General features: G+C 37.4%; 67 protein-coding genes and 2 pseudogenes (2 of these 69 running past the window's edge). 56 read left to right on the top strand and 13 right to left on the bottom strand.

Annotation, left to right across the window (positions count from 1 at the left end):
• Window positions 1-407 carry the 3' portion of a peptide-methionine (S)-S-oxide reductase MsrA gene (gene msrA / locus AC3ANL_RS16600; protein ID WP_488329753.1) on the top strand. Its footprint begins 85 nt before the window's first position, so 407 of the gene's 492 nt are visible here — the last part of the coding sequence; its start codon lies off the left edge, out of view; it ends in the stop codon at window positions 405-407.
• Window positions 397-828, top strand: a complete 432-nt coding sequence (gene msrB, locus AC3ANL_RS16595; RefSeq protein WP_488325515.1) for a peptide-methionine (R)-S-oxide reductase MsrB — start codon at window positions 397-399, stop codon at window positions 826-828. The genes msrA and msrB overlap by 11 nt, the downstream gene beginning before the upstream one ends.
• 129 nt (window positions 829-957) lie before the next feature.
• Here msrB and AC3ANL_RS16590 read toward each other — a convergent pair whose 3' ends face one another.
• Window positions 958-1,551: a DUF502 domain-containing protein gene (locus AC3ANL_RS16590; RefSeq protein WP_488325514.1), complete on the bottom strand. Its 594-nt coding sequence runs from the start codon at window positions 1,549-1,551 to the stop codon at window positions 958-960.
• 113 nt (window positions 1,552-1,664) lie between these two features.
• On the opposite strand from AC3ANL_RS16590, the gene AC3ANL_RS16585 reads away from it, so the two are divergent.
• Window positions 1,665-1,859, top strand: coding sequence for a YjcZ family sporulation protein (locus AC3ANL_RS16585; RefSeq protein WP_488325513.1), 195 nt, complete (start codon window positions 1,665-1,667; stop codon window positions 1,857-1,859).
• Window positions 1,860-1,924: 65 nt separating this feature from the next.
• Here the strand turns inward: AC3ANL_RS16585 and AC3ANL_RS16580 are convergent, their stop codons facing one another.
• Entirely contained in the window at window positions 1,925-3,277 is a 1,353-nt protein-coding gene (locus AC3ANL_RS16580; RefSeq protein WP_488329752.1) for a TrkH family potassium uptake protein, read from the bottom strand.
• A gap of 253 nt (window positions 3,278-3,530) precedes the next feature.
• On the opposite strand from AC3ANL_RS16580, the gene AC3ANL_RS16575 reads away from it, so the two are divergent.
• From AC3ANL_RS16575 to AC3ANL_RS16460, 24 genes and pseudogenes are all read left to right on the top strand, one after another.
• Window positions 3,531-4,886, top strand: a complete 1,356-nt coding sequence (locus AC3ANL_RS16575) for an aspartate aminotransferase family protein (protein ID WP_488325512.1) — start codon at window positions 3,531-3,533, stop codon at window positions 4,884-4,886.
• The gene (locus AC3ANL_RS16570; RefSeq protein WP_488325511.1) at window positions 4,887-5,579 is read left to right on the top strand and encodes a CoA transferase subunit A; all 693 of its coding nucleotides are present in this window, start codon (window positions 4,887-4,889) and stop codon (window positions 5,577-5,579) included.
• A complete protein-coding gene (locus AC3ANL_RS16565) occupies window positions 5,564-6,229 on the top strand; it encodes a 3-oxoacid CoA-transferase subunit B (RefSeq protein WP_488325510.1) in 666 nt (221 codons plus the stop codon). Before AC3ANL_RS16570 ends, AC3ANL_RS16565 begins: the two co-directional genes overlap by 16 nt.
• A gap of 21 nt (window positions 6,230-6,250) precedes the next feature.
• Window positions 6,251-7,519 (top strand): peptidase, encoded by a 1,269-nt coding sequence (locus AC3ANL_RS16560; protein WP_488325509.1) that lies wholly within the window; start codon window positions 6,251-6,253, stop codon window positions 7,517-7,519.
• Window positions 7,520-7,593: 74 nt separating this feature from the next.
• Window positions 7,594-9,015, top strand: coding sequence for an aldehyde dehydrogenase family protein (locus AC3ANL_RS16555; RefSeq protein WP_488325508.1), 1,422 nt, complete (start codon window positions 7,594-7,596; stop codon window positions 9,013-9,015).
• Window positions 9,016-9,169: 154 nt separating this feature from the next.
• Complete coding sequence (gene ablB / locus AC3ANL_RS16550; protein WP_488325507.1) at window positions 9,170-10,024, top strand: putative beta-lysine N-acetyltransferase; 855 nt, start codon at window positions 9,170-9,172, stop codon at window positions 10,022-10,024.
• Window positions 10,025-10,087: 63 nt separating this feature from the next.
• Complete coding sequence (locus AC3ANL_RS16545; RefSeq protein WP_488325506.1) at window positions 10,088-11,482, top strand: sigma-54 interaction domain-containing protein; 1,395 nt, start codon at window positions 10,088-10,090, stop codon at window positions 11,480-11,482.
• Between the two features lie 141 nt (window positions 11,483-11,623).
• The gene (gene kamA, locus AC3ANL_RS16540) at window positions 11,624-13,063 is read left to right on the top strand and encodes a lysine 2,3-aminomutase (protein WP_488325505.1); all 1,440 of its coding nucleotides are present in this window, start codon (window positions 11,624-11,626) and stop codon (window positions 13,061-13,063) included.
• 11 nt (window positions 13,064-13,074) lie between these two features.
• Window positions 13,075-13,359, top strand: coding sequence for a YokU family protein (locus AC3ANL_RS16535; RefSeq protein ID WP_488325504.1), 285 nt, complete (start codon window positions 13,075-13,077; stop codon window positions 13,357-13,359).
• A 210-nt stretch (window positions 13,360-13,569) separates the two neighbouring features.
• Window positions 13,570-13,791, top strand: coding sequence for a YozE family protein (locus AC3ANL_RS16530; protein ID WP_488325503.1), 222 nt, complete (start codon window positions 13,570-13,572; stop codon window positions 13,789-13,791).
• A 139-nt stretch (window positions 13,792-13,930) separates the two neighbouring features.
• The gene (locus AC3ANL_RS16525) at window positions 13,931-14,068 is read left to right on the top strand and encodes a hypothetical protein (RefSeq protein WP_488325502.1); all 138 of its coding nucleotides are present in this window, start codon (window positions 13,931-13,933) and stop codon (window positions 14,066-14,068) included.
• Between the two features lie 16 nt (window positions 14,069-14,084).
• A complete protein-coding gene (locus AC3ANL_RS16520) occupies window positions 14,085-15,560 on the top strand; it encodes a recombinase family protein (RefSeq protein ID WP_488325501.1) in 1,476 nt (491 codons plus the stop codon).
• Window positions 15,561-15,776: 216 nt separating this feature from the next.
• A pseudogene (locus AC3ANL_RS16515) lies at window positions 15,777-16,603 on the top strand (NAD(P)/FAD-dependent oxidoreductase); the annotation flags it as partial.
• Window positions 16,604-16,666: 63 nt separating this feature from the next.
• A complete protein-coding gene (locus AC3ANL_RS16510; RefSeq protein ID WP_488329751.1) occupies window positions 16,667-17,719 on the top strand; it encodes a sulfurtransferase TusA family protein in 1,053 nt (350 codons plus the stop codon).
• Window positions 17,720-18,181: 462 nt separating this feature from the next.
• Complete coding sequence (locus tag AC3ANL_RS16505) at window positions 18,182-18,565, top strand: DUF302 domain-containing protein (protein WP_488325500.1); 384 nt, start codon at window positions 18,182-18,184, stop codon at window positions 18,563-18,565.
• A 177-nt stretch (window positions 18,566-18,742) separates the two neighbouring features.
• The gene (locus AC3ANL_RS16500) at window positions 18,743-19,117 is read left to right on the top strand and encodes a hypothetical protein (protein ID WP_488325499.1); all 375 of its coding nucleotides are present in this window, start codon (window positions 18,743-18,745) and stop codon (window positions 19,115-19,117) included.
• Window positions 19,118-19,129: 12 nt separating this feature from the next.
• Window positions 19,130-19,393 (top strand): metal-sensitive transcriptional regulator, encoded by a 264-nt coding sequence (locus tag AC3ANL_RS16495; protein WP_488325498.1) that lies wholly within the window; start codon window positions 19,130-19,132, stop codon window positions 19,391-19,393.
• Between the two features lie 210 nt (window positions 19,394-19,603).
• The gene (locus AC3ANL_RS16490) at window positions 19,604-20,083 is read left to right on the top strand and encodes a DsrE/DsrF/DrsH-like family protein (protein ID WP_488325497.1); all 480 of its coding nucleotides are present in this window, start codon (window positions 19,604-19,606) and stop codon (window positions 20,081-20,083) included.
• Between the two features lie 21 nt (window positions 20,084-20,104).
• A pseudogene (locus tag AC3ANL_RS16485) lies at window positions 20,105-20,239 on the top strand (rhodanese-like domain-containing protein); the annotation flags it as partial.
• 47 nt (window positions 20,240-20,286) lie between these two features.
• Window positions 20,287-20,859 (top strand): sulfurtransferase TusA family protein, encoded by a 573-nt coding sequence (locus AC3ANL_RS16480; protein WP_488325496.1) that lies wholly within the window; start codon window positions 20,287-20,289, stop codon window positions 20,857-20,859.
• Window positions 20,860-20,878: 19 nt separating this feature from the next.
• A complete protein-coding gene (locus AC3ANL_RS16475; protein ID WP_488325495.1) occupies window positions 20,879-21,274 on the top strand; it encodes a DsrE/DsrF/DrsH-like family protein in 396 nt (131 codons plus the stop codon).
• Window positions 21,275-21,323: 49 nt separating this feature from the next.
• Window positions 21,324-22,451: an MBL fold metallo-hydrolase gene (locus AC3ANL_RS16470; protein ID WP_488325494.1), complete on the top strand. Its 1,128-nt coding sequence runs from the start codon at window positions 21,324-21,326 to the stop codon at window positions 22,449-22,451.
• 23 nt (window positions 22,452-22,474) lie between these two features.
• The gene (locus AC3ANL_RS16465; RefSeq protein WP_488325493.1) at window positions 22,475-22,702 is read left to right on the top strand and encodes a sulfurtransferase TusA family protein; all 228 of its coding nucleotides are present in this window, start codon (window positions 22,475-22,477) and stop codon (window positions 22,700-22,702) included.
• 48 nt (window positions 22,703-22,750) lie between these two features.
• Window positions 22,751-23,527 (top strand): sulfite exporter TauE/SafE family protein, encoded by a 777-nt coding sequence (locus AC3ANL_RS16460; protein WP_488325492.1) that lies wholly within the window; start codon window positions 22,751-22,753, stop codon window positions 23,525-23,527.
• A gap of 93 nt (window positions 23,528-23,620) precedes the next feature.
• On the opposite strand, the gene AC3ANL_RS16455 is transcribed toward AC3ANL_RS16460, so the two are convergent.
• A complete protein-coding gene (locus tag AC3ANL_RS16455) occupies window positions 23,621-23,854 on the bottom strand; it encodes a hypothetical protein (protein WP_488325491.1) in 234 nt (77 codons plus the stop codon).
• A gap of 265 nt (window positions 23,855-24,119) precedes the next feature.
• On the opposite strand from AC3ANL_RS16455, the gene AC3ANL_RS16450 reads away from it, so the two are divergent.
• The 6 genes from AC3ANL_RS16450 (at window position 24,120) to AC3ANL_RS16425 (ending at window position 28,188) form a co-directional block, all read left to right on the top strand.
• Entirely contained in the window at window positions 24,120-24,260 is a 141-nt protein-coding gene (locus AC3ANL_RS16450; protein ID WP_488325490.1) for a hypothetical protein, read from the top strand.
• Between the two features lie 71 nt (window positions 24,261-24,331).
• Complete coding sequence (locus tag AC3ANL_RS16445) at window positions 24,332-24,967, top strand: hypothetical protein (protein WP_488329750.1); 636 nt, start codon at window positions 24,332-24,334, stop codon at window positions 24,965-24,967.
• Between the two features lie 358 nt (window positions 24,968-25,325).
• Window positions 25,326-25,499, top strand: coding sequence for a YozD family protein (locus tag AC3ANL_RS16440; RefSeq protein ID WP_066088900.1), 174 nt, complete (start codon window positions 25,326-25,328; stop codon window positions 25,497-25,499).
• A gap of 393 nt (window positions 25,500-25,892) precedes the next feature.
• Window positions 25,893-26,690, top strand: a complete 798-nt coding sequence (locus AC3ANL_RS16435) for a serine/threonine-protein kinase (RefSeq protein ID WP_488325489.1) — start codon at window positions 25,893-25,895, stop codon at window positions 26,688-26,690.
• A gap of 12 nt (window positions 26,691-26,702) precedes the next feature.
• Window positions 26,703-27,473 (top strand): sporulation protein, encoded by a 771-nt coding sequence (locus tag AC3ANL_RS16430; RefSeq protein WP_488325488.1) that lies wholly within the window; start codon window positions 26,703-26,705, stop codon window positions 27,471-27,473.
• 403 nt (window positions 27,474-27,876) lie between these two features.
• Complete coding sequence (locus tag AC3ANL_RS16425; RefSeq protein ID WP_488325487.1) at window positions 27,877-28,188, top strand: YodL domain-containing protein; 312 nt, start codon at window positions 27,877-27,879, stop codon at window positions 28,186-28,188.
• Between the two features lie 107 nt (window positions 28,189-28,295).
• On the opposite strand, the gene AC3ANL_RS16420 is transcribed toward AC3ANL_RS16425, so the two are convergent.
• Entirely contained in the window at window positions 28,296-28,424 is a 129-nt protein-coding gene (locus AC3ANL_RS16420) for a hypothetical protein (protein WP_488325486.1), read from the bottom strand.
• Between the two features lie 151 nt (window positions 28,425-28,575).
• Here AC3ANL_RS16420 and deoD point away from each other — a divergent pair, with 151 nt between their 5' ends.
• The 6 genes from deoD to AC3ANL_RS16390 all read left to right on the top strand — a co-directional run bounded on the left by deoD (window position 28,576) and on the right by AC3ANL_RS16390 (window position 35,797).
• The gene (deoD, locus tag AC3ANL_RS16415; RefSeq protein WP_488325485.1) at window positions 28,576-29,280 is read left to right on the top strand and encodes a purine-nucleoside phosphorylase; all 705 of its coding nucleotides are present in this window, start codon (window positions 28,576-28,578) and stop codon (window positions 29,278-29,280) included.
• Window positions 29,281-29,513: 233 nt separating this feature from the next.
• Window positions 29,514-31,910, top strand: coding sequence for a heavy metal translocating P-type ATPase (locus AC3ANL_RS16410; protein ID WP_488325484.1), 2,397 nt, complete (start codon window positions 29,514-29,516; stop codon window positions 31,908-31,910).
• Window positions 31,911-31,934: 24 nt separating this feature from the next.
• Window positions 31,935-32,141, top strand: a complete 207-nt coding sequence (gene copZ, locus AC3ANL_RS16405) for a copper chaperone CopZ (RefSeq protein ID WP_488325483.1) — start codon at window positions 31,935-31,937, stop codon at window positions 32,139-32,141.
• Between the two features lie 221 nt (window positions 32,142-32,362).
• Window positions 32,363-33,874: a lmo1851 family serine protease gene (locus AC3ANL_RS16400; protein WP_488325482.1), complete on the top strand. Its 1,512-nt coding sequence runs from the start codon at window positions 32,363-32,365 to the stop codon at window positions 33,872-33,874.
• Between the two features lie 90 nt (window positions 33,875-33,964).
• Complete coding sequence (locus AC3ANL_RS16395) at window positions 33,965-34,867, top strand: CobW family GTP-binding protein (protein WP_488325481.1); 903 nt, start codon at window positions 33,965-33,967, stop codon at window positions 34,865-34,867.
• Between the two features lie 108 nt (window positions 34,868-34,975).
• Window positions 34,976-35,797 (top strand): hypothetical protein, encoded by an 822-nt coding sequence (locus AC3ANL_RS16390; RefSeq protein WP_488325480.1) that lies wholly within the window; start codon window positions 34,976-34,978, stop codon window positions 35,795-35,797.
• Between the two features lie 58 nt (window positions 35,798-35,855).
• Here the strand turns inward: AC3ANL_RS16390 and AC3ANL_RS16385 are convergent, their stop codons facing one another.
• The gene (locus AC3ANL_RS16385; RefSeq protein WP_488325479.1) at window positions 35,856-36,098 is read right to left on the bottom strand and encodes a DNA alkylation repair protein; all 243 of its coding nucleotides are present in this window, start codon (window positions 36,096-36,098) and stop codon (window positions 35,856-35,858) included.
• Between the two features lie 155 nt (window positions 36,099-36,253).
• Between AC3ANL_RS16385 and AC3ANL_RS16380 the strand changes: the two genes are divergently transcribed.
• Window positions 36,254-36,709 (top strand): FixH family protein, encoded by a 456-nt coding sequence (locus tag AC3ANL_RS16380; RefSeq protein ID WP_488325478.1) that lies wholly within the window; start codon window positions 36,254-36,256, stop codon window positions 36,707-36,709.
• 45 nt (window positions 36,710-36,754) lie between these two features.
• On the opposite strand, the gene AC3ANL_RS16375 is transcribed toward AC3ANL_RS16380, so the two are convergent.
• The 4 genes from AC3ANL_RS16375 to AC3ANL_RS16360 form a co-directional block, all read right to left on the bottom strand.
• Window positions 36,755-37,165: a hypothetical protein gene (locus AC3ANL_RS16375; RefSeq protein ID WP_488325477.1), complete on the bottom strand. Its 411-nt coding sequence runs from the start codon at window positions 37,163-37,165 to the stop codon at window positions 36,755-36,757.
• Window positions 37,166-37,271: 106 nt separating this feature from the next.
• Window positions 37,272-37,748 carry an Hsp20/alpha crystallin family protein gene (locus AC3ANL_RS16370; protein WP_488325476.1) on the bottom strand — a complete coding sequence of 159 codons (477 nt, stop codon included), beginning with the start codon at window positions 37,746-37,748 and terminating at the stop codon, window positions 37,272-37,274.
• Window positions 37,749-37,770: 22 nt separating this feature from the next.
• Window positions 37,771-38,013, bottom strand: coding sequence for a spore germination protein (locus tag AC3ANL_RS16365; protein ID WP_488325475.1), 243 nt, complete (start codon window positions 38,011-38,013; stop codon window positions 37,771-37,773).
• A 15-nt stretch (window positions 38,014-38,028) separates the two neighbouring features.
• Entirely contained in the window at window positions 38,029-38,271 is a 243-nt protein-coding gene (locus AC3ANL_RS16360) for a spore germination protein (RefSeq protein WP_488325474.1), read from the bottom strand.
• A gap of 185 nt (window positions 38,272-38,456) precedes the next feature.
• On the opposite strand from AC3ANL_RS16360, the gene AC3ANL_RS16355 reads away from it, so the two are divergent.
• A complete protein-coding gene (locus AC3ANL_RS16355) occupies window positions 38,457-39,230 on the top strand; it encodes an SDR family oxidoreductase (RefSeq protein ID WP_488325473.1) in 774 nt (257 codons plus the stop codon).
• 103 nt (window positions 39,231-39,333) lie between these two features.
• Entirely contained in the window at window positions 39,334-39,492 is a 159-nt protein-coding gene (locus AC3ANL_RS16350) for a hypothetical protein (protein ID WP_488325472.1), read from the top strand.
• 47 nt (window positions 39,493-39,539) lie between these two features.
• Here the strand turns inward: AC3ANL_RS16350 and AC3ANL_RS16345 are convergent, their stop codons facing one another.
• Window positions 39,540-40,100: a GNAT family N-acetyltransferase gene (locus AC3ANL_RS16345; RefSeq protein WP_488325471.1), complete on the bottom strand. Its 561-nt coding sequence runs from the start codon at window positions 40,098-40,100 to the stop codon at window positions 39,540-39,542.
• A 321-nt stretch (window positions 40,101-40,421) separates the two neighbouring features.
• Entirely contained in the window at window positions 40,422-41,549 is a 1,128-nt protein-coding gene (locus AC3ANL_RS16340) for an amidohydrolase (protein ID WP_488325470.1), read from the bottom strand.
• A 190-nt stretch (window positions 41,550-41,739) separates the two neighbouring features.
• Between AC3ANL_RS16340 and AC3ANL_RS16335 the strand changes: the two genes are divergently transcribed.
• The 7 genes from AC3ANL_RS16335 to dapF all read left to right on the top strand — a co-directional run bounded on the left by AC3ANL_RS16335 (window position 41,740) and on the right by dapF (window position 46,958).
• The gene (locus AC3ANL_RS16335; protein WP_488325469.1) at window positions 41,740-42,063 is read left to right on the top strand and encodes a DUF4870 domain-containing protein; all 324 of its coding nucleotides are present in this window, start codon (window positions 41,740-41,742) and stop codon (window positions 42,061-42,063) included.
• A 99-nt stretch (window positions 42,064-42,162) separates the two neighbouring features.
• The gene (locus AC3ANL_RS16330; protein WP_488325468.1) at window positions 42,163-42,360 is read left to right on the top strand and encodes a PLD nuclease N-terminal domain-containing protein; all 198 of its coding nucleotides are present in this window, start codon (window positions 42,163-42,165) and stop codon (window positions 42,358-42,360) included.
• Window positions 42,360-43,268: an ABC transporter ATP-binding protein gene (locus AC3ANL_RS16325; RefSeq protein ID WP_488325467.1), complete on the top strand. Its 909-nt coding sequence runs from the start codon at window positions 42,360-42,362 to the stop codon at window positions 43,266-43,268. The genes AC3ANL_RS16330 and AC3ANL_RS16325 overlap by 1 nt, the downstream gene beginning before the upstream one ends.
• Window positions 43,265-44,044: an ABC transporter permease gene (locus AC3ANL_RS16320; protein WP_488325466.1), complete on the top strand. Its 780-nt coding sequence runs from the start codon at window positions 43,265-43,267 to the stop codon at window positions 44,042-44,044. Before AC3ANL_RS16325 ends, AC3ANL_RS16320 begins: the two co-directional genes overlap by 4 nt.
• Before the next feature lie 96 nt (window positions 44,045-44,140).
• Window positions 44,141-44,995 carry a patatin-like phospholipase family protein gene (locus AC3ANL_RS16315; RefSeq protein WP_488325465.1) on the top strand — a complete coding sequence of 285 codons (855 nt, stop codon included), beginning with the start codon at window positions 44,141-44,143 and terminating at the stop codon, window positions 44,993-44,995.
• A 113-nt stretch (window positions 44,996-45,108) separates the two neighbouring features.
• Window positions 45,109-45,894 carry a hypothetical protein gene (locus tag AC3ANL_RS16310; RefSeq protein WP_488325464.1) on the top strand — a complete coding sequence of 262 codons (786 nt, stop codon included), beginning with the start codon at window positions 45,109-45,111 and terminating at the stop codon, window positions 45,892-45,894.
• A gap of 80 nt (window positions 45,895-45,974) precedes the next feature.
• Window positions 45,975-46,958, top strand: coding sequence for a diaminopimelate epimerase (gene dapF / locus AC3ANL_RS16305; protein ID WP_488325463.1), 984 nt, complete (start codon window positions 45,975-45,977; stop codon window positions 46,956-46,958).
• An 85-nt stretch (window positions 46,959-47,043) separates the two neighbouring features.
• Here the strand turns inward: dapF and AC3ANL_RS16300 are convergent, their stop codons facing one another.
• Complete coding sequence (locus AC3ANL_RS16300; protein ID WP_488325462.1) at window positions 47,044-48,876, bottom strand: DNA ligase D; 1,833 nt, start codon at window positions 48,874-48,876, stop codon at window positions 47,044-47,046.
• A gap of 126 nt (window positions 48,877-49,002) precedes the next feature.
• Between AC3ANL_RS16300 and ku the strand changes: the two genes are divergently transcribed.
• The 4 genes from ku (at window position 49,003) to AC3ANL_RS16280 (ending at window position 51,726) form a co-directional block, all read left to right on the top strand.
• Window positions 49,003-49,833 (top strand): non-homologous end joining protein Ku, encoded by an 831-nt coding sequence (gene ku / locus AC3ANL_RS16295; RefSeq protein WP_488325461.1) that lies wholly within the window; start codon window positions 49,003-49,005, stop codon window positions 49,831-49,833.
• A 168-nt stretch (window positions 49,834-50,001) separates the two neighbouring features.
• Window positions 50,002-50,964, top strand: coding sequence for a nucleoside hydrolase (locus tag AC3ANL_RS16290; protein WP_488325460.1), 963 nt, complete (start codon window positions 50,002-50,004; stop codon window positions 50,962-50,964).
• A gap of 219 nt (window positions 50,965-51,183) precedes the next feature.
• Window positions 51,184-51,384 carry a cold-shock protein gene (locus AC3ANL_RS16285; protein WP_488325459.1) on the top strand — a complete coding sequence of 67 codons (201 nt, stop codon included), beginning with the start codon at window positions 51,184-51,186 and terminating at the stop codon, window positions 51,382-51,384.
• A gap of 138 nt (window positions 51,385-51,522) precedes the next feature.
• On the top strand, window positions 51,523-51,726 hold the full coding sequence (locus AC3ANL_RS16280; RefSeq protein ID WP_488325458.1) for a cold-shock protein: 204 nt from the start codon (window positions 51,523-51,525) through the stop codon (window positions 51,724-51,726).
• Window positions 51,727-51,767: 41 nt separating this feature from the next.
• Here the strand turns inward: AC3ANL_RS16280 and AC3ANL_RS16275 are convergent, their stop codons facing one another.
• Window positions 51,768-52,064 carry a DUF6509 family protein gene (locus AC3ANL_RS16275; protein ID WP_488329749.1) on the bottom strand — a complete coding sequence of 99 codons (297 nt, stop codon included), beginning with the start codon at window positions 52,062-52,064 and terminating at the stop codon, window positions 51,768-51,770.
• Window positions 52,065-52,309: 245 nt separating this feature from the next.
• Here AC3ANL_RS16275 and AC3ANL_RS16270 point away from each other — a divergent pair, with 245 nt between their 5' ends.
• The 3 genes in view from AC3ANL_RS16270 to AC3ANL_RS16260 are tightly spaced (at most 13 nt apart) and all read left to right on the top strand, a layout consistent with a single transcriptional unit that may run on beyond the window.
• A complete protein-coding gene (locus AC3ANL_RS16270; protein WP_488325457.1) occupies window positions 52,310-52,975 on the top strand; it encodes a TorD/DmsD family molecular chaperone in 666 nt (221 codons plus the stop codon).
• Window positions 52,968-55,361: a DMSO/selenate family reductase complex A subunit gene (locus tag AC3ANL_RS16265; protein WP_488325456.1), complete on the top strand. Its 2,394-nt coding sequence runs from the start codon at window positions 52,968-52,970 to the stop codon at window positions 55,359-55,361. Before AC3ANL_RS16270 ends, AC3ANL_RS16265 begins: the two co-directional genes overlap by 8 nt.
• 13 nt (window positions 55,362-55,374) lie before the next feature.
• Window positions 55,375-55,834, top strand: partial view of a DMSO/selenate family reductase complex B subunit gene (locus AC3ANL_RS16260; RefSeq protein ID WP_488325455.1) — the 5' portion only. Its footprint extends 128 nt past the window's final position; only the first 460 of its 588 coding nucleotides appear in the window; it begins with the start codon at window positions 55,375-55,377; its stop codon lies off the right edge, out of view.

Here is a 55,834-nt window from a genome sequence, read left to right as displayed (position 1 = left end):
AGCAGGTCTGCTCAGATAGCACCGGACATTATGAAGCAGTACAAATTACCTTTGATCCGGACGTTTTTCCTTATGAAAAATTACTTGAATTATTTTGGCAGCAAATTGATCCAACTGACGCGGGCGGCCAGTTTTATGACCGCGGTCAATCCTACCAGACCGCAATCTTTTATCATAATGAAATCCAAAAACAGCTTGCTGAAGAATCAAAACAGGTTCTACAAGAAAGCGGCCGATTTGCCAAGCCGATTGTAACGCCAATCTTGCCGGCAAAACCTTTTTATCCGGCGGAAGAATATCATCAGCATTATTATAAGAAAAATCGTGCCCATTATGAGTCCTACCATGTCGGGTCAGGCCGTGCTGGATTTATCGAAAGTCATTGGGGGAATAAACATGGAAAATAAAGATTTGAAAAAGGAATTGTCACCCATTCAATATGAAGTAACGCAAAATAATGGCACAGAGCCTCCATTTAGAAATGAATATTGGAATGAAACGAGAGATGGAATTTATGTAGATATTGTTTCTGGAAAGCCGTTATTCAGTTCACTTGATAAATTTGATGCAGGCTGTGGCTGGCCAAGCTTTACGAAACCACTAGAAGACGAAGAAGTGATTGAGAAAGAGGATTATAGTCATTTTATGGTACGGACAGAGGTAAGAAGTAAGGCAGCCAATTCTCACTTGGGTCATGTCTTTAATGATGGACCCAATCCAACTGGATTGCGTTATTGTATTAACTCCGCTGCATTACGGTTTATACCGAAGGATCAGCTCGAGCAAGAAGGATACGGAGAATTTACCAAGCTGTTTGAAGCGAAATAAATAGAAAATATCAAAATAGGGTCTGACCACACAATCAACAATCCATCGATAACCGCTATTAGGAAAAGTTCAGCGATAGGTTGAAATTGTGGGGTCTGACCCTTTTTTTGAGGCATTCACATCATTTTTTCAATCTTTTACTTTCTGTTTAGAGGATGAAGTCATTCCGCCTGAAAGGACAAATTTCATCGAATCCTCGACCTTTACATCGATGACTTCCACTTGTTCCTTTGGAATTAAAAAAGTAAATCCAGCAACCTGGAATGTTTGGGGAATGTATACTGCGACATGGCCCTTTAAGGGACTATAAAAATCCTCTAATTGCTCCGAAGTTATAAATCCAATACTTCGCATTTCTGTGCCCGGAATAACCACCAATGCCACCTTAGAAAACGATTTTTTATCCCCAAGGAATGATTGTGCCGTATCCTTAATGACAGAGTATATTGTTTTGACAACGGGTATCTTTTCAAGCAGTCGATCAATTAATTTAATTAGTTTTCCGGTTACATATTTTGTAGACATCCAGCCTAGAATCGTAATTAAAATAATGGTTGTCAGTAAACCAATACCAGGAATGTAATCCTCTTGGAAATAGGGTTTTAGAAAATTACCCAACAAACCGTCTAAAAATAAAAAGGTTTTATAAATTACATAGATCACCAAAATAATTGGGACAATTGTTAAAATCCCGTTAATAAAATTCTTTAATACTGATTTCATCTTATCACCTACAAAAATTATCATCGTCTTTCATAATATAGGCGAATGCACATACAGGTCAAGCGTCTAGTTCATAAAGTAACATGGAAAAGAAACAAATTATCGAGGAGTGAATGTTTATGTATCATGGTTGCGGATATGGTGGATATGGTGGATATGGTGGATATGGTGGATTTGATGGATGCTGCGGTTATCCCGCATACCCTGTAGGTGGATGCGGGGTTGGTTTTGGCGGTTTTGGCGGCTTTGCGTTAATCGTCGTGTTGTTTATTTTATTAATTATTATCGGCGCAAGCTGGAACTTTTGATAACAAGAAAAAGGCTGACCCCTGGGGACAGCCTTTTTACTTGTATGGAATAACTAGTCAATAATTTAACCAATTGTAACCTTTTCCTTTGGATAATTGAATTTTTCCTTATTACCTTTGCCACGTAAAATAAGTAAACACGTTACAATCCCAACTCGACCAATGAACATGAGAATGATGATCAGGATTTCCCCAAATGTAGTTAAATTAGGTGTTAATCCCAAGGATAGTCCATTTGTACCAAAAGCGGAAGTAACTTCAAAAATGACTTCGAGAACGGTGCCTTGTTCGGTAATAGATAAAATGAGAATCGAACTTAAACACAGAAAGGCGCCTGTTGTTAGCACAATAAATGATTTAAGGATATCCTCGCTAAATAGTTCCCGTCTAAATATTTTGACCGTACTTTTTCCTTGTGCATAGAAAATGATGGCTAAAATAACAATGGCAAATGTGGTTGTCCTGATTCCGCCGCTTGCACTGCTCGGTGAGCCGCCAATAAACATTAATATCGACAGAAACAGCTGGTTGCTGGGTGTAAACTCATTGATATCCATTGTCGCTAATCCCGCACTTTTAGTTGTTGCCGAGTTGAATAGAGAATAAAAAAAGGATTCATGCCATGTCTTATTTACAAAAAAGTTTTGACTATCAAGAAGATAAATTAATAATGCCCCCACTATTGTTAGGATAACAAAGGTAATTGTGGTTAATCTTGTATATAAGGTAAAGTGAAATCTTTTCTTCCGCCGCAAGCTTAAAAAGAATTCATAAATCTCAATCATTACGGGAAACCCAATTGCCCCGACAATCATTAAAATAATAATGACAGTCTGGACAAAGTAGTCATTATTAAATGGATAAAGTGACTCACCGGTAATATCAAATCCGGCATTAGTGGTGGCACTTATGGAGGCAAAAAATCCATGCTTAAAGGCAGATAGGGGGGTATGGAAATACTTCATAAAGCAGAATCCTAGAATAATACCGCCAATAAATTCAAAGCTAATAAAAATAATTAAGATTCGCCTTGCCAGCTGCACAAGACCAGCGAGATTGGATTGATTCTGATCGATCATAATCAGCTGTCTTTCCCTCAATCCCACTTTTTTACCAAGCATAATCCAAAGAAAAGTACTTAAAGACATAACCCCAAGTCCACCCAATTGAAGGATTAGGCTTAACAAAAAAATCCCAAAATTACTAAAGGTATCCTTAATTGAAATAACACTTAGCCCGGTTACACTAATAGCACTTGCTGAGGTAAACATAGCATCGATAAAACTCAGTGAAACCCCTTCACGATGTGCAAGTGGTATTTTTAATAAAAGTGTAGAGATAATTAAAGCTGACAAATAAAAAATAACAATTAATTGTATCGTTGATAATTCTTTTGTTTTTAATTTAAGTTTTTTAATTGTGTCCATAGGGCCCTTTCCTTATGTAATCTACAGTCATTCTATAATAACTTTTAGAAAAAGTAAAAGAGACCGATGATTGATAAGGATTATTTCTTAGTCAGAGCTTTTCAAGATGATAGAATGAAAAACCTCTTCATATAATGAAGTAAGCCTATTGTTTAAGCAGAATAGATCACTATGCTCGGTGTTGGATAAAGACCGTGAACGAAGTAAGAATACATTCTGACTTTATTATGAAAGTGGTGTCTTTGTGGAAAATTCATTTCTCATAAAACCGATGCTTGATGAAAAATACCCGGTCATAGATTATGGCAAAGGGATTTATTTATTTGATATGGACGGAAAAAAATACCTTGATGCTGCATCTGGCGCGGTTACGGCAAATATTGGCCATGGTGTTTCTGAAATCATTGAAGCGATGCAGAAGCAAGCAAAAAAGGTTTCATTTGTGTATCGCTCCCAATTTACAAGTGAGGCGGCTGAAAATCTAGCCCAAAAAATAGCAGAATGGGCCCCTGGTGAGCTCAATTGGAGTTTTTTTGTTAACAGCGGTTCAGAAGCAACTGAGACGGCCATGAAAATGGCCATTCAATATTGGCAGGAACGGGGAGTACAAACAAAGACGAAGATCCTTTCAAGATGGGTTAGTTATCATGGTATTACATTAGGCGCACTTTCAATGTCTGGCCATCCTGGAAGAAGAGCCAGATTTGCTCCACTCTTAGAGGAGTTTCCTGTCATCAATCCCCCCTATTGCTACCGTTGTCCATATAATCTTGAGGCCCCAACCTGTGGATATATGTGTGCAAATGAATTGGACACAGCGATAAAGAGAATGGGGGCTGAGCAAATCGCAGCCTTTATAGCGGAGCCTGTGATCGGTGCGGCGGGAGGGGCGATTGCACCACCAAAGGATTATTTTAAAACGATCAAAAAAATCTGTGAAGAAAATGACATTCTTTTTATTGCCGATGAAGTGATGACAGGATTCGGACGGACAGGGACTATGCTTGCATGCGAGCAGTGGGATGTTGTTCCTGATATTGTGGCATTAGGTAAAGGAATGGGAGCAGGCTATGCCCCCATTGCTGCGGCGGTAGCGAGTGATAAGGTAATGGAACCAATTCTAGCGGGATCGAGGTCTGTCATGAGTGGGCACACCTTGAGTGCCAACCCTCAATCATGTGCAGTATCATTAGCCGTTCTCGAATACTTAGAAAAAAATAAGATTATGAAAGAAGTAGATTGTAAGGGCGTCTATTTGAAAAAACTCCTTGATAAATTAAAGAGGCAATTTTCATTAATCGGTGATGTTCGCGGTAAAGGATTATTACTTGGAATAGAGTTAGTCGAGGATCAAAACACAAAAGTACCCTTTCCAAGGAAGGCTAACATAACCCAGAAACTTGTGGGGCTTGCCCGAGAAAAAGGGCTGCTCGTATATCCTGCAGGAGCAGGGATTGACGGGATAAACGGTGACGCTATTATCATATCGCCGCCGTTAACCATTAGCAAAAGGGAGATTGAGATTCTCGTTTCTTTACTAAAAGACACCTTTACAGCTTTTTCAAACCAATTGAATTCAGGAACGGCGGGTGATCGCTAAATGGAAAATCCATTCGGTAAAGTTACCAGCTTACAAGCGGTAATGGAATTTTTTCATGATGGTATGACCTTAATGTTCGGTGGATTTGGCGGTGTGGGTACTCCCCCTACGATAATCGATGGGATAATAGAGAAAGATATCCGTGATATGACTTTAATTGGCAACGATACTGGTTTCCCTCATATTGGCATTGGTAAATTAGTTAGCAAAGGAAGAGCAAAGAAAGTGATTGCTTCTCATATTGGCTCAAACCCCATCGCGGGGCAGCTAATGCACGATGGAAAGCTGGAGGTAGAGTTTTCTCCGCAAGGGATCTTGGCAGAAAGAATTCGCGCCGGTGGTGTTGGTTTAGCGGCCATTTTATCAGATATCGGCCTTGATAATGACTTAGTCACAAAAAATAAACCACTTTTTTCTATCAGTGAAAAAACTTTTCTTGTGGAAACGGCCTTAACTGCAGAGGTTTCCATTGTATATGCCAAAAAGGCAGATGTGTACGGGAATTTAATTTATGACAAGAGTGCTCGCAACACCAATCCACTGGTAGCAATGGCAGGGGACATTACGATTGCTGAAGTAGAAGAAATTGTCCCAATGGGCAGTCTTGCGCCTGATGAAATCATTACGCCAGGAGTATTTGTAGATTATGTGATTGCCTCACAGGGGGTGAATTGGAAATGGGCATGGGCGTAGATTTTCGAAACCAAATGGCGAAGAGAGCAGCAGAGGAAATACAAAACGGAATGGTTGTGAACCTTGGTATCGGTATTCCATCACTTGTTCCAAACCACCTGTCAAAGGAGACAATGGTGATGTTTCATGCTGAAAATGGAATTACTGGAATGGGTCCGAGTCCTGTTAAAGGGGAAGAAGATGAGAATCTTTGCAATGCCGGCGGCTTTCCGGTCACATTAAACAATGGAGGCTCCTACTGTGATAGTGCCGTTGCCTTTGCGATGATTCGCAGAGGGAGGGTTGATATGACGATCTTAGGGTCTCTTCAGGTTAGTCAACAAGGCGACCTTGCCAATTGGATTGTTCCTGGGAAAAAGGTTCCTGGCATGGGGGGAGCGATGGAGCTTGCCCAAAAAGCTAACAAGGTTGTTGTCGTCATGAATCATACCGATAAACATGGCAATCCGAAAATTGTTACTAGCTGTACATTACCATTAACATCCTCCCGATGCGTTGACCTTATTATCACCGAATTGGCTGTCTTTAAGATATCCGAGGAGGGCTTGCATTTAACTGAACTGTTTGCACCATACCACTTAGCAGAGGTGGTAAATAAAACGGGATGTGCATTTACCATTAATGAAAAGGTGCGGAAGATTCCCTATTAAGCTTCTTGAGGAGTGAAGCATTTGAAAAAATATGAAACTCAAATAAGTCAATGGATAAAAGAAAATCGAGCTCGTGCAGCAAGATTTCTCCAATTACTTGTCCGAGAAAAAAGCACAAGAGGAAACGAAAGCAGTACACAAGCAATTGTGATTGAAAAATGCCGTCAACTCGGCTTAGCACTAGATATTTGGGAAATTGACGGTATTGAACTAAAAAATCATCCGGCATATTGTTGTGACCGCCAAAGCTTTGAAGGTAATCCAAACTTAGTAGCGGTACTTAAAGGCAATGGGGGTGGAAAATCTATCATATTAAATGGCCACATTGATGTGGTTCCAGTAGGGGATGGTGCAAGTTGGAAATGTGATCCATTCAGTGGAACCATTGAGTGCGGCAAACTTTATGGCAGGGGTGCAACCGATATGAAGGGCGGTAATGCGGCCCTTTTAATGGCAATAGAAGCAATTACTGCTAGTGGAATAAAACTTAAAGGGGATGTTATTTTTCAAAGTGTAATAGAAGAAGAAAGCGGTGGTGCAGGTACTCTTGCGGCCGTTTTACGAGGGTATCATGCTGATGGGGCCATTATTCCTGAACCAACCAATCTGAAGATCTTCCCAAAGCAGCAGGGTTCGATGTGGTTTAGGATAACTGTACATGGTAAAGCGGCACATGGGGGAACGAGATACGAAGGGGTGAGTGCCATTGAAAAATCACTTCTTGTGATTCAAAGATTACAACAATTAGAGAAAGATCGTAATGCCAAGATTACAGACCCTCTTTTTGAAAAAATTCCGATCCCCATCCCAATCAATATAGGAAAGATGACAAGTGGAGAATGGCCGTCATCGGTTCCTGACCGCGCCATTATTGAAGGAAGGATGGGTGTGTCGCCGGAAGAAACAATTATGGAAGCACAGCAGGAAATGGAAAATTGCTTGAGAGAATGGCAAGAAAAAGATGTCTGGCTCAAGGAACATCCCTTAAAACTTGAGTGGTTTGGGGGCAGATGGCAGCCGGGGAGTCTTGATAGTGACCATCCATTGATGAACGAACTGACACAAAGCTTCATTGAAGTGAAGGGCAAAGCTCCTGTTATTGAAGCCAGTCCATGGGGAACAGACGGCGGAATTCTTTCCACTATAGGAAATACCCCCGTTGTCGTATTCGGTCCTGGAATAACCGAAATAGCTCATGATGCAAATGAACACATTATCCTTGAGGATCTGTTTGCGGCAAGTGAAATCATTGCTTTAACACTTCTCAAATGGTGCGAAATTGCCGAGTAAGTCCCGGTTATGACCTGTTTTTGTCAAGAATTGCTATAATAGAGTTATAGCATGAATTGAGGAGGCTTAAAACATTGAAACAGTTACTTTGGATTAACGGTGATTACCGCTCCACATCTAAATTTGTAGAATTGAAAAACCCTTATAACTTGGAAACGATTGCCCATATTGCTGTAGCAGAACGAGATGATGTATTGGCTGCCATTTCGTCTGCTCAACAAGCTGCAACGTTAATGAAAGAGCTGCCTGCATATCAAAGAGCTGAAATTTTGGAAAAAGTGGCAGGATATTTACGTGAAGAACGAGAAGAATGTGCTAAGCTGATTTCACAAGAAGCGGCAAAACCCTTGAGAGCGGCTAGAATGGAAGTAGATCGGACCATTATGACCTACACCTTTGCAGCGCATGAAGCAAGGCGGATTCATGGAGAAACGGTCCCAATGGATGCCGCACCAGGCGGTGATGGGAGACTTGCTTTTACTTGTAGAGAACCACTTGGCGTGATTGCAGCCATTACACCGTTTAATTTCCCTATGAATCTCGTTGCTCATAAAGTCGGCCCAGCGATTGCCGCAGGAAATACTGTTGTCATAAAACCTGCAAGCCAGACACCATTGTCCGCATACAAAATCGCCGATTTCTTCCATAAAGCAGGCTTGCCTGCAGGTGCCTTAAATGTTGTAACAGGCAGTGGGCGTGCTGTTGGGGACGTGTTGATGAACGATGAAAGAATAAAAATGATTACCTTCACCGGCAGCCCGGAAGTGGGAAAATATATCCGTGAAAATTCTGGTCTAAAGCGGGTAACATTGGAATTAGGCTCCAATTCTGCCCTCATTGTCGACGAAGGAGTAAGTCTGGAAAAAATCATTCCTAGGATTGTAACGGGTGCCTATACTTACCAAGGGCAGGTGTGCATTAGTATTCAACGGGTGTTTGTCCATGAGAAGATCATGGAAACGTTTGTGGAACAGTTTGTGGCTGAGACGAAAAAGTTAAAAACAGGCAATCCTTTAGACGAAGACACCGATATTTCGGCTTTAATTACAAGAGATGACGTAGACCGCACGAAAGCATGGGTGGACGAAGCTGTTACAGCGGGAGCTGCATTGTCATTGGGTGGTAATTATTTGGAAGGTATTTTCCAGCCGACTGTCCTTGTGGATGTCCCTTTAACTGAAAAGGTCTCATGTGAGGAGATTTTTGCTCCGGTTGTTCATATCAATCGTTTTAGCACAATCGAAGAAGCGATTGAACGTGTGAATGATTCCAAATATGGCCTTCAAGCGGGCATCTTTACAAATGATATCCATCACGGCCTTCATGCCGCAAAAAAACTAGAAGTGGGCGGTGTCATGATCAACGATATACCAACTTTTCGTGTTGATCAAATGCCATATGGCGGTGTGAAGCAAAGCGGTATGGGACGAGAAGGTATCAAGTATGCAGTCGAAGAAATGACCGAGCTTAAGTTAATTAGTTTTAAGCTGGAGTAATCAAGAAGAGAATGTCTCAAAAGTGTAGGACCTCACGTTAACACTCAATAAATAGTCGCCTATTTGGGAAATTCAGCGATATGTTGAGGTTGTGGGGTCTGACCCCTAGTTTTAGACAGCCTTTTTTAAGGATAATGGAATGGAGTGACCGAACATGAACCAAACCGCGTCAACCATTTTTTTAGAAGAAAGCGGCTATTTTCTGGAAACTTTTCTAGACCCCTTTAATAAAAGAATACGGGTTGATGATTATCGAGGAAACATAAAATTCATGTTAAATAAAATAGAGGAGCTTGTCCAGCAGTATCAAGCAGAAAAACTCATTATAAAAGGCAGGGGTAAAGATTTTTTAACGTTTTTGGAAGCAGGTTTACAGCCTGAGGCGGTCGTTGATCGCTATTTCCTTGGCTCTGATGCTTACTTTTTTTCTAAATTTTACATACCGGAGCGCAAAAAAAATGATCATTGGATAACAGAAGACGGAATGATTCATAGTATTTATCAATTAGAATCCTCAATGAAAAATACACGTCTCCCGATGGAATATGAATTGAGTAAGGTCGATGAAAGTAGGGCTGTCGAACTATCTGCCTTATATAAACAAGTTTTTGAAATCTATCCAACTCCATTAAATGACCCGGAATATATCAAGAAAACAATAAAGGACGGGACCATTTATTATGTTTTTACCTATCATGGGAAAATCGTCAGTGCCGCGTCTGCTGAAGTCAATCTGTTTTATAAAAATGCGGAATTAACCGATTGTGCAACTATTCCCGAACACAGGAAATATGGACTGATGAAGATTCTCCTTCAGGAACTTGAAAAGGAATTAAGGAAAAACGGCATCTTTTGTGCCTATTCAATTGCTAGGGCATTGTCCTTCGGCATGAATGCAGCGTTATTTCAGTTAGGGTACGAATATCGAGGCAGAATGATGAATAATTGCTATATATATGACAAACTTGAAAATATGAATATGTGGGTTAAGAATCTGGCAAACTGCTAAAATTTCGGCTCGGTGTGCCTATTTTTCGGCTCCTAATTACCGGCAGAAAGGCAGGTGAATAATGTGGCTCAATTAATGGCATTAACACAAGAAGTATTGACAGCGATTCTGAAAAGCATTGATGAAGGAATACATGTAGTTAATACCGAAGGAAAGACCATTTTTTATAATGAAGTCGCCGCCAAGCATGATGGAATGGATGTATGGGAGGTACAAGGTAAGCATTTGATAGACGCATTCCCCTCTCTTACGGAAGAGTCGAGCACCCTTTTGAAAGTGATTAAAACGGGGAAACCCATTTACAATCAAACACAGGTATATGTGAATATTCATGGGGCAAGGATTGACACCATCAATACAACCCTGCCTATTTTTCTAGGAGCTGAAATCATTGGCGCCGTGGAAATTGCAAAAGATTATTCGCGGATGAAGCTGCTGGCGGAAAGATTATTAGATTTGCAAAAAGGCTTTCATAAAAGCAATAACAAAAAGGTATCAAAACAAGTAAACTTTACCCTAAGTGATTTGAGGACGGTGAATTCTTCCTTTTTGAATATAAAAGCGGAAGCAAGAAAGCTGGCAAAATCAGATTCTCCGATTCTTGTTTATGGTGAATCTGGAACGGGGAAGGAGCTATTTGTTCAAGGCATTCATCATGAATCCCTTCGATCGAACGGTGCCTTCATTGCACAGAACTGTGCGGCTATCCCTGAAACCTTGCTCGAAAGTATCCTGTTCGGGACAGCCAAGGGGAGTTATACTGGGGCAGTGGATCGGAAAGGGCTATTTGAACTAGCAGACGGAGGCACGCTTTTTCTTGATGAACTACATACCATGCCCATGGAACTTCAGCCAAAGCTGTTAAGAGTGTTAGAGGACGGAATGGTTCGCAGGGTCGGAAGCTCGCAAAATATTGCCGTAAATGTGCGAGTCATTGCAGCCATGAATGTCCACCCCACAAAAGCCCTTCAAGACCAGCTGCTTCGGAATGACCTTTATTACCGATTAAATGTATTTACCTTTTCTCTCCTGCCATTAAGGGATCGCAAAGAGGATATATTGTTTTTAACAGATTACTTTATTCAAGAGTATAATCAAAGACTTAAAAAGGATATTATAGGGCTGGAATCCACACTCGAGTTATTCTTTATTGACTATCAATGGCCTGGAAATGTCCGTGAACTTAAACATACGATTGAATATATGATGAATGTATGTGAAGGAGAGCAATTGCAGCTGGACGATTTACCCGTCATGTTAAGGCAGTATCGCACTCAATCAAAAGGTAAAAGTAACCCGCCTGACAGCCTATCGTTAAGAAAAAATCTCGATGAGGTAGAAAAAAGACTTATATTGAAGGCGCTTGACATCAGTAAGGGGAATATCCAACAGGCTGCCAAGCTGCTAGAGATTCCTAGGCAAACACTGCAATATAAGCTAAAGAAAACCTTTGAATGAGCCGCCGGTTTTTCGGCGGTATTTTAATTAATTAGATTTTATAAATGAAATTCTTCAAGTAAATCAACTCTAAAAGGCCTTTTTAAAATTTGGCACATTTCTTGCATATGTTTTAATGAAGCAAGATTGGAGGAATTTACTATGAAACCCTTTTTATATAAACCAAACCGGCATTGGAAGGATATAGAGCTATGGAAGGATATTTCGGAGGAACAATGGAATGATTGGCTTTGGCAATTAACAAATACGATAAGGACCTTAGAGGATTTAAAAAAGGTAATAAACCTAACTCCCGATGAAGAAGAGGGGGTAAGAATCTCAACAAAAACCATTCCTTTAAATATTACACCATACTATGCCTCCTTAATGAACCCTGACGATCCACGCTGCCCAATTAGAATGCAATCCGTACCAATTTCAAAGGAAATGTATAAAACAAAATATGACCTTGAAGACCCATTGTATGAGGATGAGGATTCTCCAGTACCAGGACTGACCCATCGCTACCCTGATCGAGTGCTTTTCCTAGTTACCAATCAATGTTCTATGTACTGCCGCTATTGTACACGAAGACGTTTTTCAGGACAGATTGGCATGGGGGTGCCAAAAAAACAGCTTGATGCCGCCATCTCCTATATTAGGGAAACACCTGAGGTTCGCGATGTGTTAATATCCGGGGGAGACGGTCTGTTAATTAATGATAATATTTTGGAATATATTTTAAAAAATTTGCGGGAAATTGATCATGTTGAAATAATTCGGATCGGTACTAGGGCACCGGTCGTATTTCCACAGCGCATAACAGAAAATCTTTGCGATATTTTAAAGAAATATCATCCCATTTGGTTAAATACGCACTTTAATACGTCAATTGAAATTACCGAGGACTCCAAAAGGGCGTGTGAAATGCTTGCTAATGCCGGTGTACCGGTAGGAAATCAGTCTGTTATTTTAGCCGGAATTAATGACAGTGTCCCAATCATGAAACGGCTGATGCATGACCTCGTCAAAATTCGAGTCCGTCCATACTATATTTATCAATGTGATCTATCAGAAGGAATCGGCCATTTCCGTGCACCTGTTTCGAAGGGACTCGAAATTATTGAAGGACTGCGTGGACATACAAGTGGCTATGCAGTCCCAACCTTTGTCGTGGATGCCCCTGGCGGCGGTGGGAAAATTGCCTTACAGCCGAACTATTTAATTTCTCAAAGTCCAGAAAAGGTCGTCCTCCGCAACTTTGAAGGGGTGATTACATCCTATCCTGAGCCGGAAAACTATATCCCCGGCAGAGCAGATGGATATTTTGAAGAAGTGTACCCTGATATAGCAAATAAAAAATCATTAGCCGGGATTGCAGGTATCATGAATGATCAACATTTTAATCTTGTCCCAGAAGGGTTAACAAGGCTTAATCGCCGTAAGGAATATTATCAAGATCCCGGACATTCTTCATTAAAGGATAAGCGAAGTAAACGGGATGAGTTAAAGGATAAGAAATTTAAAGCTTTAACGGAGAAAGAAAAGGGAAACCAAAACACAGAAGATAAAAGCAATCCAACGGAGTCGGTAAAGGAATAGGGGCGGATAAAGTGAAAATAGAATGTGAATGGTGCAACGGTACTCGCGTAGAACAAACAGTGGATTCCGTCTTCTGGGAATTACCAGACGGCTCTCGTGCAATTGAAATTGTTACAACACCCACATGTCACTGCCATGATTGTGACATGGTTTATCAAAGCGAAGTTATTGTTAAAGAAATAGAAAACCAGTTGTTTTTAATTGATTGTAAGCAAATTGGAAAAGTTATTTCCTTTGAGGAGTTAATGAAGATTCCTCGATTATTGAAAAAGAATTACTTTGATTTTTCATCTTAACCAGAAATTTAAAGGGGTGACCTCACATTCAATCTCAATAGTTTGGCGTATTACAAATAGTCCAAACATAGGTTGAGTTGTGAGGTCTGACCTTGTGTTTGGGATATTCTTTTCCAATGTCTATTGTAAAACTGGACGAGACTATAAGTATCCGTTATAGTATTTTTAAGAAAATGAGGATTCCAAATTGGTTAAGAAAGGCGTTTAGGTATGAGAAAATCTTTTTATCATTTTTTAATGAAATATAGACACCCTGAACCAAAGGATGCCATTAGTACATTTGCTAACGATGCGTTTTTAGATCATGGATTTCCAAAGATATCCTATGATTACCATGAGATCAGTACATATCTGGAACTGAATGGACAATATTTAAAATCTATGACTGTTTTTGATGAAGCCTGGCAGGAATATATCATTTCAGAAAGCTAAATATCGCTATACCATGTCATCGCCTCGAAGCAACGAGGCGATTTTTTCATTTTTTAAAAGACGTGCCCGATATCTTAATTGGTGCATATACTATTGTAATCGAAATTTACGACTAATCCATTTGAGGGGATGGGAGGACATGGCAAAAAGAAAAAAACCGAAGTATAAGATTGGTGATACGGTCGTGATTACCATTTATGGTACGGTCGGAAAAATAACAGATATTATTTTTCTAATTTTATTCGATTTAAAGCTGAAATGTTTTTATATTACATAGGGGTGGGGCGAAAAAAATGGCATTGGCTGCAATATACTTACGGTTATCAAGAAATGAGGAGCAATTGGATATTGAAGAAATATTAATAAGCCATCGAAATGCACTGGTTAAACTGGCTAACCAACATAAATTAACATTTGACATATATCAAGAAATATCAAGTGGGGTTAACACTGAAAGACCGGAATTGAATAAATTGCTTAAAAAGTTAGATGAATACGATTATCTTTTAGTCATGGATATAGACCGAATTTCCCGTGACAATGCATATGCTGAACATGTCAAAACAATGTTAATTGCACATGACATTAAACTCCTGACACCACAAGGGGCAATTGATCTTACTCAAGAAAGTAATGAAATGCTTTATTCATTCCAAGCAATGTTAGCAAACTTTGAATATAAGCAAATTCGTAAGCGTTTGGGTAGAGGGCGTTTGGCCGCCGCAGAGCAGGGAAGATGGACAATGAGTAATAAGACACCATTGGGTTATGAAAAAGACGATAATCAACGATTAGTCATAGTTGAAGAGGAAGCAAAAATCATCAGGCATATATTCGAAAAAACTTTAGAACGGGTTAGCGCGAATGAAATTGCCAAACAATTAGATACGCTGGGGTGGAGAAGCAGGAGTGGAAAAGTTTTAACCACTTCTCATATTTCAACAGCAAGAAGAAATGTTGTTTATTATGGTGTAGTCAAAGCTTGCAGACGAGTGAACGGTAGAGTGGTTGATCAAGTATTTGTTGAAAATGCCCACGAACCAGTTATTCCAAAGCAGCAATGGTTAGAAGTTCAGAAAATATTGGATGAAAATAAAACTGGTCATTTTTTTAATAAAAAGAAAGCATCAAGGAGACTGCAAAACCTAATTTATTGTAACTGCTGTGGAAGAAAACGATACATCCAAGCGGATGGGGCCGGCACTGATTTTATTAAATCTTGTTTTTATAAAATAAGCAATAACACTTGCAGGGATAAAGGACATAAGTATCTTCAGGTAGAGGATTATGTAATAAAAAAGATAAAAGATAAAAAGGAAGATTTTGAAAAATCATTAGCAAAATTAAAATCCCTTGATACGATTGATGAAGAAAATAAGTTAACAAACCAGAAAGAATCAATGGAGAAGCAATTAGAACGATTTGAAAAGAGACAAAGAAATTTAACGATTATGAGGGCGGATGGAGAAATAAGTAAAAGTGAATTTCTTGAACTGACTGAAGAAAACGATGGACAAATCCAACAAGTTATCCAACAGATTGAATTAATTAACATCCAATTAGAAAACCTGATTCATACTGATAAAGAACAACAACGTTTAGAACAAATAATTCAAATGTTAACTAGGATAGAGACACTCGATCCAGAAGATTGTAATACTTTCCTTAAAACATTTATTAAGAGAATTTGGTTCTCGACGAATGAAATAACAAATCATAATACAAAAAAAGAAGCATCAGAAGTCACGATTGAAATTGAATGGCTTTAAATAGATGGCTGATCCTTTTTTGTAAAGAACTTTGTTAAAAAATTTGAACCTTATCCTTAATTGTGAAGAAAATATGAAAGTCTAACAAATAGGCTTTACATTTTTTTTTTGCGTTTTATAATACCCTTATAGGTATATAACCCCTATGGGTATATATTCAATGTTGAAAAATTCCGGAATAGACAATGCAACATATATAAATTTGGAGGGATTAAAATGAAAAAGAAAATTATTATTGTAGGTGGAGTTGCGGGAGGAGCAACGGCTGCTGCAAGATTAAGAAGGATTAGCGAAGATGTGGAAATCATCCTTGTGGAACGAGGAGAACATATTTCATTTGCCAATTGTGGACTACCTTATTACATTGGTGAAACAATAAAAGACCGAAGCAAATTGTTAGTGCAAACTGTTAAAGGAATGTCAGAACGGTTTAATCTTGATATCCGCAATTTAAGTGAGGTATTAAGCATTGATCCTGAAAACAAAAAAGTAACCATCAAAAATCTTCAAAATGGTAAAGTGTATGAAGAAGCGTTTGACAAGTTATTATTATCACCTGGAGCAAGACCAATTGTACCACCTATCCCAGGATTAAATGAAAATAAGACTTTATTTACCTTAAGGAATATTCCTGATACAGACAAAATAAAAAACTATGTTGATGTGAAGATGCCTAAGAAGGCAGTTGTTATTGGTGGAGGGTTTATTGGGATAGAAATGGCTGAAAACTTAGTGGATAGAGGAATCGATGTCACCATTATTGAAATGGCTAATCAAATTATGGCTCCGATTGATTTTGAAATGGCTAGTATTTTACACACCCATTTAAAAGAAAAAGGCGTGAATTTAATAGTAGAAAATGGTGTGAAATCTTTGCTGACCAAGGGAAGAAGGTTATCCTTTCTGATGGTACAGAAATCGAAACAGAAATGACGATTCTTTCAATTGGCGTGAGACCAGAGAATGAATTAGCTAAAACTGCAGGATTAAAGTTAGGAGAGCGCGGAGGAATTGTTGTTAATGAATTTCTTCAATCCTCTAATGAAGATATTTATGCTGTTGGGGATGCGGTAGAAGTTGTTGATTATATTAGCGGAACGAAGGCAATGATCCCGCTTGCAGGGCCGGCAAACCGCCAAGGACGAATTGTTGCTAATAATATGATGGGTAAAAATGAGAAGTATCAAGGAACATTGGGCACTTCAATAGCTAAAGTGTTTGACTTAACGGTTGCTGCTACTGGAAACAATGAAAAACTTTTAAAACGTTTAGGTGTTTCTTATGAAGTGGTCCATATTCACCCCAGCTCTCATGCAGGTTATTATCCTGGAGCAGCCCCTATTGCCTTAAAATTAATTTTTGACACAGAGACAGGTAAAATCCTTGGTGCCCAGGCAGTTGGAGCAGATGGTGTTGATAAACGGATTGACGTGATTGCAACGGCAATCAAAGGCGGATTAACTGTTGAAGATTTGACAAACCTTGAATTGTCTTACGCACCACCATATTCTTCGGCTAAAGACCCTGTAAATATGGCTGGATATGTGGCTACTAATATCATGGAAGGTGAATTGGAAATGATTCAGTGGCATGAGGTAGATGAAATTGCTGCTGGTGGAGGACTATTAATAGATGTTCGTGAACCAATGGAGCGTGAATTTGGATTTATTAAAGGTTCAATCAATATTCCTTTAAATGACCTAAGGAATCGACTAGAGGAACTTCCAACGGCACAGACGATTTATGTCAGCTGCCAAGTTGGATTAAGAGGGTATCTTGCAAGCCGGATTCTAAAAAATAATGGATATCAAGTTAAAAATGTGGATGGGGGCTGGAAAACCTATTCTTCTGTGTTCGGAAGTAATATTAACAAAGATGTTAAAACCAAAACAAAAGACCTTGGCGGCACAATTGTAGAAGGTGTAAAAGAAATAAAGGTTGATACAGTAGTTGACGTTACTGGTTTAACTTGTCCGATGCCAATTATTAAGCTTAAAAAAGGTATTGAGTCATTGGATAGTGGACAAGTAATAGAGCTTCATGTAACCGACAGAGGTGCCCTAAATGACCTTCCTGCTTGGTCGAAAAATGCTGGTCACACCCTTTTAAAAACAGAACAAGATAAAAATGTCATTAAATTTTGGATTGAAAAAAAATAAAGATAAAGTTCAAATCCAAATCCATAATTAGGTAGAATGAACAATCTCCATACTTGTTACGGAATGGACAAAAAAATAAAAGGCAGCTATGAAAGCTACCTTCTTTCCTATTGGATCTTAAGAAACCTTATGACTTTCAATATATGTTTCAAAAGCTGGATGAAATTCTTTTTGATAATGTTGATCCGGACATGATTTTATGACAATTGAATTTAAAAAAATGGATTTTTTAGTTTCCAATACTTTGTTATATATTGGACATTGTTCCATAAAAAGTTTTTTAAAAAAGCGCATATCCAGCCTTCATTCCTTTAATTCCTATCATTTTACTGTGTATTATACAATATTCTGGTGAATTTACAATAGCCAACGTTAATTTTATTGTATGGAGGGTAATATATAATGGTGACCAAAAGATTGCCATTTCAATTGATATACAATAACTACAAAAGGATAATGATAATGTTTGATTATACGGTTCTTACGAAAAAAAACTTGGATGAAGCGATTCAAAGTCTAGAGGAGAACTTAAAAGACGAAAAATTTGGTGTCTTATGGAAGTTTGACATTAATGAAAAGCTTCAGGAAAAGGGGCTAGAGTTACATAAACAGTTTAAAGTTCTCGAAGTATGTAACCCTTATGAAGCACAAAGAGTGTTAAATGAAAACGAATTGGCAGGGTATTTCCTGCCATGTAAAATAGTTGTTTATGAAGATACTGGACATACGAAAATTGGGATGCCTAAACCTACCGCGCTTATAAACCTTCTGCATGATGAACAGCTGAAACTACTTGCAAAAGACATTGAAGATCGTTTAATTAGTTGTATCGATAAAAGTGTTTAATCGAGAAATAACGGCTTCTTTAATTTTAATATTATATCCGACCGCCGTATTAATCGCGGTCTTTTTCTATTGTATTGCAACGTGAATTACTTTTTAAGTTATAACTATTGACAACATACCTATATGGGTATATTATAAAACTCGTCAATGAAATTAGTTCATTGAAGGAGGAGTCAAATGATATTTTTTGGGATAACTGCCACAGTTGTAGCCTTAATTTTGTATAATAGATATTTTCCAGTTTTTGGTGTTTGTTGTACCAATTTCAAAGATCTTGAATTGGACAAGATAAACCTTTTAGACATAAGGGATTTTAACGAATCATATAAGAATCCAATTGAAGGAGCGATTATTATCCCTTATGCTTATTTAAAAAGAAATTTAAACCAAATCCCAAATAGGGATTTACATTTAATTGTATCAAGCATACTGGAAAAAAATATAGGAACACGTTATTTAAGAAAAATGAGAGTTCATGTTGTTGGATATACAATTATTAAGGATTCTAAATTATTAAATGAAAATTACTCAAAAATAGAAACTAATTGTTAAGGAGGTAAAAACATGGAATACAATGATCAAACGAAAAATAGAGTAAAACGCATTGAAGGACAGTTAAGAGGAATTTTAAAAATGATGGAAGAAAATAAGGACTGCAAAGAAGTTATCACCCAGTTATCTGCAACTAGAAGTGCCATTGATCGCACTATTGGAGTAATTGTTAGTTCCAATTTAGTGGATTGTGTTCAAAAAGCGAATGAGCATGGGGAAAAAAACATGGAAGAAATAGTAAAAGAAGCTGTTAATTTGCTAGTAAAAAGTAGATAAAAAGGGTTGACACCCTCTTTTATTTTTACTAATATTAATACCTATAGGGGTAATGGTAATTTATTAATAGGAGGATGAAACAATGAATATTACAAAAATAAGTATGATGAGGAAAATGACATTTTAAAGTTTTGGATAAAAAAGGTTGATTTTTTTTGAATTATAAAATACCTAAGCGGGTATTTAAGGATACGTGAAGGAGGTCAATAAATGAATGAACTGAAAAAAACAACAATTGTATTATTTAGTGGAGATTATGATAAAGCAATGGCGGCTTATATTATAGCAAATGGTGCTGCCGCTTATGATCATGAAGTAACCATTTTCCATACGTTTTGGGGATTAAACGCTCTACGTAAAGAAGAAAATATTCCGGTGAAAAAAGGCTTTATGGAAAAAATGTTTGGGAAAATGATGCCAAGAGGCGCTGACAAAATGGGACTTTCAAAAATGAATTTGGTTGGATTCGGTCCTAAATTGATCAAGGATATTATGAAAAAGCATAATGCGATGCCTCTGCCTCAATTAATCGAATTGGCTCTAGAGCAGGATGTAAAACTCGTAGCATGTACCATGACAATGGATTTATTAGGTCTTCAACAAGAGGAACTATTAGATAACATTGAATACGCAGGTGTGGCTGCGTATTTAGCTGATGCTGAGGAAGGTAATGTAAATCTGTTTATTTAAATAGGGATAGGGATTTTTCCCTGCATAAGTGGTATGAGAAGTAGTCAGGCTAGCAAGATCCTAAAAAAATTAGGATTTTCAAAAGTAACAAATGTAGAAGGAGGCATGATTAACATGAACGGTGGAATACTTGCTTGGGAAGGTAAAGTTGAATAAATTTTCAAACAAAATAATACCCTTATGGGTATAAACGGAGGCTTAAAATGGAGAACTTGAAAGCAAACGTCATTTTAGATGCAAAAGGATTGGCATGTCCCATGCCCATAGTGAAAACCAAAAAGGCTATGAATAATTTAGAATCAGGGCGGGTTTTAGAAATTCAAGCAACAGATAAAGGGTCAAAAGCTGATATAAAAGCATGGGCAGTAAGTACAGGACACGAATATCTCGGTACAATTGAAGAAGGAGATGTACTAAAGCATTACCTTCGTAAGTCTAGTGATGAAACCAATGAAAAAATGCACCCAAATGTTATTAATAATGAATTTTTAGAGAAAAAGCTTGAAGCAAATGAAAACATCGTAGTTATCGATGTAAGAGAAGCTGTAGAATATGCTTTTAACCATATTCCTAGCGCTATCTCCATTCCATTAGGTGAATTGGAAAACAGATTAAATGAATTAAATAAACAAGCTGAAATTTTTGTGGTTTGCCGGACTGGTAGCCGCAGCGATCTTGCTGCACAGAAATTAACGGAAAACGGTTTTACAAACGTAATTAATGTTGTACCAGGTATGAGTCAATGGAATGGTAAAACAACAGGTATCAATAACTAAAAACTAGGAGGAATTAACAATGAATAAAAAAGTAGCGATTATTGCAAGTAATGGTGGATTATTTGATGCATTCAAGGTATTCAATATTGCAACGGCAGCCGCAGCAACTGATCAGGAAGTGGCTATTTTCTTTACATTTGAAGGTTTAAACTTAATCCACAAAGATGCTAACAAACAACTTCCGATGCCTGAAGGGAAAGAACATTTCGCAGAAGGTTTTGCAAAGGCAAACGTTCCATCTATTCCTGAACTATCAGCAATGGCACAAGAAATGGGTGTGAAATTCATCGGATGCCAAATGACAATGGATGTAATGGGATTAGAAAAAGAAAGTTTTGTAGATGGAATTGAAGTGGGTGGAGCTGTTACATTTTTAGAATTTGCGAAAGACGCGGATGTAACCCTAACTTTTTAATCTTGCATATTTTTTTAAAAATAATAATACCATAGGGGGTAAAAAGAAAATGACTGTTAATGTAATGACTTCAAAAGAAGTAACAATAAAAGTGTTTAATAAAGAAAAATTGTTTATTCTAGATGTTCGAAACGAAAGTGATTTTCAAGATTGGAAAATCGATGGTGAAAACTTTGAGTATTTAAATATTCCGTACTTTGAATTACTTGATGGTGTAGAAGGAATTATTGAAAAAATTCCAACTGATAAGGAAGTATTAGTCGTTTGTGCAAAGGAAGGCTCATCGGTTATGGTAGCCGATATGCTTTCTGAAACAGGATTATCTGTTTCTTATCTAAAAGGTGGAATGAAAGCTTGGAGTGAACATTTAGAACCCGTTAAAGTTGGAGATTTAAATAAAGGAGGAGAAATTTACCAGTTTGTAAGAATTGGTAAAGGCTGCTTAACCTATATGGTTATTTCTAATCGTGAGGCTGCTTTGATTGATGCTACGCGAATGACTGACATCTATATTGATTTTGCTGAAAGTATCGGTGCAAAAATAACTCATGTTTTGGATACACACCTTCATGCTGACCATATTTCTGGAGGACGAACAATTGCTGAGAAAACTGGCGCAACTTACTGGCTTCCGCCAAAGGATGCAACAGAAGTAACTTTTGACTACCAAGCACTCGAAGACGGTAATGAGGTCACAATCGGTGATACTACCATTAATATTCACGCGTTGTTTTCTCCCGGACATACGATTGGATCTACATCATTTGTTGTTGATAAGAAGTTCTTACTGTCAGGAGACATTTTATTCATCGATTCAATTGGAAGACCAGACCTAGCAGGTAAAGCGGAAGATTGGGTGGGGGATTTAAGAGAAACGCTTTATAACCGTTACAGGGAATTATCAGAAGACCTAATTGTTCTTCCTGCCCATTTTATGATAATTGACGAATTAAATGATGATGGCAGTGTGTCGGAAAAATTAGGAACATTGTTCGCAAAAAATCATGGTCTTAACATAGAAGATGAAAAAGAATTCAGAAAAATGGTAACCGAAAACCTACCACCACAGCCAAACGCTTATCAAGAGATTCGTGAAACAAATATGGGGAAAATAAATCCTGATTTAGACAAACAAAGAGAAATGGAAATCGGACCAAACCGCTGCGCGGTTCGATAATCAAAAATAGGAGGAATACAGAAATGGAAGCTGCAAAAGTATTAGATGCAAAAGGGTTAGCTTGTCCTATGCCAATTGTGAAAACAAAAAAAGCTATTACTGAACTTGATTCAGGGCAAGTGTTAGAAGTTCATACAACAGATAAAGGGGCAAAAAATGACCTAACGGCTTGGGCTAAGTCAGGCGGTCATGAATTATTAAAACATGAAGAAGAAAATGGCGTGTTAAAGTTTTGGATTAAAAAAGGGTAAAAATTAAGGGAACCAACTTAGGTTCCCTTTTTAAAAAAGGAGGACAACATGGATATTAGCTTTATTATTACGATCTTCCTAATTGGATTTGTTGGATCATTTATTTCAGGGATGTTAGGTATTGGTGGTGCTATTATCAATTTCCCAATGTTATTGTACATTCCAGTTTTACTAGGGGTAGGGCATTTTACAGCACATGAAGTTTCAGGAATAACAGCCATCCAAGTTTTCTTTGCCACAATTGGTGGAGTTTTGGCTTACCGTAAAGGTGGGTTTTTAAATAAAACACTAATTACCTACATGGGAATAAGTATTTTGATTGGAAGCTTTATTGGGGGATTTGGCTCCACTCACATGCCGGAAAGCGGAATCAATATTGTATATGGAATTTTAGCATTGATTGCCGTTATCATGATATTTGTTCCGAAAAGAGGGATTGATGACATTCCTTTAGAACAAGTTAAATTTAACAAATGGCTTGCTGGGCTCTTTGCTTTCATCGTCGGGATTGGAGCTGGTATCGTTGGAGCTGGAGGCGCATTCCTATTGGTCCCAATTATGCTTACTGTATTAAAGATTCCTACAAGAATGACTATTGCCTCATCCTTAGCTATTACATTTATATCATCGATTGGAGCGGTTACCGGAAAAGTTTCAACAGGACAAGTGGCAATCCTGCCTTCGATTATCATGGTTGTGGCTAGCTTAATTGCCTCACCATTAGGAGCTAATGCTGGGAAAAAAGTAAATACAAAAGTTTTACAAATTATTATGGGGATTTTAATATTAGCTACAGCAGTCAAAACATGGATGGAAATTTTATAAGCGTATCGAAGCTGGGGGCAATTGCCTCTTTTTTTATACAAAAGTTAGGGATAAGTAAAAAACAGACGAAAATTAATCGTCTGTTTTTAACATTTAATTGTTTAAGATACTATCAGCATTCGTATTGTTCTTCATTTTAGATACACAATCTTTATGCACTTCTTTTAGTTCTTTTTCACTTAATTTAGGCTGCTTTTCTTGCATGAAAGGGAGCATTTCTTTAAAATTCCCTACTTTGCAATCGATCTTGTTACTTGCAGCCATTACTCCGGTTCCTAATCCAAGTAATAAGACTAGCGTAAAAGCACCTGTTGCTAATTTTTTCATTTTGGTTTTCCTCCTATTGTAACTTCCTTCTACAATATCATTATAAAATGTTTTTCAAATACCGCATGGGGTAATTGTGACAACTTAAAGAAATCTTTAACTTCATGCTGCTAGGCTCCTTATTAGAAAAATTTTCAAGGAATGGTCCTGGTAAAACCCCCAGATTTTCCTCCTCAAGACAATTATTAGACTTATTATTAAATGAGTTATAGACAAGATTCCAAACAAAAACGCCTTGCATATTATACTACGAGGTGATTTCACCATGAAAGTTAAATATGCAGAAAGAGGAACTTTTGATCCGGAGAAAGCGGCTAGAGGATTGATTGAATTATTTAATAAAACTAACAAGCAAAATATTCAAGAAAAAAAAACAATTGCTAATGCAAAACTTAAAGCAAATTAAACTCGTGTACCATTAAGGTATACGAGTTTCTTTTATTATGGAGTAAAAACCTTTAGTTTAAATGTTTATACATTGAATTTAGGAAATTAACAGATGTAAAATGTCTTGATGGTAACTATGTATACGAGGTTAATAAGAGCGAAGGGCTATATATTGAGGAAGCCTTGCAATTACTCTCCGAATATGATGGAACTGTATTGGAGCAAGAACAAATTGATATTGAGTATAAGTTTTTTTTCGGAGACTTAGTTCAAGTAAGTGGATATAGTGCGGATTTATTTAAAGTCGTTGGGTTCCGCACGGAAATTTGGCGCTATAAAGAAGATGCATGGGAAGATGTAATATATGAGCTATCACGTGTTAGTGATGGGGAATGGCTAGAAGCAGGCGAAGAAGAATTAACCCTTGTTGCTGATGCTGAAAATGCTGATACATTCATTCAAAAGCTGGGCCTTCTATACTTAGTCAATCAACAGGAAAAGGTGGATAAAAAACCACAGCCAAACAACATGGTTAGAAAAGCAGAATTTGAAGAAATGGAACGAAAAAAGGAAAAGAAAGAACTAATAGATAATTTATTGGACATCTTTAATGATTACAGAATTTTATATGAAATGTTCCAAGATCAAGAATATTATCAAGTGATGCGAGTCATTATTAGAAAATTAAAAAGTCTTGGAAGTAATGATGACAAAAGCCATGTGTAGTCACCATCTGGAAATGACGAAAAAAAGATACAAAACAAATGGAATTCCACCCCATTTTATTAGAAAAAACATGGAGCCAGTAATCTTCTCAAATAATTGGAGAGTTAGTCCATCCTCACGGTTAACATCTTCTATAAAAGCCTCAAACTTCAATTGTAAATTTGACACAGGATCACCTCAGCGTTTTCTTTTTTAACATCCTATGCTTGTCCTAACAAAAATAGAAACTTATTCTTCTTAAATATTTTCTTCCATTCAATTAACAATCGATCTACTTAAATAGAAATCATTCATTTCTAAAGTATCTAGCATGAAAAGATCATGTACAACATACATTCTCTAAAAAGGGGGCGATGCTATGAGAGAAATTGAAGTCTTTATTGATACAGAAGAAATTGCCGAATTTTTCTTTCATGAGCTTGTAAAAAGGGGATACGTTCCTAGTGAAGAAGAGTTAGAAGAGCTTGCAGACATCACTTTCGAATATTTAATTGAAAAAAGTATTATTGATGAAGAAGTAGAGGATGAATAATCAGCAATTACAATATTGAGAAGATCAAACTCTTCCATTAATCATAGATGATGATAAAAGACGAGCAGTCGATGCTCGCCTTTATTTTTTAAGACACCATGAACCGGAATACATATGAATATGATTTTGTTTTTAGAAATCGTGAAACCTTTTTATATTTACATCGTAATACAGTTACGAACCTAAAGGGGGAAAAGGGATGCTCAAAAAAATCCTTAAATCTATATTCAAAAGTAAACTTTCACATCAAAATCATTATGGATCTTCCAGTGATGCCTGGAAGAAAATGAATCATCATAAGCACAGCCATTACGGTCATCATCATTATAAAAAGAAACATAAAAGCGGTAGTTTTATGTCAAGTTTCTTTAGTAGTTAACCAGGTGCACTGGGATGCTCAAAAAATTCATCCTCACTTTTTCCGACCTTTTGGAACGACCCTTCTCACCTGAAGAAAGGATTGAAGAACGTTATCAGGTAATTAAACATCTTGGCAGGGGGAGCTACGGTCACAGCTATTTGGTGTGGGATCACTCTCTTCAACAAAAAAAGGTGTTAAAGGCATTAAGGCTTCATAAGCGGATAACTAGGTCTGGACGTAGGGGCTTTGAACTAGAAAAAGAATTAATGATGGCGATTAATCATTCTGGATTTCCAAAATATTTTGAAGATGGAATCTATAAAAATATCCCTTTTTATACAATGGAATTTATTGAAGGTAAGAATTTTGAACAGCTTATTTTTGCAGACGGAAGAAAAATATCAGAAAAAGATGCTTTTAAGATAGTGAATGATTTACTGTGTTACATTGAATATCTGCATAGTCACAACATTATTCATAGAGATATACGCATCCCTAATGTTATTTTTGATGGTTCTAACATTCGTCTGATTGACTTGGGATTAGCAAGATATCTCGATAAAGAAAAAGAAGTAGTGGCGATTAAGGGGAATAATTTTCGTAAAGAAATGAAATTCCAAGCAGATTTCTATGGACTTGGTCATTTTCTTTTATTTTTGTTATATTCCAATTTTTCCTTTGGGGAAGCAGATAAAGAAAAAAGCTGGGAAGAGGAATTAGCTATATCAAATGAGGCCAAACACATCATTAGAAGGTTATTACAGATTGACCCTGCTTATGAGCAATGTGGCCAGATCAGAGCGGATATAAAAAATTTAGAGGTAATATAGGAGGAGAGAAGGATGTCTTTTTTTAACAAGGTATTTGCTAGTGTAGGGATTGGCTCTGCAGCCGTTGATACTAAGCTTGAAAAGGATACGTACATGCCTGGAGAGACTGTTCAGGGTATAGTTGAAATTAGCGGCGGCAAGGTTGAACAACAGATTGACGAGATTTACCTATCCTTAAATACCACCTATTTAAGAGAATCAGATGACCGAAAATATAATGTAACAGCAATGATTGATCGATTTCGCTTAACGACCCCGTTCACCATTCACGCTAATGAAAAAAAGGAAATTCCTTTTTCATTTCAGCTCCCGTTTGATACACCTCTTTCAATAGGCCGGTCAAGGGTTTGGGTTACAACAGGACTGGATATTAAGGGTGGTGTTGATCCAAGTGATAAAGACTTTCTAAAGGTTGTTCCTAATCCATTAATGTCTGCGGTCTTTGCTGCCGTTGAAAATCTAGGCTTTCGAATTCGAGAAGCTGATTGTGAAGAGGCACCAAGGCGTTTACGCGGGCGCTTACCCTTTGTTCAAGAATTTGAATTTGTTCCAACATCTGGCCCATTTCGTGGCAGATTAGATGAATTAGAAATGGTTTTTAGCTCTAGTGGAAATGGAGCGCTAAATATGATGTTCCAAGTCGATCGACGGGCAAGGGGACTTTCAGGCTTATTTTCAGAGGCATTGGGAACAGATGAAACAAATGTAAGATTAACCGTTACAAACGCTGATATTCCATATATTCAGCAACAGATTCAAAACCTTATTCAAAGATTCTCCTAATAATCAAAGAGGAGGTTTCAAAATCAGGGTCAAGACCCTTTTTGAAACCTCCTTTTTTTTTGTTTTATAGGAATTATAGATTGCATCACTGTGAATAACTTTTGATGAGTAAGATTCGTCTAGCTCCAGCGCCCAGCGACTAGTGTACTTCGCCCATCTCCCTACGATAAGTCAACATCGAATCGCTATCGCTCTTCGTGTTTCCTTTATCTCAGTCGATGTGCTCCAGTCCATACGTCGCTAAACGGGCGCTTGCGCTTTTTTTCCTAAAATCTCACAAGAAACGGCTTAACTTTTAAAAAAGGTGAAAATCGACAAAATTAGTGGTGATTCTCTAGAGGATTTGACATTGATTATCACTAATTATTAGAATAGACAATTAATTCAAAAAATGGAGGGATATATGATGATCAAAATGTTAACCAAAAAAGCATGTATTCAATATGATGTTACGATCTTTCAAACTCCAAAGTACCGTGAATACAAAGGTTATAAAGAAGTGTATCGAACCACAATCCCAGCGAATAACCGTGAACATTGTTTGCAAGAAACGTTTAAACGATTTAATGTGTCCGATAGGATCCCGTTAAACTATAATGGGAGATTTCTTTCAACAGGGGATATTATCTTAATTGATGAAGGTCGAGCAGGTCAGTATTATTTTCAATTAAAACCAGGAGGATGGTTTCCAATCAACCGAATTCTTATTCGCTAACCAAATTAAACAAGAGGATGTCCCAAAACAAGGAGTCAGACCTCAATTGCTGACCTTTTTGAGACATCCCCATTGCTAATCTACACGATTCATTTGTGGTAGATTAATCATCTCTTTCGCCCGCCAGCTGCGTTATGTTCTTTTTCGTGTGCTTCATTTTCTGACACAATGGCCTCTGCAGGGATGTGATTATTTTTCTTTTGTCCATTTATACGACTTCGGTGTTTTTTTCCCAACTATAACCCCTCCTTTAAATCTAAAAATAGTTTCCCACAATTTCAAAAAATCATGTTCAATTCGTAATACGTTTTCAAGAAAAAACGTTTATGTTATAGTGACTATGGTACAGACTGATACTTGTACTTACTTTTGACTGGAGGTTTATAAATGAGTGTACATATTGGTGCAAAAGAAAATGAAATTGCGGATACTGTCTTGCTTCCTGGGGATCCACTTCGCGCGAAACATATAGCTGAAACATTTTTAGAGGGTGCAACCTGTTATAACGAAGTCCGAAATATGTTCGGATTCACGGGAACATACAAAGGAAAAAGAATTTCTGTTCAAGGAACAGGGATGGGCGTACCATCTATTTCAATATATGTGAATGAATTAATGCAAAGCTATAACGTCCAAAACCTAATCCGTGTAGGTACCTGTGGTGCCATCCAAAAGGATGTAAAAGTTCGCGATGTTATTTTAGCGATGACAAGTTCTACGGACTCAAACATTAATCGTCTAACCTTTGGACATGTAGATTTTGCTCCAACTGCTAACTTTGATTTACTAAGAAAAGCGTATGATGCCGGTGTAGCAAAAGGTCTTAACTTAAAGGTAGGTAATATTTTTACTGCTGATTCTTTTTATAATGATAATGCCGACCTTGAAAAGTGGGCAAAATATCAAATTTTGGCAATTGAAATGGAAACTACAGCACTTTATACACTAGCCGCAAAATTCAACCGAAAAGCTCTTTCTGTTTTAACGGTTAGTGACCATATTCTTACAGGTGAAGAGACAACAGCGGAGGAAAGACAATTGACATTTAACGATATGATTGAGGTTGCTTTAGAAGCAGCGATCAAGGAATAAAAGGATAGTCATGCCTCTACCGATTTAGGGAGAGGTTTTTCTTTTTTTATAAAGGAACTTTATTGGATTATGGAGAATTAAAATGATAGTACTAATGGCAAAAAGATAGGACAATCCTCATCGGAAAATGGTGAAAAAATTGTAGAATAAAAAAAAAGGCAATTCTGTGACAATTAGAAAGACATATTGATATATATAGGGTGCTGGGGTATTGTATTAGTGAGGTGGATGTAATGAAAGAGCAGCTCAAATTGGATATTACCGGAATGACCTGTGCGGCATGTTCAACGAGAATTGAAAAAGTGTTGAATAAAATGGACGGCGTCGAAGCGAATGTCAATTTAGCGATGGAAAGTGCCGCCATTTCATTTGAAAAAGAAGTTGTGTCAAGCAGTGATATTATCGCAAAAATTGAAAATCTAGGATATGGTGTGCGCCTGGAAAAATCAGAGCTTGATGTTTTTGGGATGACCTGTGCAGCCTGCTCAAGCAGAATTGAAAAAGTAGTGAATAAAATGGATGGAGTTAAACACGCAACGGTGAATTTAGCTACAGAATCAGCTTCCATTGAATATAATTCTGGAGAAATTACGATCGAGAATATCATTGAACGAATTAGTAAACTAGGCTATGACGCAAAAGAAAAGGTAAAACGGGAAACAAAACAGCAGTATAAGGAAGAGGAAATTAAACAAAAAAAACGGAAATTCTTTCTTTCTGTGATTTTGTCAATTCCCCTATTGTATACAATGCTAGCCCACTTACCAGTGGATTTAGGTTTGCCAATGCCACATATCTTGATGAACCCATGGTTTCAATTTCTGTTGGCTACACCTGTCCAGTTTTATATTGGGGGACCGTTTTATGTTGCTGCCTATAAGGCGCTAAAAAATAAAAGTGCAAATATGGACGTCCTTGTTGCCCTTGGAACCTCGGCAGCCTATTTTTATAGCTTGGCAGAAGGAATGAAAACAATTGGAAATCCTTCCTATATGCCGCATCTCTATTTTGAAACAAGTGCTGTTCTTATTACTTTAATTCTTTTAGGAAAATTATTTGAAATCATTGCAAAAGGAAGAACGACAGTTGCTATTTCCAAGCTGCTAAACCTCCAAGCTAAAGAAGCAACGGTTATAAGAGATGGTTTGGAACTGCTAATTCCGATTGATGAGGTAAGGGTAGAGGATCGCTTATTAGTGAAACCTGGTGAGAAGATCCCTGTTGATGGGGAAGTGATTTTTGGACAGTCTTCCGTTGACGAATCCATGATCACAGGTGAGTCTATTCCAGTAGAAAAGTCTGTTGGAGATACCCTGATTGGATCAACCATTAATAAAAATGGTACCTTGACCATGAAAGCGATAAAGGTTGGTAAGGATACGGCTTTAGCGGGCATTATAAAAATTGTAGAAGAAGCCCAGGGAAGTAAGGCTCCAATCCAACGATTAGCAGATACGATATCTGGGTACTTTGTTCCAGTCGTGGTGGCTATTTCTTTGTTGACATTTCTAATTTGGTATTTATTTATAAATCCGGGTGATTTTCCATCAGCATTAGAAACGGCCATTGCGGTTCTCGTTATTGCCTGTCCTTGTTCTCTTGGCCTTGCAACCCCTACGTCAATCATGGTTGGTACGGGAAAAGGAGCTGAGATGGGTATTCTGTTTAAAGGTGGGGAACACCTGGAGACGACTCATAAGATTAATGCCGTTGTCCTAGATAAAACAGGAACTATTACTAAAGGACAACCAACCGTTACTGATTTTATTGCCTATCAGGATGAGAAAGAAGTTCTACAATACCTCGTTTCTGCTGAGAAATCTTCTGAGCATCCGCTTGCTGAAGCAATTGTAAAGTTTGGTATGGAAAGAAGAACAAGTACGCTTCCTGTTAAACGGTTTAAAGCTATACCAGGTTATGGAATTGAAGCTAGAATTGGTGATGATGAAATATTTGTAGGTACACGAAAACTAATGGATTTAAAAAACATATCCTATGTAACTCTAGAAAAAGATTTGCTCCGATTTGAATCGGAAGGAAAAACGGCCATGTATATTGCCATTAATGCTACAATCATGGGTATGGTAGCAGTTGCCGATACTGTGAAAGAAACGGCGAAGCTGGCGGTACAACAATTATCACAATTAGGGATTGAAGTATACATGCTTACAGGTGATAATAAACGCACGGCAACAGCAATTGCCCAGCAGGTTGGGATCCAAAATGTGATCGCAGAAGTACTTCCAGAGGAAAAGGCAAATCATGTGAAAGAACTACAGCTTAAAGGGTTCCGAGTCGCTATGGTAGGGGATGGAATAAATGACGCACCAGCACTGGCTGTAGCCGATATTGGGATTGCAATTGGTACTGGAACAGATGTCGCCATTGAAGCGGCCGACCTAACGATTCTCGGTGGTGATCTTATATTGATTCCAAAGGCAATTGCATTAAGCAAAAAAACGATGCAAAACATACGTCAAAATCTATTCTGGGCTCTTATTTACAATTCGGGAGGTATCCCAATTGCAGCCCTTGGATTGTTAGCCCCTTGGGTTGCTGGGGCCGCCATGGCATTCAGTTCCGTATCAGTTGTGACTAACTCACTTCGTTTGAAGCGAGTTAAAATATAAATAAAAAAGTGAGGTAATATCTTCATGGAAAAAACAACATTACAAGTATCCGGAATGACCTGCGGGCATTGTGAAAAGGCAGTCAAAACAGCTCTGCTTAATATAGCTGGTGTATCCGATGTGTCTGTTTCATTAAAGGACGGCAAAGTTGAGGTTGAATATGATTTAGGCAAAGCAACGGTTGGAGCGTTAAAAGAAGCTGTCGAAGACCAAGGCTACGATGTAGCCTAAATAGCAGCGGCACTTACCCTATTGGTAGGTGCCGTTTCTTATATAAATATAATTTTAATGCTATTCTTATTAATTCATTAACTTTTCTTTGTTAATTTTATAAAAAAGATGTTATTCTAATCACTAAGGGTTTACTTTTTAACGTAGGTAAAAATAGCTTCTGAAAATTTGAAAAGAGCTAGCTAATTTTCATGCTAGTAGCGTTCATATTTTAATGGTGAATGAAAGTGGTGAAGGCTTTGGAAGAAAAAAATGATGAACAAAAGAAGGCTGAGGAAATTAAAGCAGACCAAGAGCAAGTGACCGAAACGAAATCGGGGTATATTCGCTTAAAAAAGTTTCACTTTGTCATGCTGTTATTCTTACTTGTTTTTCTATCTGCTGGTATAACAACCTTTGCACTTGCGTTTGGTAAAGAGAAAGTGGTATCAGTTGCGCCGGAAAGGGCTGAATTCAATAAACTATATGAAGCCTATGATACATTGGAAAATGGGTATTACAAGGATGTTAATCAGCAAAAACTGATTAATGGTGCGATAAACGGGATGGTTGAATCACTTGATGACCCTTATTCAGATTATATGAGTAGTGACGAAGCAAAAAGCTTTCATAGCAGTATTTCTTCTTCCTTTGAGGGGATTGGTGCCGAAATTCAGGAAAAGGATGGGCATATTATTATTGTTTCGCCGATTAAGGGATCGCCAGCCGAAAAAGCTGGCTTAAAACCAAATGATATGTTGATTTCGGTTGACGGTAAAAGCCTGCAAGGTAAGAATTCAACCGAGGCAGTTACTCTCATTAGAGGTAAAAAAGGCACAAAAGTAGAATTAACAATCCAACGGCCTGGTTCGGATGCTCCGATGAAGGTCCCAATTATCCGTGATACGATTCCAATTGAAACGGTTTATGGAGAAATGGTCGATGATTCGATTGCTAAAGTTCAAATTACAAGCTTCTCAAGCAACACCTCGAAGGAACTTGTTGCAACTTTGACCGATCTCCAGAAAAAAGGCATGAAAGGACTTGTATTAGACTTGCGTCAGAACCCTGGTGGCTTATTAGACCAAGCAGTCAGCATTACAAGTATGTTCGTACCTAAAGGAAAAGTTATCGTCAAAGAACAAGACCGAAATGGAAAAATCAAAGAAATTCCTTCACAAAACGAAGGAAACCCAAATCTTCCTTTAGTTGTTTTGATTGATAAGGGGAGTGCCAGCGCATCTGAAATTTTCGCAGCTGCGGTAAAAGAATCTGCTGGAGTACCACTTGTTGGAGAGAAGTCCTTTGGAAAAGGAACTGTACAAACGGCTGCAGATTTTAAAGACGGTTCAAACCTAAAATATACAATAGCTAAATGGTTAACTCCAAATGGCAATTGGATTCATAAAAAGGGAATTGCTCCAGATGTTGAAGTGGCCCTTCCTGAGTACGCTACATTACCGATTATAAATCCTGAGAAGGAACTAGCACTTTCAACTTCATCAACTGAAGTACAAACAGCACAGAAGATGTTGAAAGCCTTAGGCTATGACCCAGGACGTGAAGATGGGTTTTTTGATGAAAAAACAAAAGCAGCAGTTGTCGCATTCCAAACATCCCAAAAGCTTCCAGTCAATGGAGTGTTAAAAGGCGATTCAACCTTAAAGCTAATGGATTTATTAAGAGAAAAAATGAAAACAAATGATACACAACTACTCAAAGCTGTTGAGGTATTAAAAGGTAGAATGAAATAATTTATGACCCGATTCCGACAGGAGTCGGGTTCAACTTTTTTTATTTTGATTTAAACGAGAAGGACAATAACGGAATAGGAGGGAAATCATTTGAAAAAGGCAGAAGTATATATATTATCAGGATTTTTAGGTAGTGGAAAAACAACATTATTAAAAAGGTTACTAGAAGACGAGCATCGTCACGGGAGAAAAGTCGCTGTCATGATGAACGAACTTGGTCAAGTATCGATTGACTCTAATGCTGTTAAAGAAGACGTGTCCTTAAAGGAATTGTTAGGCGGCTGTATTTGCTGCTCCATTCAAGACAAGTTGGAAGCTCAACTTCAAGGTTTATTAATGGAGGAACATCCCGACGTCATTTACATTGAGACAACAGGTGCTGCTCATCCTGTTGAAGTGTTAGACTCTATCCTTTCGCCATTGTTTGCCAACCAACTACTGATAAGAGGAATTTTAACAACAGTAGATGGTACGAGATGGGGTACCAGAAAATCTTTAAACCCACAATTGCAGCAGTTAATTTTAGAGCAAGTGAGGCATGCAGATTTCATTATCATAAATAAAATGGACGAACTAAGCCCAATGGAACAAGGCCGGATTACGTTTGAAATTCAATCTATTAATCCCAAAGCTAGATGCCTGCTCACAAACTTTTCTCAGGTCTCGATTGCCGAGCTTAGAAATCTGTCTGTATCGTTCGAAAAGAAATCAGAACACATTCAATTAAACTTAACAACTTTTGTTTACCAGTTTAAAAAAGCCATAAGCCAAACACGGTTTGAAGAATTTTTGAAACAATTGCCTGATACTATTTATCGAATAAAAGGGTATGTTAAATTTAATTATTCAAATCAGCCATTTTTATTTCAATTTTCTTATGGGATGCCTTTATACATGAAAGAAGATATGAATTTGCCTTTAAACCTTGTCTTTATTGGTGAACAAATCGATTGGAATGTGATTCAAGAACAATTGGCTAACCTTGAAAAATAGATGAGAATTCTCCCAATTATAAGTTAAAAATCCTAGCCATAATGCATGATAACTTCCTCTTCAGGTAACTCTTTTAATGTAGCGAAAAACCATTAAAGGGAGGTCAAAATGAGGAAGGTAACTTGTCTTGTTGTACTAATTTATATCCTCCTATATGGACAAGGGGTAAATGCCGCGACTGAATTGAGTTATAATATTGAATTGCTAAATTGGAAACAGGTAAACCTGTTAATACCAAAGTACACAAAATTCACAGTCATGGATGTGGAAACCGGGAAAAGATTTAGGGTGCAAAGAAGAGCAGGAAGTCATCATGCTGATGTTCAGCCATTGACATCAAAAGATACAAAAATAATGAAAAAAATATATGGGGGAAAGTGGAGTTGGAAACGACGTGCCATCCTTGCCATCCATAAGAATCAATGGATTGCAGCATCAATGCACGGGATGCCACATGGTGCTGGTGCATTACAGAACAATTTTCCCGGCCATTTTTGCATTCATTTCTATGGAAGCACAACCCATCGAACCAACTCAATGGATTTATCCCATATGCTCATGGTATTGAAGGCATCGGGTAAATTGGATGATTACCTCGGTAAAGCTAATCCGTATGAAGTTGTAAACGCCTATTTAGCTGGATTTAAACAGCAAGATTCAAAAATCGCTACTCAAATCTCTTTGCAATCAATTAAATGGAAGCCTATTTTAGAAAAGGTGGAAAATGTGAATCTTTCGCGCATAGAGCAGTTACCCCCCGAGGACCTTACCGAGGAGCTTAGTATCGATGTTCCGGTTGCGATTGATTGGTACATAGAAGATAGGGGCAGGCAAACATTCAAAGGTGCCATCCATTTAGTCAGATTTTCGCCATTTGATGCTTGGAAAGTGGACTCTAAAGATTTTTTGAAAGAAAATCGATTTCAATAATTAGAAAAACACCTTTATGTGAGGAGTATTCCATTAATAAAGGTGTTTTTTATAGAAATTACTGTTGTTGCCCAAACTTGATGAAGGTTAGTTCATCCTCAATTAAACCGCAGGCACCACATTGAACACGATAATCTGGTCCATTGTAGGGGAGATGAAATGGTTCTAACTCATTTTCACCATACTCTCTGACAACATCTCCGGATTGAGGATTAAGTTTAACAGACTGAGAAACTTGTTGAATGATATTAAAACGGCTCCGATTTGTTTTACAATTCGGGCATTTGTATGGGGTAGACATTGACATTCTCCTTTCTGAATGTGGTTAATATCTATTTTTTGCAATAACATTGGTAAATATGTAACAATGCAAGTGAAGCTAAAAGGGGGAATGGGGTTGCCAAAAGAAGAAAGTAATGATGATGATTTATTAAAGGTTGATCGGGGAGGATAGTTATGAAAAAGCTTGTTTTGATGGTTGTTACGATTTTCGTACTAACCATAGCCACTTCTTGTAGTAAAGAAAAGGAAAGTACAACAGAACTGCCAAAAATGGTAGACGTTGACTTGTCCATATCACCTGCAAAAGGGGAGTTAAATAAACCAATAATATTTGAAGCAAAGGTAACCCAGGGTAAAGAAAAAGTAGATGATGCCGAGGTAACGTTTGAGATTTGGCGTTCAAAGGATGAGCAGCATGAAAAGATTGACATTAAAAATCCTAAAGATGGCATTTATCGACTTGAAAAGTCATTCCAGCAAGAAGGAACGTATTACATTATTTCACATGTAACGGCTAGAGATATGCATAACATGCCGAAAAAGGAATTTATCATTGGCACACCCAGTGAGTCGGAAGATGCTGCAGCAGATAATTCGATGGATGGCATGAATATGGATGACCATAACTAAGGGTTAATTGATACTTAGGAAAAAGACAGCCAGGCGGCTGTCTTTCTAATCCTCATCCTCTTTTTTGGCTCTAAAATTCACTTTCGCTGCTTTTCCAAGTTTTTCTTTGACGAGCTCATTCACTTTTTCTGATATATCTCCTTCATAAGTGGAGCCGATGTTTAATTTCCCTGATAACTCCTTGATTCCTAATTGTCCAAAATTATTAGCGTAATCTAAGTGTTCAATTACAATTTTATCTACTTGAAGGTGGTCGATTTGTATAGTTGTAGAATTCACTTTTTCTTTTTTTTCAGTAGCAAGCGGAAGGGACTTAACTGCAGCCTTAACCGCTTCATTTGCCTCAGCCTTAACCTCACTAATTTTAGCATCTAAAAAAGTAATTTTGTTTTCCAATTCCGATATTTTCTTCTTAACGGTTTTATTAAAAGTAAAAAAGCGAAAAAAGAATCCCATAAAAACCCTCTATTCAGAATTGGTTTATTTCAAACGCATCAGATAATATGAGTTCTTATTTTCATCTTATTTTTTATTATGAGAAACATGCAAAAAAAAATGACGTTCACATAATTTCTGTCACGTCAATTTCTGAAAACTGCATATCCACATTTTTAGGTATTTTTACTTCGAGCATACCGTCTTTAAAGTTGGCGGTGGCTCCTTTCTTTTTTACGATGGCCGGAAGAGTAATAGTATGTTTATCCTCTTGTTTTGGAATATGTTCAACAATTAATTGATTAGAGGTATGATAAATCCGAATTTGCCTAATCCATTCCTCTTCTTTAATCGGGATCCTCACATAGACAAAGTCATGAGTTTCATAGGCTGAAGAATTTATGATACCTGTGGGTGACGGCTGCTGAGCAGCGGAGGTATGAAAACCACCGAATAAATCTTGTGGGTTCATCATTCCTCTCATGTTAGTCGGCATAATTTTACCCATTAAGTCTTGAACAAAGGTGTCAATTTCTTCTGGTTTCATTTTTTTCATTGTATCCTTCATATCCTTATTAAAAGGAAATATATTCCACGGAAACATCCATTTTCATCCTTTCAACAAACTAAAATTGATTAGCAATTGGTGCTGATGGGTTGGCAATTTGATCTTGATCACTGACATCAACATCTGCATAACCATTAACTGACGTAGAGGCAGAGGGAGATAAATCTCCAAACGCCATATTTGTTCCTATCCATTTGGCATTTGCGGTATGGCTATTATGGACGACTGGCCCTAAATCAATACTGGCATTATTATTGAGGGAATTTGTTTTGATATTAAAGATATTTATTTGAAAAGGCATTGTTTTTTCAGTCCTTTATATCGGATTAGTAACGACGTTTGATGGATTTGCGATATCTCCCATATCATTAATGTCCGGATCAATAAACACGTTTTCCATTGCAGCAGTAGGAGGTGCAAAATCTCCATAGGATGAATTTTGACCCTGTGACTTGGAGTTGGCCGTATGGGCATTATGAAGGGCTTCGCCGATGTTGACAGACCCGTTGTTAGATACACTGTTAATTTTTAGGCTAAAAATATTTATAACAGTCTGCATCCTGTCACATCCTTTACGCTTTTTCTTATTACCCCATACTATGCAAATGATTGCCCATCCGTTATTAAATCCTGTATTTTGTCTTTCTATGGTTGTAAGGTATTATTTATTTGCATATCTAAATGAATCTTTTTAACATATAGTAAAGATGGATAGAAATTATATAAATTGTGAGGTAATGAGCGGTGAATAAGAAAACAGCTTTGATTACTGGAGGAGCATCTGGTATCGGCAAAAAAACAGCGCTGCAGCTTGCAGAAAAAGGCTATCAGCTTGCAATTAACTATCGGAATAGTGAATCAGAAGCAGTTTTCTTAGCAAAACAATTAAGTGATTGGTATGGAACGAATAACCTCGTTGTCCAAGGCGATGTAGCAATTAAAGAGGATTGTAATCGAATGATAAATGAGACTCTTAGTGTCTTTTCCACTATCGATGTATTAGTACATAATGCGGGGCCGTACATACATGAGCGAAAAAAGTTAACAGATTACACTTTTGAGGAATGGAATTATTTAATACAAGGAAATTTAACAGCAGTATTTTATTTGTCGAAGCTGGTCATTCCTGTTATGAGAAAACAGAACTGGGGCAGAATTATTACACTTGGGTTTGATAGGGTGGAAACGGCTCCAGGATGGATTTATCGTTCAGCTTTTGCTGCAGCTAAGACAGGATTAGCATCGCTAACAAGAACGATCGCAACAGAGGAGGCTGCGTATGGGATTACTGCTAATATGATCTGTCCTGGAGATATCATCAACGAGTGGAAAGAAAAAGGCATAGAGGAAGCGGCAGCAGAAATTGATAAAAGTCTAACCATTGGAAGGCAGGGAACGGGGGAGGACATTGCTCGAGTCATTGGTTTTTTAATAGACGAAAAATCCGACTTTATTACAGGGAGTATTATACCAGTAACGGGAGGAGTAGATGTGCTTGGAAAAGTATTTAAAACGTAGATTAATTTATTTTAAAATTTTTTGATCTGTTTGATTATCAAGAATTAAAATAGCTTCTTATGCAGATAATAGAAATTAATCATCTGTGAGGGGAGCAAAGACATTGAGTTTTAACATGAATAGAATTAATCCTAATCAAACCCAAGTTTTTTTTTATGATGGCCGGTTCGAAACTTTAACAAATGAGGAATTAGCAGAATTTTTGCTCCTTATGGGTATTAGTGATGTGAATGAACCCTTCGAACAAAATGTGATGGAATAATTATAATTTATTTTATACAAAAAAGGATGTCAGGGACATCCTTATTATTATGCTTCCAATAAATGCGATATATCTTTTTCCGGAGTACCACTTCTTAACAGGTGGAAGGTATATAAGTCTTTTGGAATTTCGTATAAATCATAAACTTCTTCATTTGCATTTAGCTGCTGATAGAGTGCCATTCTTGACTCATTTGCTTTTATCACATAGGGCAGTTTTTCGGCAGCTTTAATAGAGCGTATATTAACTTTTCGAATTCGCATAAAGACGGTTTCGATCCCTATTTCGTAAAAAAGCTCTTGAAAAAAGGCGTTTTTTGCTGGTCTATTGTACCCTTTACCATGATAGGGTTTCCCAAGCCATGTACCAAGAAATCCGGCATTGTCAGCAATATCATAAAGGTTTATGGTACCAATTGGCCCTCCCCATTCATCAAGAATTGTCCGTGAAATTATTTCACCGCGCTCCTCGGCTTCTATCGTTTGTTTCGTAATAAATAAAAATTCATCATAAGAATTAGCTTTTTGACGAACAAAAGGGAAGACATCAGGGTGCGTCATTAATTCGTAAAGTGTGTGGCTGTCATGTAGATCACGTTTTTTTAACATGAAAATCCCTCCATTAGGGCATTCCGATTCCATGTCAAAAGAAGCGGTCCACCCTCGAAATTTTTTATAGAATTACGTAAAAAATTTCGGGGTGGGAATCGAACCCACTAGAACCAGTTAACTGGTGGCGCACCATTTGCCTTCCCTATATCATTTTTGTTCCCTATATCATTTTTGATAAACCGATTATGTTTGTAAACCTCCAAATTTTTCAGGTTTTAAAACAGTTTCACTTAGAGTATGATACAAGAAAAAAAGAAAAAAAGAAATAGGTTTTTCGCTGGTTTTTCGCTAAAATTATTACCAATTTTCAACAAAATTCTACACTTCTGTGAACACCATATCGCCGCCTATCATCGTCCATTTTGGTTTAGCTAAGTAATGGAATGGATGATGGCTCCAAAGTACTAAATCCGCATCTTTTCCTTCCTCGATGCTGCCTACCTTTTTGTCGATTTTTAAATTTTTTGCTGGTAGGATCGTAATTCCTTCAAGAGCCTTTTGTTCTGATAACCCTTCTCGGACCGCTAGGCTTGCGCAAATATTTAAATATTGGATCGGTGTATAGGGATGATCGGTCGTAATCGACACTTCCACACCGTGATTTGTCAGCTCCTGATACGTTTTCCATGTCTTATTTTTCAATTCAACCTTGGATCTTCTTGTTAAGGTTGGACCTACTGAAACTTTTAAATTTATTCCAGCTAGCTCACTTGCAATTAAATGTCCCTCCGTACAATGTTCAATCCGTAAATCGAGATTAAACTCTTCTGCAAAACGTAAGGCGGTTATAATATCATCTGCGCGATGTGCATGTATTCTTACTGGAATTTCTTTTTTTATGGCCTTCACGAGAGGAGCTATCCGAAGGTCATCCGTTTTATCGGCATGAAGAGCATGGTAAAATGCTTCCCTGAGCATGCCCATAATCCCCATCCTTGTGATTGAATCACTATTCCCATTACTGTGAATCCTCTTGGGATTTTCCCCTAAGGCAATTTTTAAGCCAGCAACCTCCTGGACAATCATTTTCTTGATATTTTTCCCAGTAGTCTTAATGACAGAGGTCGTACCACCGATCACGTTTGCACTACCTGGCATGATATGAACGGTGGTTATACCGTTTTTAATGGCATCAGAGAACGCTTGGTCTAAAGGATACACTCCATCAATGGCACGAATATGTGGTGTTAGGGCTTCAATGGTTTCATTTGCATCATTACCTGCCCAGCCTGTGCCTTCATCATATAAACCCAAATGGGTGTGAACATCGATAAATCCAGGAAAGAGATAGAGGTGATTACAATCAATGATCTTTACATTTGATTCTGTAACAATGTTTGTTCCTACTTTTTTTATTTTTCCATCCTCAATTAGAACATCACCTTTTTTAAAGGGCTTCGATGTAACCGGATATACAGTTGCATTCTTCAAAAGTATGTTTGTCATATTAAAACCTTTCTGTATTTTATTTATAGTATTTTATCCAATTTAGGAACATTATGTGCCTATGGAAAAGGATGGAGTTAAACTTGGTTATTCATGACTTCTGCGGAATTTTTCGGGAATGATGAAACATTTAAGATTCTCATACGTAAATAGTATAGAACGAAAAATTTTTCCATTGGGGGAAAAGAATATGATTAAAAATGATGAAAGATTATTAGCGGCTGGTATTTATGTGTTAAGCTTATTTTTTCCAGTTTTAGCTCCACTAATCATCTGGCTACTAAAGAAGGATGAGTCATCATTCATTGATTATCATGGCAGGGAATATTTTAACCTATTGATTTCTTATACAGTTTACTTCTTTGTCAGCGGAATTTTAACTATTATCCTGATTGGGTTTGTGGCTATGGCAATTTTAGGAGTTATGCTATTGGTATTCACCATTATCGCAGCAATAAAGGCCTATGAAGGCAATGAATATCGCTTCCCGTTAATATTTAGAATTATTAAATAAAAAAAGGTTACCCGTCATTATTTTTGACGGGTATTTTTTATTTTATCTATTTTTATTAGTAACTGATTGAGTTAAAATGAAGAAAAAGGAGGGGGAAGTATGGAAAATTTAGCAAATTATGTGCCTATTTTAGCGCCAATCCTGATTATTCAACTTATCCTTTTAATCGTTGCCATCATAGATCTTGTTAAAATTGAAAAAACGAATGGACCAAAGTGGTTATGGGCGCTTATTATTTTATTTATTAATATCATTGGGCCAATCCTTTATTTTGTGATTGGAAGGAGAAATAACTAATGTCCTTAATACATATAAAAGGGTTAAAAAAGAGTTTTCAAGGGATGGAAGTCATTAAAGGTCTAAATTTCAACCTAGAAAAAGGAAGATGTGTAGGTTTATTAGGACCAAACGGTGCGGGAAAAACAACTACCCTTAGAATGCTTTCTGGATTAATGAAACCGTCAGAAGGAACGATTACCTTTACCGAATTCAAAAAAGGGGAAGATATCCGCGAATTAATTGGATACTTACCGCAATTTCCTGTGTTTTATAATTGGATGTCAGGAATTGAATTTTTAACTTATGTTGGTAAATTAGCCGGGTTAACAGGCAAGGAAGCAAAAGAGCGTTCATTAGAATTGCTGGAGCTTGTTGGCATTTCTGAGGCGAAAAATCGGAAGGTTGCAAAATACTCTGGCGGGATGAAACAAAGGCTGGGTATTGCGCAGGCCCTAATTCATCGTCCACAGCTAATAATGCTGGATGAACCTGTTTCGGCATTGGATCCAATTGGCAGAAGAGAGGTATTGGATCTTCTTGAAGGATTAAAGAAAGAGACAACTATTCTATTCTCGACCCATATTCTTAGTGATGCTGAGGAAGTGTGTGATGAGATTTTATTCTTACATAACGGGGGAATTGTAGAATCGGGGACAATGACCGAGCTTCGTGAGCGGCACCAGCAAGCTAAAATTGACTTGTACTTTAGTGGAAAGTCTGATGAGTATATTGGTTTCTTCTCAACCCATGAGGCAACACATTCAGTGTTAACCAATGGAAATCGAGTTAGTATTTTTGTAAAGGATATTGCCCAAGCTAGAAAAGTTTTTCTAAAGTATATTTCAGAAAAAAACCTGCCATTAGAGAAATTTGAGATAAGTAGTATGACTCTTGAAGATGTGTTTATGAAGGTGGTGGGGAAATGAGCCAATGGCTGACATTACTGCAAAAAGAGATATTAGAAATGTGGAGAAATTTCAAATGGGTTTGGGTACCCATTACGTTTATTTTACTAGGTGCTCAGGAACCAATCACGAGCTACTATTTGCCGCAAATTCTGGACTCTGTTGGGGGATTACCTGAGGGTACGGTTATTAATCTCCCAAAACCGACAGCTGGAGAGGTTCTGATTCAAAGCCTAAGCCAATACACAACACTAGGAGTTTTAATTATTGTGCTTACTACGATGGGGCTAATTGCGGCCGAGAGAAAAAGTGGTGTTGCTGCCATGATTTTAGTTAAGCCTGTCTCTTACCCATATTATGTAATGGCAAAGTGGACTGGTGGTCTCTTGTTACTTTGGTTTGCTTTCTTCCTTGGTTATCTCACTTCATGGTATTACACAGGGCAATTATTTGATTGGATTCCTATAGCAGACTTTTTCCAATCCTTCCTTTTTTATGGTCTGTGGCTCACAGTGATCTTAACCATTACTGTGTTTTTCAGTTCCTCACTCTTGTCAACGGGAGTAGCAGGTTTTTGTTCATTGGCAGTGATCATCGTAGTTAGCTTAGTAAGCAGTACTCTTTCAAATAGGCTTGAATGGAGTCCAGCACAATTAACTAGTTATGCAAACGAAGTGCTATTAGGAAAAGGAATACCTGACCAAGCATTACCGGCGAGTATTTTAGCGGTAGTGGTGATAGTGATTTTATTAGGGTTAAGTATATTTATTTTTAGAAAAAAAGAGCTTTCCTCGTAAATTCAAAATCCTTTTCGTTTTGCAAAGGGGTGTTGGTATTCTATAATAACTAGTGTGTGAATTTTGCAATGGTTATTATAAATGGGGTGTGGCAGTATGTTAAATCAAGTCGGGTTAGTATTAGAAGGCGGCGGGATGCGCGGTGTTTATACTGCTGGGATCCTTGAATATTTCTTAGAACAGGAATTATTCTTTCCGTATGTCATTGGTGTTTCAGCTGGTGCATGTAATGCAGCATCCTATTTGTCGAAGCAAAAGGGAAGAAATAAAATCGTTACGATTGATTATGCTTCAGATCCAAGATATATTTCGTGGAGGAATTATTTTAAAAATCGGCAATTCTTTGGGATGGATTTTATTTTTGATGAAATTCCAAATCAGCATGTTCCCTACCATTATGATATTTTTTATCATGGCCCTAGTGAATTTGTGGTCGGAACGACGGATTGTTTTACAGGCGAGCCTGTTTACTTTAAAAAGAAGGATTACGGTAATGAGCTGCTAAAGGTGTTACGGGCCTCGAGTTCCCTGCCATTTATCGCTCCAGAAATCCGGATTAAAGATAAAATATTACTTGATGGCGGTATTAGTGACCCAATCCCGATTAAAAAAGCTCAAAAAGATGGCTTTAAGAAAAATATTGTTATATTAACGAGAAATAAAGGGTATTTAAAAACACCCTCGAAATTTAACTTTCTTGTTGATCGCACATATCCAAATTACAAGGGGCTGCAGCAGTCTTTAAGGAATAGATATCAGACTTACAATAATACAGTTGCCTATCTTGAGGACGAAGAAAAAGCTGGCAATGTCTTGATCATCCGTCCAACGGAGCCATTAAAAGTAGGAAGAATGGAAAGAAATCCACAAAGATTAGAAGAGTTATACAATCAAGGTTATCAGGATGCGAAGACTTCGATTGGCAAAATCAATCAGTATATTCAAGCATAGGAGAAGAGTCTATTCGGCTCTTCTCTTTTCTTTTAATTTATGAAAACTACTATCATTTTTTTGAATCCTATTAAATAAACTGAGAGTAGAGGAATTGATAAGGAGTTTTCTTGATGAAAATAAATGAATATTACCGGGATATAGCTCATCTCAACTTAAATGGTAGTATTGCTGCACTCGTTCCATCCATTCTAATTGTTTTAGGCAATGTTTCTTTTATAAAAAATAGAGAAATTATGGTTTTAGTGGTCCCATTATTAATCTTTAGCCTATTTCATTTTCAAATCTATCTTTTTAAATTGCGGCAATCGATTTCAATTAGTAGAAATTTAGCACCGTCTGAAAGCACTCATCAGTCTCTTTTTGATGAACGGCATTTATTAGTCCTTTATTTAAACACTGTGTCACCCTGTTTGCTACTCTATTTTCCAAATGGCCAGATGGCAGGAAAAATAAAAAAATTCCGTGGCAACAAGGTACATTGGTTAAGGCCCAGAAAAATCTATGCACTATACAATGTAGAAAATCAAGTGGTGGGCTTTTTTAACGTAAAAGGTAAAAGAGTCATTAATATTAATGTTTATGACCATAAAAAGAATTATTTAGGCAGCTTTGAAAAAAAAAATTTGGGTTTTAGAAAATCCAAAAAGGAATTGATGGATCGTTATGGGAGGTATGTTGGTGAGATTGAAGGGTCTTCTGTATTTATGGATGAGCAAGTGTTAGATCAAGAACATCAGCAGATTGGGCGGCTTCGCAGGGGATGGATGCCGCTGGAATGGAGCCCTCTGTTTCCAGAGCCCAATACGCCTGTATTGTCATGGAATGTACCTATTTCAAATGAAGACAAGCTCCTCAGCATGTCCTTTTTAATAAACGAATACTTTATTGAAAGATAGAATATTAGAAAGTTTCCCTCATTGATAATGTTTGATATGATATAGAAAAACTACTTATATTACTTCTTGGGGGTTTTACTGTGCAAATTGATGTAATTAAAGGTCATGGGTCTGGGAATGATTTTCTCCTCATTGATGAAATTTCAAATAACTATTCATTTACAGAAAATGAAAGAGCAAATCTTGCAAAGCTTTTATGCAATCGTGAGACAGAACTAGGTGCAGATGGCATTCTTTTTGTCATGAATAGCGACCATGCAGATGGAAGAATGCGGGTCTTTAATTCGGACGGCTCTGAGGCATCAATGTGTGGAAATGGTTTGCGACTAGTGGCGAGATATATTTGTGAACAACAAGGGAAAAGTAACGCTGTAATTGAAACCATGAAGGCAAATTTAAAGGTAAGCAAACAAGCAGACATTTATCCGGATATCCATACCTTCCAGGTTGAGATTTCTCCAGTTTTATTTGAATTAAAGGCATTACCATTAAATTTAAACAAGCCAACGCTTTTTAATGAGCGGGTGGAAGAACTTTCTGATGATTTAAGATTTACTGCACTTGCGGTGCCCAATCCACATTTAATTGCCATTGTGGAAACAGAGCAGCTGCAAATAGACATTCAAAAACAACTTAGTGAAAAAGTAAATGGACCTAATGAGTTTTTTCCAGATGGTGTGAATGTAAGCTTTGTAAAACCATTGGACGAAGGGTCCATATACGTTAGGACCTTTGAGCGCGGTGTCGGATTTACGAATGCTTGTGGGACAGCGATGTCTGCCTCCTCTCTTGTTACTTGTTTAACAGGTTTAAACAAGTATGAAAAAGAAATTAATGTTTACAATAATGGCGGCAAGGTCCAGTGTGTAGTCCATAAATACGAAAAAAACTATACGATTGATCTGATTGGAAATGCAACCTATCTTTATAAGGCATCCGTTATGCTCAATCAAACGGAAAATAATTTCTCCTTGTCAGCGAAAACGGACTTTTCAGAGCAGGATTCGTACGAAAAATTGCAATCAGACTCACAACAATTTATCCAACAAAACATGAAAGGATAAGGCCCTTGCCTTATCCTTTTTTTAAAGATGAAAAGTATAATTTCCGGCTTTGAAAAATGTCCAGTTCCAGGCGCCTTGCGCTTTTCTAACCTGAACCTTTTAAAAAATCAAGTACGGGTGAAAAGGGCTGGATTTGTTTTGCATGAAAATAATCCTTAAAGGGGTCACCCTGCACCCGAATTCGTTTAAGGGCATTTTCCATATTAAAGGAGAGTAGTTCCAAGTTTTGATCCACTTCCTCCCAATACAATGGGGTAGCTACACCGCCATGTTGGTTTCCGCGCATCGAGTATGGGGCGACAATTGTTTTGCCTTCACTATGTTGAACATAATCGACATATAATCTGTTTCCACGATTCTTTTTCATGCGTTCAATCGTAAACGAATCTGGATCCTTGGAGATTAAATATTCAGCAATAAAGCTTGTAAACCGTCTTGTATCATCATAGGAATAAACATTTTCCGGCAGAGGCAGGTAAATTTGCAATCCTTTGTTCCCAGAAGTTTTTATAAATCCAATTAAATTTAATTGGTCAAGGACTTCTTTTATATATAGTGCCGCTTTAATGGCAAGTTGAAAGTCATTCGTTGAGGGAGGGTCTAAGTCGAAAACAATCTCGCTAGGTCCTTTGCTGTGAATCGTTTGAAAAGGGATATGGAATTCAATCGCAAGTTGATTTCCGAGCCAAATGAGTGTTTTTAAATTATTGCACATGATATAGTTAATCCCCTCAGCTTCCGTGGTTTGCACGAAACCAGGTGCATATTCTGGACAGTTTTTTTGATAAAAGGCTTCTCCAAACATTCCATGTGGATAGCGGATTACGGTTAATAATCGATTTTTTAAAAAAGGAAGCATGTACGGAGATATTTCCCTTAAGTACAAAATATAATCAGCTTTATGAATGCCGAGTTGATCCCACAGCGGTTTATCCGGATGGGTAATTTCCAAATCAGCTGGCAGATTTTTTTGGGCAAACATAAACCGATCATATGTACATTCAGCTGGCTCTATATCAAAACGGAAACGGTCAAAATGAGGTTCACGCAATTGGTTATCATAAAGCTCTAAGTATTTCACTTCAAGGCAGATGGCGGGCTCGACATACATAAATTGGTTATCCTCACTGACCATATTTTGTTTAATGGTTTGTTTTAATGCATCCTTTTCTTCAGGTTTTAAACCGAAAAGAACTTGGCCAATAGGGTAAACTACATTTTCTTTATAAACGCCAATATAAAAATATCCATTTGTTTTTTCAAAAGAAATGACAAAGCAGCTGACATATTTCCAATTCTTATACTTCAACCATTGTAATGAGCGTTTTCCCTCCTCCCAAAGACTGTTATTAAATTTAGCAATAATACCCTCCCCATCGTATAAAACGACTTTCTCCCAGAGCGAGTCAAAATCATCATAGGGCTGCACATACTGAAGCAGTTGATCATTATACTGGTCAGCTTCTAAGGAAAAACCCATGTTTTGAAATATTTTTTTCAACTCAGCTTTTCTTTTTTGAAAGGGCTGGGAATAAAGCGGTTTTCCTTTTGCCATTAATAAGTCAAACACCATTAAACGGCAAGGTGAGCTTGTAGACTGCTTTAAAATTTTTTTTTCTGACTTTAACCGTCCACGTACCTGGATAGAAGAGAAATTTGCTTTATGTGTATTTTCAAGGGACACTAACTCCCCATCTAATTGCAGTGGTAAAAATGCTTTGAATTGTTTTTCATATTGTAATAAAAATGCTTCTATCTCTGGAAATTGTGGTATGAGATCCTTCCCATTTCTGCTAGTTAACTCAATTCCTTTGGAATTCCAGTCCAATATGGCTCTAAATCCATCATATTTCACCTCATACAACCAATCAGTCCGTATTGGAAGATCAAAGGTTAGACTGGGCAACATCGGTTTCATTAAATTTTCCCTCCCTTTTTCCTTATTCTGTTTCATTGATCACTACTTCATCCTTTTCCAAATGTTTTAAGGAATGCAATGTTTGTTACTACACAAAATAAAAGCAAAAAGAATGGAGATATTCGGATGCATACGATGTGGAAAGGAAGTATCAGTTTTGGACTCGTCAATATCCCGATCAAGCTTCATACAGCGACTGAAGATAAAGATATTAAGCTGCGCACCTTGCATGATAAATGCCATGCACCCATAAAATACGAAAAAATTTGCACTGTTTGTGAACAAGAGGTAAAACCGGAAGAGATTGTAAAGGCGTACGAATATACAAAAGGGAAATTTGTTGTATTGGATAAGGAAGAATTAGAAAACCTGCGCAAGGAAAACGAAGACAAAGCAGTGGAAATTATAGATTTTGTTAAAATAGAAGAAATTGATCCTATTTACTTTGATAGAACCTATTATATGTCACCTAATGATGGTGGAGGAAAAGCGTATTCGTTATTACGTAAGGCACTGCAGGAATCCCAGAAGGTAGGGCTTGCCAAAATCATCATTCGTTCAAAGGAACAACTAGCGGTTATTCGTGTGTATGAAAATACCTTGGTTATGGAAACAATTCATTATCCTGACGAGGTTCGCAAAGCGGGTGATGTTCCAAATGTTCCTTCAGAAGATAAAGTAACAAAAAGAGAATTAGATACGGCAATTCTACTAATCGATCAATTAACTACGATATTTGAACCTGAAAAATATACGGACGAATACCGAACGGCACTTTTAGACTTAATTGAATCAAAACGTAGTGGAAAAGAAACTGTAACCGCTGCAACGAAGGAAGTTGCTTCAAATGTGACCGATTTAATGGCAGCCTTGCAGGCATCGATCGATCGGACAAAGCCAAAAAAAGCAACAGCACCAAGGAAAAAAACAGCAGCCAAAGTAAAAAAGGAAGCATGAGATTTAAAATTGTTTATCAACGTGAACCTTATAAAAGATTTCAAATGACTTCAATGGTCACGTAGGGTGATTTCTACGTGACTGTTTATATTTAGCTAATCTCGATGTTCTTTCCTAAATCTGCTTTGCATAATTTAAATAAGAAAACCATAGAAATGAGGTAGGGTGATGGCCTATAATGTCCTCTTATTTGCAGACCCAGGTGTTGATGATTCTTTTGCTATAATGTATGCCTTACTTAATCCTAAAATAAATTTAATTGGAATTGTCAGTGGTTATGGAAATACTCCAAAGGAGCAATCAGTAAGAAATACTGCCTATTTGTTAACTTTAGGTAACAGAAAGGATATTCCGATAATTGCTGGGACAGCTGGTCCATTGTCCGGTGAACCCATTCAGTATTACCCGGAAATTCATGGAAAAGAAGGACTAGGTCCAATTAAAGTGCCCGATACAATTAAGGATGTAAAGGTCTTTGATTTTAATAAGATACTTGAAATTGTGAACCAATATCAAGAAAATCTGATCATTGTCAATGTCGGAAGAATGACTGAATTGGCCTTGTTGTTCATCATATATGGGAATGATGCCTTAAAGGATGTCGCTGCCTTTTATATTATGGGAGGAGCATTTTTAGTACCTGGTAATATCACAGCTGAAGCAGAAGCGAATTTCTATGTTGATCCAATTGCTGCAAATACTGTGATGGAAAAGGCACATAATATCTACTTGCACCCGCTAAATATAACAAATAAAGCCATCATTACACCAGATATCATTAACTATCTTGCGGAAAACAGTCCGACACCCTTTAAACCATTAATAAAACCAGCCTTTGATTATTATTTCAGAGCTTATCAAAAAAATATACCGGGTATTCAGGGGGCACCGCTGCATGATGTGGTACCACTAATGGCCGTAACCGCACCCAACCTCGTTAAATATATGTCAAGGCGTGTTAAGGTTCAAGAATATGGCGATGCCAAAGGGAAAAGTATTGCTGATTTTCGGCCAAAACCAGATCAAGAACCGCAAAAGACGATGGATTTCATTGGAATGGAGATGGACATTCCAGCATTTATGACCAACTTTTTGGAAATATTTATGAAAGGAAATTTTCAAAAGAGTTAAAAAGACGGATTTCCTTGTTTTTCAAATTGAATTGACTTAAGAATAAAAATGCGATATAATAGAAATACGCTTTAATGTTCGTTAATATTTATTGATTAGGTAGTCGTAACTGCACGAAAATGTGGGTGATGTCTATTGCCGACAGTGTAGGGTACGTCTTTTTTATTATGTTAAATGTACGAGAAATTTAAAGTGAACAAAATGTTGGGGGTAAAATCCATGGAAAACGGTAAAGTAAAATGGTTTAATGCAGAAAAAGGTTTCGGATTTATTGAATCTGAAGGCGGTCAAGATGTATTTGTTCACTTTTCAGCTATCCAATCTGAAGGCTTCAAGACTTTAGAAGAAGGTCAATCTGTATCTTTTGAAATCGTTGAAGGCGCTCGTGGACCACAAGCTGCTAACGTACAAACAGTTTAATTCTCTCAAAATAAAAAGGTGATGCACCAGGTGAAAGCATCACCTTTTTATCTATATATTATTACTAGAAAAATAGTTACCAATTGTAATAACAAAGTGTTCAAAAACAGTCATAACTAATTATAAGGAGTGATCGTTTTGGCGTTTGGTAGAAAAAATGACGAAGAAATTAAATTGGAAGAAACAAAAATTTGGGTTTGCACCTCAGAGAGTTGTAAATGCTGGATTCGTGACAATTTTAAAAGTAGTGAAGTTCCGCTTTGCCCAATTTGCAAAAGTGAAATGAGTCAAACTACAAAAGAACTTCAAGTCATTCATAATCATAGTAAAAATTTTATGTAAAAGTTGTGTTAGGCAGGGAGTAGAAATTACTCCCTGTTTTTTTATACTTCCTTACTATATTGTCTGCAGTATGTAAGGACTAGTTCTTCTTCATCCTCCTCAAGTTCGAAGTCTAACACCTTCTCGCTACCGCGTTCATAAAAGTAATAGCTGCTAATTTTGTCGCCTATTTCCTCCTGAACGAAAATGACTTTTAACCCAATACCATTCTCAGAATATAGTTCGTCCTCTTCATCGATATCAAGTTCAAGGAAAAATTCATAACGTTCTCCTGTTAATAAACCAAATGGGTCTTCTAATTTTTCGACTTCATGGCCTGTAATGTTCAAATGGATCATCCTTTGCAGTTTATTAGACTCTCTTATTATACACATTTTTCTTGATAACCATAAAAGTGATTTTGGTAACATCAATTCCAAGGATTTTGAACTTAATGTGAATAATTGCACAAACTCATTCCAACTTTGCTAGATTAAGGTAAGATTAAAATATATTTAGGGCTTCCTTAGGAATGAAGCCTAAAGGAAAAGTAGGTGGAGATTTTTAGCGTGTATGTGTACATTCACAAGCGAGGAGAGAGGAAATGACTTCAACTACCCAGTCAATACATAACCAATTACAGCCATTTTTATTATCTAGAAAAAATTTTTACCAGTTTCTTTATACCTTGTTTTTGGAAACAGATGAGAAAACCTTAATTGAATTAGGTACATTGGAAAATTTTGATGAACTAAAGGAATTTCATGAAGGAGGGAGCATTCTCGCTTCTTTTTTTAATCGTTTGACCTATCATCAAATCAGTAAAGAAAGAGAGGAATATCAACGTTTATTTATTGGACCAGGCTCATTGGTTGCGCCTCCTTGGGAGTCTTACTATAGGAGTAAAGAGCATTTATTATTTGAAAAGTGGACATTCCAAATAAGAGAACAATATCATCAATTTGGATTGAAATATGAAAAAGAAAATAATTATCCTGATGATCATTTATTGCTTGAATTAGAATTTATGATGTTTCTCATGGAGCTAAGCTTGAAGGAAGAACAAAAAGAAAAAATTGAAAATTTACTTTATAATCAAATTCAATTTCTTGAAGATCATTTGACCATTTGGATTCCGCATTTTTGTAAAAGAATAATAGATAATACCAATAGTCAATTATATCTAGGTGCCGCTATGCTGTTGGAGGATTTTTTACACTTTGATTTAACATCTCTATTGGAAGTAAGGGAGGCGTTAGCCGATGTCTGAAAATAGCCATTTAAAGAATTTATTATCAAATAAAATGCAAAGAAGAACTTTTTTGAAATGGTCCGGGGCTATTGGGATTCCTGTTATTGCTGGGGGAATCGGGACAAAAATGCTGGTTGATCGTAAAGAAAAAGTAAAACCAGTAAGTGCCAAAGACAAGGAAAAAATAATCTCAACTTGCAGTATTAATAATTGTGGCGGGCGCTGTGTCATTAAAGCCCATGTCAAGGATGGAGTAGTTGTTCGTGTAAGCACTGATACACAAGAAGGAGGGGATTTGTCGACTCCGCCACTTAGGGCATGTGTTAGGGGACGAAACTATCGAAATTTACTTTACCATCCAGACCGCTTAAAGTTCCCAATGAAAAGGGTTGGGAAACGGGGCGAAGGGAAATTTGAAAGGATTACTTGGGAAGAGGCAGTCGATACAATTGCTTCTGAAGTAAAACGAATTGGTGAAAAATATGGTCCTGAATCAAGATATGTAAACTATGCTTCCGGACAAAGTTGGGGACTGCACGGTGGGCAAAGTGCGGCAAAAAAACTATTGTCCCTTACAGGCGGTTACTTGAATTCCCGAAATGATTATAGCTCTGGTGCAGGAAATGTTGCCACCCCTTATACTTACGGCACTAATAATTCGGGGAGCAGTTTTGATTCGCTTTTGCATACAAAATATATTATTTTATGGGGCCAAAATCCCTCAGAAATGATTTTTTCAACCCCCTATCGTGAATATTTAATGCAGGCAAAGAAAAATGGAGCAAAAATTGTCGTGATCGACCCAAGATATACAGATACAGCCATTGCATTTGCAGATGATTGGATCCCGATTCGGCCAACGACGGATAATGCCATGATGGACGCTATGGGGTATGTCATTATTACCGAAAAACTTCATGACCAAGCCTTCCTTGATAAATATTGTATTGGATTTGACGGCGAACATATGCCAAAGGGTGTATCCAAAGATGAATCAGTAAAAAGTTATTTACTTGGTGAAAGAGATGGTGTGCCAAAAACCCCGGAATGGGCTGAAAAAATTTGTGGTGTACCTGCAGGTAAAATTCGAGAAATAGCCCGAGAGTATGCTACGAATAAGCCTGCGGCACTTATCCAAGGCTGGGCCGCCCAGCGACAAGCCTATGGTGAACAATTCATGCGCGGTGGTGCCCAGTTGGCTTGTATCACTGGAAATGTTGGCAAATTAGGTGGTTGGGCCGCAGGAACGGGCTATTGGAGCCGCTCAAACATTGTTTATCCATTCTCCTATGAAAATCCGGTTAAGGCATCCATCCCATGCTTCCTTTGGACAACGGCTGTAGAAAAAGGAACAGAGATGACAGCTGCAGACGGATTAGAAGGTACAGAAAAGTTAACGACAAATATTAAATCGATTTTTAACATGGCCGGAAATATGCTTATTAATCAGCATGCGGATATCAACAAAACTCGTAAGCTGCTAGAAGATGAAAGCAAAGTAGAATTTATAGTTGTTAGTGATCTCTTTATGACCCCAAGTGCAAAGTTCGCAGACATTTTATTACCAGGTACAACCTTTTTTGAACGATATGATATCGGTACACCATGGTGTTTTGGAGATTATGTTGTATTTGGCGATAAAACAATTGATCCATTATATGAATGCCGTGATGAATATGATGTGTTTGCTGACGTTGCAGACAAATTAGGCCTTAAGGATAGCTTTACGGAGGGACGGTCAACTCTTGATATTGTTAAAGAGAGTGTGGATAGAACCAAAAAAGAGCTAGATCCAAACTTCCCGACATTTGAGGAATTTCGAAAACAAGGGGTCCATCATTTTAAATTTGATGAACCACTAGTTGGTTTTAAAGGAAATATTGAAGACCTTGATAAAAATCCATTCGCCACTCCATCAGGGAAAATCGAGTTATTCTCAAAATCTTTATGGGATATGAATCAACATGATGAAATTCCAGCTATTTCAAAATATATTAGTTCATGGGAAGGACCTGAGGATCCATTAATAGAAAAGTATCCTCTTCAACTCATCAGCTGGCATTATAAGCGAAGATGTCATTCCACCTATGATAATCAAGAGTGGCTTGAAGAAGCAGCCAAGCAAGAAATGTGGCTGAATCCTAAGGATGCAGAAAAACGAGGTATTAAAGATGGTGACCGTGCTCAAGTGTTTAATGAGCGGGGTTCGCTAGTGATAGATGTAAAAGTCACACCACGTATTACTCCGGGGGTAGCAGGAATTCCTCAAGGTGCTTGGTATACTCCTGATAAAAACGGACTTGATCAACGAGGTGCAGTTAACGTGTTGACATCTCAGCGGCCTACCGCTCTTGCAAAAGCAAATCCACAGTTAACAAACCTTGTTGAAGTAAAAAAAGCGTAGGGAGTGAGGAATTTTGGCACAGTTAGGATTTTATATTAATCAAAGTCTCTGTACTGGATGTAAGGCATGTACAGTCTCATGTAAGGACAAAAATAACCTCGATGTAGGGATCAATTACCGCAGGGTCTACACTTATGAGGAAGGATCCTTCCTAGTGCAGCAAGAAGAGGGTATGATTCAAAACGTTAAATCGTTTTATTTTTCAATTGCTTGTAATCATTGTAAACAACCTGCTTGTATTCCAAGCTGTCCAACAGGAGCCATTGTGAAGGATGAAAAAAATGGCGTAGTAACAATCGACCAGGATGTATGTCAAGGAGCTCAGTTGTGTGTAAAAGCCTGTCCGTATGGAGCTCCCCAATATAATAAAAAAGTGTTTAAATCAAATAAATGTAATTTATGTGTCGATTTGCAAGAAAAAGGAGAGGATCCAGTGTGTGTAGCAACCTGTCCAATGAGAGCCATAGAATTTG

It is taken from the genome of Neobacillus sp. DHD-1R, assembly GCF_057747995.1.
Note: the sequence above shows the minus strand (reverse complement) of the source record. Positions and strands in the feature narration are given on the sequence as shown.

What these genes read in the sequence shown, in the direction of transcription:
- msrB (WP_488325515.1), top strand. Translation starts at nt 397, where the DNA reads ATGGAAAATAAAGATTTGAAAAAGGAATTGTCACCCATTCAATATGAA.
- AC3ANL_RS16590 (WP_488325514.1), bottom strand. Translation starts at nt 1,551, where the DNA reads ATGAAATCAGTATTAAAGAATTTTATTAACGGGATTTTAACAATTGTC.
- AC3ANL_RS16585 (WP_488325513.1), top strand. Translation starts at nt 1,665, where the DNA reads ATGTTTATGTATCATGGTTGCGGATATGGTGGATATGGTGGATATGGT.
- AC3ANL_RS16570 (WP_488325511.1), top strand. Translation starts at nt 4,887, where the DNA reads ATGGAAAATCCATTCGGTAAAGTTACCAGCTTACAAGCGGTAATGGAA.
- AC3ANL_RS16565 (WP_488325510.1), top strand. Translation starts at nt 5,564, where the DNA reads ATGGGCATGGGCGTAGATTTTCGAAACCAAATGGCGAAGAGAGCAGCA.
- ablB (WP_488325507.1), top strand. Translation starts at nt 9,170, where the DNA reads ATGAACCAAACCGCGTCAACCATTTTTTTAGAAGAAAGCGGCTATTTT.
- kamA (WP_488325505.1), top strand. Translation starts at nt 11,624, where the DNA reads ATGAAACCCTTTTTATATAAACCAAACCGGCATTGGAAGGATATAGAG.
- AC3ANL_RS16530 (WP_488325503.1), top strand. Translation starts at nt 13,570, where the DNA reads ATGAGAAAATCTTTTTATCATTTTTTAATGAAATATAGACACCCTGAA.
- AC3ANL_RS16525 (WP_488325502.1), top strand. Translation starts at nt 13,931, where the DNA reads ATGGCAAAAAGAAAAAAACCGAAGTATAAGATTGGTGATACGGTCGTG.
- AC3ANL_RS16520 (WP_488325501.1), top strand. Translation starts at nt 14,085, where the DNA reads ATGGCATTGGCTGCAATATACTTACGGTTATCAAGAAATGAGGAGCAA.
- AC3ANL_RS16510 (WP_488329751.1), top strand. Translation starts at nt 16,667, where the DNA reads ATGATCCCGCTTGCAGGGCCGGCAAACCGCCAAGGACGAATTGTTGCT.
- AC3ANL_RS16505 (WP_488325500.1), top strand. Translation starts at nt 18,182, where the DNA reads ATGTTTGATTATACGGTTCTTACGAAAAAAAACTTGGATGAAGCGATT.
- AC3ANL_RS16500 (WP_488325499.1), top strand. Translation starts at nt 18,743, where the DNA reads ATGATATTTTTTGGGATAACTGCCACAGTTGTAGCCTTAATTTTGTAT.
- AC3ANL_RS16495 (WP_488325498.1), top strand. Translation starts at nt 19,130, where the DNA reads ATGGAATACAATGATCAAACGAAAAATAGAGTAAAACGCATTGAAGGA.
- AC3ANL_RS16490 (WP_488325497.1), top strand. Translation starts at nt 19,604, where the DNA reads ATGAATGAACTGAAAAAAACAACAATTGTATTATTTAGTGGAGATTAT.
- AC3ANL_RS16480 (WP_488325496.1), top strand. Translation starts at nt 20,287, where the DNA reads ATGGAGAACTTGAAAGCAAACGTCATTTTAGATGCAAAAGGATTGGCA.
- AC3ANL_RS16475 (WP_488325495.1), top strand. Translation starts at nt 20,879, where the DNA reads ATGAATAAAAAAGTAGCGATTATTGCAAGTAATGGTGGATTATTTGAT.
- AC3ANL_RS16470 (WP_488325494.1), top strand. Translation starts at nt 21,324, where the DNA reads ATGACTGTTAATGTAATGACTTCAAAAGAAGTAACAATAAAAGTGTTT.
- AC3ANL_RS16465 (WP_488325493.1), top strand. Translation starts at nt 22,475, where the DNA reads ATGGAAGCTGCAAAAGTATTAGATGCAAAAGGGTTAGCTTGTCCTATG.
- AC3ANL_RS16460 (WP_488325492.1), top strand. Translation starts at nt 22,751, where the DNA reads ATGGATATTAGCTTTATTATTACGATCTTCCTAATTGGATTTGTTGGA.
- AC3ANL_RS16455 (WP_488325491.1), bottom strand. Translation starts at nt 23,854, where the DNA reads ATGAAAAAATTAGCAACAGGTGCTTTTACGCTAGTCTTATTACTTGGA.
- AC3ANL_RS16450 (WP_488325490.1), top strand. Translation starts at nt 24,120, where the DNA reads ATGAAAGTTAAATATGCAGAAAGAGGAACTTTTGATCCGGAGAAAGCG.
- AC3ANL_RS16440 (WP_066088900.1), top strand. Translation starts at nt 25,326, where the DNA reads ATGAGAGAAATTGAAGTCTTTATTGATACAGAAGAAATTGCCGAATTT.
- AC3ANL_RS16435 (WP_488325489.1), top strand. Translation starts at nt 25,893, where the DNA reads ATGCTCAAAAAATTCATCCTCACTTTTTCCGACCTTTTGGAACGACCC.
- AC3ANL_RS16430 (WP_488325488.1), top strand. Translation starts at nt 26,703, where the DNA reads ATGTCTTTTTTTAACAAGGTATTTGCTAGTGTAGGGATTGGCTCTGCA.
- AC3ANL_RS16425 (WP_488325487.1), top strand. Translation starts at nt 27,877, where the DNA reads ATGATGATCAAAATGTTAACCAAAAAAGCATGTATTCAATATGATGTT.
- deoD (WP_488325485.1), top strand. Translation starts at nt 28,576, where the DNA reads ATGAGTGTACATATTGGTGCAAAAGAAAATGAAATTGCGGATACTGTC.
- AC3ANL_RS16410 (WP_488325484.1), top strand. Translation starts at nt 29,514, where the DNA reads ATGAAAGAGCAGCTCAAATTGGATATTACCGGAATGACCTGTGCGGCA.
- copZ (WP_488325483.1), top strand. Translation starts at nt 31,935, where the DNA reads ATGGAAAAAACAACATTACAAGTATCCGGAATGACCTGCGGGCATTGT.
- AC3ANL_RS16400 (WP_488325482.1), top strand. Translation starts at nt 32,363, where the DNA reads ATGAAAGTGGTGAAGGCTTTGGAAGAAAAAAATGATGAACAAAAGAAG.
- AC3ANL_RS16390 (WP_488325480.1), top strand. Translation starts at nt 34,976, where the DNA reads ATGAGGAAGGTAACTTGTCTTGTTGTACTAATTTATATCCTCCTATAT.
- AC3ANL_RS16385 (WP_488325479.1), bottom strand. Translation starts at nt 36,098, where the DNA reads ATGTCTACCCCATACAAATGCCCGAATTGTAAAACAAATCGGAGCCGT.
- AC3ANL_RS16380 (WP_488325478.1), top strand. Translation starts at nt 36,254, where the DNA reads ATGAAAAAGCTTGTTTTGATGGTTGTTACGATTTTCGTACTAACCATA.
- AC3ANL_RS16375 (WP_488325477.1), bottom strand. Translation starts at nt 37,165, where the DNA reads ATGGGATTCTTTTTTCGCTTTTTTACTTTTAATAAAACCGTTAAGAAG.
- AC3ANL_RS16370 (WP_488325476.1), bottom strand. Translation starts at nt 37,748, where the DNA reads ATGTTTCCGTGGAATATATTTCCTTTTAATAAGGATATGAAGGATACA.
- AC3ANL_RS16365 (WP_488325475.1), bottom strand. Translation starts at nt 38,013, where the DNA reads ATGCCTTTTCAAATAAATATCTTTAATATCAAAACAAATTCCCTCAAT.
- AC3ANL_RS16360 (WP_488325474.1), bottom strand. Translation starts at nt 38,271, where the DNA reads ATGCAGACTGTTATAAATATTTTTAGCCTAAAAATTAACAGTGTATCT.
- AC3ANL_RS16345 (WP_488325471.1), bottom strand. Translation starts at nt 40,100, where the DNA reads ATGTTAAAAAAACGTGATCTACATGACAGCCACACACTTTACGAATTA.
- AC3ANL_RS16340 (WP_488325470.1), bottom strand. Translation starts at nt 41,549, where the DNA reads ATGACAAACATACTTTTGAAGAATGCAACTGTATATCCGGTTACATCG.
- AC3ANL_RS16335 (WP_488325469.1), top strand. Translation starts at nt 41,740, where the DNA reads ATGATTAAAAATGATGAAAGATTATTAGCGGCTGGTATTTATGTGTTA.
- AC3ANL_RS16330 (WP_488325468.1), top strand. Translation starts at nt 42,163, where the DNA reads ATGGAAAATTTAGCAAATTATGTGCCTATTTTAGCGCCAATCCTGATT.
- AC3ANL_RS16325 (WP_488325467.1), top strand. Translation starts at nt 42,360, where the DNA reads ATGTCCTTAATACATATAAAAGGGTTAAAAAAGAGTTTTCAAGGGATG.
- AC3ANL_RS16320 (WP_488325466.1), top strand. Translation starts at nt 43,265, where the DNA reads ATGAGCCAATGGCTGACATTACTGCAAAAAGAGATATTAGAAATGTGG.
- AC3ANL_RS16315 (WP_488325465.1), top strand. Translation starts at nt 44,141, where the DNA reads ATGTTAAATCAAGTCGGGTTAGTATTAGAAGGCGGCGGGATGCGCGGT.
- AC3ANL_RS16310 (WP_488325464.1), top strand. Translation starts at nt 45,109, where the DNA reads ATGAAAATAAATGAATATTACCGGGATATAGCTCATCTCAACTTAAAT.
- AC3ANL_RS16300 (WP_488325462.1), bottom strand. Translation starts at nt 48,876, where the DNA reads ATGAAACCGATGTTGCCCAGTCTAACCTTTGATCTTCCAATACGGACT.
- ku (WP_488325461.1), top strand. Translation starts at nt 49,003, where the DNA reads ATGCATACGATGTGGAAAGGAAGTATCAGTTTTGGACTCGTCAATATC.
- AC3ANL_RS16290 (WP_488325460.1), top strand. Translation starts at nt 50,002, where the DNA reads ATGGCCTATAATGTCCTCTTATTTGCAGACCCAGGTGTTGATGATTCT.
- AC3ANL_RS16285 (WP_488325459.1), top strand. Translation starts at nt 51,184, where the DNA reads ATGGAAAACGGTAAAGTAAAATGGTTTAATGCAGAAAAAGGTTTCGGA.
- AC3ANL_RS16275 (WP_488329749.1), bottom strand. Translation starts at nt 52,064, where the DNA reads ATGATCCATTTGAACATTACAGGCCATGAAGTCGAAAAATTAGAAGAC.
- AC3ANL_RS16270 (WP_488325457.1), top strand. Translation starts at nt 52,310, where the DNA reads ATGACTTCAACTACCCAGTCAATACATAACCAATTACAGCCATTTTTA.
- AC3ANL_RS16265 (WP_488325456.1), top strand. Translation starts at nt 52,968, where the DNA reads ATGTCTGAAAATAGCCATTTAAAGAATTTATTATCAAATAAAATGCAA.